This window comes from Sorangium aterium, assembly GCF_028368935.1.
Lineage (GTDB): Bacteria > Myxococcota_A > Polyangia > Polyangiales > Polyangiaceae > Sorangium > Sorangium atrum.
The window spans coordinates 1473187-1530857 of the sequence record NZ_JAQNDK010000005.1 but is presented as its reverse complement, the minus strand read 5'-3'; the positions used below and the strand labels follow the sequence as shown (position 1 = coordinate 1530857).

General features: G+C 71.2%; 45 protein-coding genes. 24 read left to right on the top strand and 21 right to left on the bottom strand.

Going from position 1 to position 57671, the window contains the following annotated elements; genetic code table 11:
* Window positions 1-174 precede the first annotated feature (174 nt).
* Complete coding sequence (locus POL72_RS44080) at window positions 175-1011, top strand: ferredoxin--NADP reductase (RefSeq protein WP_272102898.1); 837 nt, start codon at window positions 175-177, stop codon at window positions 1009-1011.
* Window positions 1012-1146: 135 nt separating this feature from the next.
* Here POL72_RS44080 and POL72_RS44075 read toward each other — a convergent pair whose 3' ends face one another.
* Together POL72_RS44075 and POL72_RS44070 are read right to left on the bottom strand one after the other, a co-directional pair.
* A complete protein-coding gene (locus tag POL72_RS44075; protein WP_272102897.1) occupies window positions 1147-3393 on the bottom strand; it encodes a hypothetical protein in 2247 nt (748 codons plus the stop codon).
* A gap of 301 nt (window positions 3394-3694) precedes the next feature.
* Window positions 3695-4525, bottom strand: a complete 831-nt coding sequence (locus POL72_RS44070) for a vWA domain-containing protein (protein WP_272102896.1) — start codon at window positions 4523-4525, stop codon at window positions 3695-3697.
* Window positions 4526-5087: 562 nt separating this feature from the next.
* Here POL72_RS44070 and POL72_RS44065 point away from each other — a divergent pair.
* Window positions 5088-6923 (top strand): PE-PGRS family protein, encoded by a 1836-nt coding sequence (locus tag POL72_RS44065; RefSeq protein WP_272102895.1) that lies wholly within the window; start codon window positions 5088-5090, stop codon window positions 6921-6923.
* A gap of 23 nt (window positions 6924-6946) precedes the next feature.
* On the opposite strand, the gene POL72_RS44060 is transcribed toward POL72_RS44065, so the two are convergent.
* The 3 genes from POL72_RS44060 to POL72_RS44050 all read right to left on the bottom strand — a co-directional run bounded on the left by POL72_RS44060 (window position 6947) and on the right by POL72_RS44050 (window position 10270).
* Window positions 6947-8455, bottom strand: coding sequence for a hypothetical protein (locus POL72_RS44060; RefSeq protein ID WP_272102894.1), 1509 nt, complete (start codon window positions 8453-8455; stop codon window positions 6947-6949).
* A 470-nt stretch (window positions 8456-8925) separates the two neighbouring features.
* Window positions 8926-9441 (bottom strand): hypothetical protein, encoded by a 516-nt coding sequence (locus tag POL72_RS44055; RefSeq protein WP_272102893.1) that lies wholly within the window; start codon window positions 9439-9441, stop codon window positions 8926-8928.
* A gap of 118 nt (window positions 9442-9559) precedes the next feature.
* Window positions 9560-10270 (bottom strand): helix-turn-helix domain-containing protein, encoded by a 711-nt coding sequence (locus tag POL72_RS44050; RefSeq protein WP_272102892.1) that lies wholly within the window; start codon window positions 10268-10270, stop codon window positions 9560-9562.
* 453 nt (window positions 10271-10723) lie between these two features.
* Here POL72_RS44050 and POL72_RS44045 point away from each other — a divergent pair, with 453 nt between their 5' ends.
* Complete coding sequence (locus POL72_RS44045) at window positions 10724-11758, top strand: serine/threonine-protein kinase (protein WP_272102891.1); 1035 nt, start codon at window positions 10724-10726, stop codon at window positions 11756-11758.
* An 85-nt stretch (window positions 11759-11843) separates the two neighbouring features.
* Window positions 11844-13526, top strand: a complete 1683-nt coding sequence (locus tag POL72_RS44040) for a serine/threonine protein kinase (protein ID WP_272102890.1) — start codon at window positions 11844-11846, stop codon at window positions 13524-13526.
* A 100-nt stretch (window positions 13527-13626) separates the two neighbouring features.
* Here POL72_RS44040 and POL72_RS44035 read toward each other — a convergent pair whose 3' ends face one another.
* On the bottom strand, window positions 13627-15870 hold the full coding sequence (locus POL72_RS44035) for a cyclic nucleotide-binding domain-containing protein (protein WP_272102889.1): 2244 nt from the start codon (window positions 15868-15870) through the stop codon (window positions 13627-13629).
* Window positions 15871-16099: 229 nt separating this feature from the next.
* On the opposite strand from POL72_RS44035, the gene POL72_RS44030 reads away from it, so the two are divergent.
* The 6 genes from POL72_RS44030 (at window position 16100) to POL72_RS44005 (ending at window position 22464) form a co-directional block, all read left to right on the top strand.
* A complete protein-coding gene (locus tag POL72_RS44030) occupies window positions 16100-17236 on the top strand; it encodes a hypothetical protein (RefSeq protein WP_272102888.1) in 1137 nt (378 codons plus the stop codon).
* A 121-nt stretch (window positions 17237-17357) separates the two neighbouring features.
* Window positions 17358-18356 (top strand): NAD-dependent epimerase/dehydratase family protein, encoded by a 999-nt coding sequence (locus POL72_RS44025; protein ID WP_272102887.1) that lies wholly within the window; start codon window positions 17358-17360, stop codon window positions 18354-18356.
* 58 nt (window positions 18357-18414) lie between these two features.
* The gene (locus POL72_RS44020; RefSeq protein WP_272102886.1) at window positions 18415-19341 is read left to right on the top strand and encodes a hypothetical protein; all 927 of its coding nucleotides are present in this window, start codon (window positions 18415-18417) and stop codon (window positions 19339-19341) included.
* Window positions 19338-20489 (top strand): peptidase MA family metallohydrolase, encoded by a 1152-nt coding sequence (locus POL72_RS44015; RefSeq protein ID WP_272102885.1) that lies wholly within the window; start codon window positions 19338-19340, stop codon window positions 20487-20489. The genes POL72_RS44020 and POL72_RS44015 overlap by 4 nt, the downstream gene beginning before the upstream one ends.
* On the top strand, window positions 20471-21304 hold the full coding sequence (locus tag POL72_RS44010; RefSeq protein ID WP_272102884.1) for a CPBP family glutamic-type intramembrane protease: 834 nt from the start codon (window positions 20471-20473) through the stop codon (window positions 21302-21304). The genes POL72_RS44015 and POL72_RS44010 overlap by 19 nt, the downstream gene beginning before the upstream one ends.
* Window positions 21305-21663: 359 nt before the next feature.
* Window positions 21664-22464 carry a hypothetical protein gene (locus POL72_RS44005; protein ID WP_272102883.1) on the top strand — a complete coding sequence of 267 codons (801 nt, stop codon included), beginning with the start codon at window positions 21664-21666 and terminating at the stop codon, window positions 22462-22464.
* A gap of 75 nt (window positions 22465-22539) precedes the next feature.
* On the opposite strand, the gene POL72_RS44000 is transcribed toward POL72_RS44005, so the two are convergent.
* The gene (locus POL72_RS44000; RefSeq protein WP_272102882.1) at window positions 22540-23412 is read right to left on the bottom strand and encodes a zinc metalloprotease; all 873 of its coding nucleotides are present in this window, start codon (window positions 23410-23412) and stop codon (window positions 22540-22542) included.
* Window positions 23413-24212: 800 nt separating this feature from the next.
* Between POL72_RS44000 and POL72_RS43995 the strand changes: the two genes are divergently transcribed.
* Together POL72_RS43995 and POL72_RS43990 are read left to right on the top strand one after the other, a co-directional pair.
* Window positions 24213-24665: a Fur family transcriptional regulator gene (locus POL72_RS43995; protein WP_272102881.1), complete on the top strand. Its 453-nt coding sequence runs from the start codon at window positions 24213-24215 to the stop codon at window positions 24663-24665.
* A 163-nt stretch (window positions 24666-24828) separates the two neighbouring features.
* A complete protein-coding gene (locus POL72_RS43990; protein WP_272102880.1) occupies window positions 24829-26685 on the top strand; it encodes a permease in 1857 nt (618 codons plus the stop codon).
* Between the two features lie 137 nt (window positions 26686-26822).
* On the opposite strand, the gene POL72_RS43985 is transcribed toward POL72_RS43990, so the two are convergent.
* From POL72_RS43985 to POL72_RS43970, 4 genes are all read right to left on the bottom strand, one after another.
* Window positions 26823-27170, bottom strand: a complete 348-nt coding sequence (locus tag POL72_RS43985) for a hypothetical protein (protein WP_272102879.1) — start codon at window positions 27168-27170, stop codon at window positions 26823-26825.
* 158 nt (window positions 27171-27328) lie between these two features.
* A complete protein-coding gene (locus tag POL72_RS43980; RefSeq protein WP_272102878.1) occupies window positions 27329-28411 on the bottom strand; it encodes a serine/threonine-protein kinase in 1083 nt (360 codons plus the stop codon).
* 403 nt (window positions 28412-28814) lie between these two features.
* Window positions 28815-30227, bottom strand: a complete 1413-nt coding sequence (glnA, locus tag POL72_RS43975) for a type I glutamate--ammonia ligase (protein WP_272102877.1) — start codon at window positions 30225-30227, stop codon at window positions 28815-28817.
* Between the two features lie 156 nt (window positions 30228-30383).
* On the bottom strand, window positions 30384-30722 hold the full coding sequence (locus POL72_RS43970; protein ID WP_012239819.1) for a P-II family nitrogen regulator: 339 nt from the start codon (window positions 30720-30722) through the stop codon (window positions 30384-30386).
* Between the two features lie 673 nt (window positions 30723-31395).
* On the opposite strand from POL72_RS43970, the gene POL72_RS43965 reads away from it, so the two are divergent.
* The 7 genes from POL72_RS43965 (at window position 31396) to POL72_RS43935 (ending at window position 42694) form a co-directional block, all read left to right on the top strand.
* Window positions 31396-34113, top strand: coding sequence for a serine/threonine-protein kinase (locus POL72_RS43965; protein WP_272102876.1), 2718 nt, complete (start codon window positions 31396-31398; stop codon window positions 34111-34113).
* A 4-nt stretch (window positions 34114-34117) separates the two neighbouring features.
* Entirely contained in the window at window positions 34118-34693 is a 576-nt protein-coding gene (locus POL72_RS43960) for a GNAT family N-acetyltransferase (protein WP_272102875.1), read from the top strand.
* A 94-nt stretch (window positions 34694-34787) separates the two neighbouring features.
* Window positions 34788-36347 carry a sensor histidine kinase gene (locus POL72_RS51065; RefSeq protein WP_272102874.1) on the top strand — a complete coding sequence of 520 codons (1560 nt, stop codon included), beginning with the start codon at window positions 34788-34790 and terminating at the stop codon, window positions 36345-36347.
* A complete protein-coding gene (locus tag POL72_RS43950; RefSeq protein ID WP_272102873.1) occupies window positions 36344-38263 on the top strand; it encodes a sensor histidine kinase in 1920 nt (639 codons plus the stop codon). Before POL72_RS51065 ends, POL72_RS43950 begins: the two co-directional genes overlap by 4 nt.
* Window positions 38264-38346: 83 nt before the next feature.
* Complete coding sequence (ruvB, locus tag POL72_RS43945) at window positions 38347-39369, top strand: Holliday junction branch migration DNA helicase RuvB (RefSeq protein WP_272102872.1); 1023 nt, start codon at window positions 38347-38349, stop codon at window positions 39367-39369.
* A gap of 107 nt (window positions 39370-39476) precedes the next feature.
* Entirely contained in the window at window positions 39477-41498 is a 2022-nt protein-coding gene (locus POL72_RS43940; RefSeq protein ID WP_272102871.1) for a PAS domain S-box protein, read from the top strand.
* 35 nt (window positions 41499-41533) lie between these two features.
* The gene (locus POL72_RS43935) at window positions 41534-42694 is read left to right on the top strand and encodes a sensor histidine kinase (RefSeq protein ID WP_272102870.1); all 1161 of its coding nucleotides are present in this window, start codon (window positions 41534-41536) and stop codon (window positions 42692-42694) included.
* Window positions 42695-42715: 21 nt separating this feature from the next.
* Here the strand turns inward: POL72_RS43935 and POL72_RS43930 are convergent, their stop codons facing one another.
* The 7 genes from POL72_RS43930 to POL72_RS43900 form a co-directional block, all read right to left on the bottom strand.
* Window positions 42716-43234 carry a hypothetical protein gene (locus tag POL72_RS43930; RefSeq protein ID WP_272102869.1) on the bottom strand — a complete coding sequence of 173 codons (519 nt, stop codon included), beginning with the start codon at window positions 43232-43234 and terminating at the stop codon, window positions 42716-42718.
* On the bottom strand, window positions 43234-43959 hold the full coding sequence (locus tag POL72_RS43925; RefSeq protein ID WP_272102868.1) for an anti-sigma factor family protein: 726 nt from the start codon (window positions 43957-43959) through the stop codon (window positions 43234-43236). The genes POL72_RS43930 and POL72_RS43925 overlap by 1 nt, the downstream gene beginning before the upstream one ends.
* Entirely contained in the window at window positions 43956-44756 is an 801-nt protein-coding gene (locus POL72_RS43920) for a sigma-70 family RNA polymerase sigma factor (RefSeq protein WP_272102867.1), read from the bottom strand. The genes POL72_RS43925 and POL72_RS43920 overlap by 4 nt, the downstream gene beginning before the upstream one ends.
* Window positions 44757-44869: 113 nt before the next feature.
* A complete protein-coding gene (locus tag POL72_RS43915) occupies window positions 44870-46021 on the bottom strand; it encodes a S1C family serine protease (protein ID WP_272102866.1) in 1152 nt (383 codons plus the stop codon).
* Window positions 46018-46320: a DUF1844 domain-containing protein gene (locus POL72_RS43910; RefSeq protein ID WP_272102865.1), complete on the bottom strand. Its 303-nt coding sequence runs from the start codon at window positions 46318-46320 to the stop codon at window positions 46018-46020. Before POL72_RS43910 ends, POL72_RS43915 begins: the two co-directional genes overlap by 4 nt.
* On the bottom strand, window positions 46317-46547 hold the full coding sequence (locus POL72_RS43905; protein WP_272102864.1) for a hypothetical protein: 231 nt from the start codon (window positions 46545-46547) through the stop codon (window positions 46317-46319). The genes POL72_RS43910 and POL72_RS43905 overlap by 4 nt, the downstream gene beginning before the upstream one ends.
* A 42-nt stretch (window positions 46548-46589) precedes the next feature.
* Window positions 46590-47198, bottom strand: coding sequence for an FKBP-type peptidyl-prolyl cis-trans isomerase (locus tag POL72_RS43900; RefSeq protein WP_272102863.1), 609 nt, complete (start codon window positions 47196-47198; stop codon window positions 46590-46592).
* 199 nt (window positions 47199-47397) lie between these two features.
* On the opposite strand from POL72_RS43900, the gene POL72_RS43895 reads away from it, so the two are divergent.
* Genes POL72_RS43895 through POL72_RS43880 form a run of 4 tightly spaced genes read left to right on the top strand, consistent with a single transcriptional unit; the run spans window position 47398 to window position 51985 of the window.
* Window positions 47398-48735 carry an efflux RND transporter periplasmic adaptor subunit gene (locus POL72_RS43895; RefSeq protein WP_272102862.1) on the top strand — a complete coding sequence of 446 codons (1338 nt, stop codon included), beginning with the start codon at window positions 47398-47400 and terminating at the stop codon, window positions 48733-48735.
* A gap of 6 nt (window positions 48736-48741) precedes the next feature.
* Window positions 48742-49539 (top strand): ABC transporter ATP-binding protein, encoded by a 798-nt coding sequence (locus POL72_RS43890; protein ID WP_272102861.1) that lies wholly within the window; start codon window positions 48742-48744, stop codon window positions 49537-49539.
* On the top strand, window positions 49536-50756 hold the full coding sequence (locus POL72_RS43885; RefSeq protein ID WP_272102860.1) for an ABC transporter permease: 1221 nt from the start codon (window positions 49536-49538) through the stop codon (window positions 50754-50756). The genes POL72_RS43890 and POL72_RS43885 overlap by 4 nt, the downstream gene beginning before the upstream one ends.
* Window positions 50753-51985, top strand: a complete 1233-nt coding sequence (locus POL72_RS43880; RefSeq protein WP_272102859.1) for an ABC transporter permease — start codon at window positions 50753-50755, stop codon at window positions 51983-51985. The genes POL72_RS43885 and POL72_RS43880 overlap by 4 nt, the downstream gene beginning before the upstream one ends.
* Before the next feature lie 84 nt (window positions 51986-52069).
* Here the strand turns inward: POL72_RS43880 and POL72_RS43875 are convergent, their stop codons facing one another.
* The 3 genes from POL72_RS43875 to POL72_RS43865 all read right to left on the bottom strand — a co-directional run bounded on the left by POL72_RS43875 (window position 52070) and on the right by POL72_RS43865 (window position 56694).
* The gene (locus POL72_RS43875) at window positions 52070-54109 is read right to left on the bottom strand and encodes a S1 RNA-binding domain-containing protein (RefSeq protein WP_272102858.1); all 2040 of its coding nucleotides are present in this window, start codon (window positions 54107-54109) and stop codon (window positions 52070-52072) included.
* A gap of 126 nt (window positions 54110-54235) precedes the next feature.
* Window positions 54236-55336, bottom strand: coding sequence for an Mrp/NBP35 family ATP-binding protein (locus POL72_RS43870; protein ID WP_272102857.1), 1101 nt, complete (start codon window positions 55334-55336; stop codon window positions 54236-54238).
* Between the two features lie 128 nt (window positions 55337-55464).
* Window positions 55465-56694, bottom strand: coding sequence for a hypothetical protein (locus POL72_RS43865; protein ID WP_272102856.1), 1230 nt, complete (start codon window positions 56692-56694; stop codon window positions 55465-55467).
* A gap of 407 nt (window positions 56695-57101) precedes the next feature.
* On the opposite strand from POL72_RS43865, the gene POL72_RS43860 reads away from it, so the two are divergent.
* On the top strand, window positions 57102-57629 hold the full coding sequence (locus POL72_RS43860) for a TlpA disulfide reductase family protein (protein WP_272102855.1): 528 nt from the start codon (window positions 57102-57104) through the stop codon (window positions 57627-57629).
* The last annotated feature ends 42 nt before the right edge of the window (window positions 57630-57671 follow it).

The window sequence follows — 57671 nt, the reverse complement described above, 5'->3', positions numbered from 1 at the left end:
TCTTGATTATCATTTGCATGATTGCTATGTGAAGCATCGAACTCATGGAAGACGACCTTGCGGTAGAGCTCGGCGCCCTCGCGCGCCGCGGCGCCGCCCCGCTGTCGTGATCGGGGAGCGCGCTCTTTCGAACCACCACGCCGCGATGCTTCCGCACCGACAAGGATGAACGACATGGTACCCGGCTACACAGAAGAGACGGTGCTCGAGGTCCACCACTGGACGGACAAGCTCTTCACGCTCAAGACCACCCGCTCGCCGAGCTTCCGCTTCGCGAACGGGCAATTCTGCATGATGGGGCTCGTGGTCGCGGGCAAGCCGCTCGTCCGCGCGTACTCCCTCGCGAGCGCAAACCACGAGGAGACGCTCGAGTTCTTCTCGATCAAGGTGCCGAACGGCCCGCTGACCTCGCGCCTGCAGCACATTGCCGTCGGCGAGACGATCCTCGTCGGCAAGCGCGCGACGGGCACGCTCACGATCGGCAACCTGCGGCCGGGCCGGACCCTGTGGCTCCTGGCGACCGGGACCGGCCTGGCGCCGTTCCTCAGCGTCGTCAAGGACCCCGAGACGTACGAGCGCTTCGAGCGCGTGGTCATCACGCACACGTGCCGCCGCGCGCAGGATCTCGCGTACGCGCGCTACCTCGAGCACGAGCTCGCGGCGGACGAGCTGCTCGGCGAGATCGTGCGGCCCAAGCTCCGCTATTACCCGTCCGTCACCCGCGAGGCGTTCAAGACCGAGGGCCGGATCACCGCGCTCATCGAGTCCGGCCGCATCTTCGCCGATCTGGCGCTGCCCGCGCTCGACCCCGCGCACGATCGGCTGATGCTCTGCGGCAGCTCGGAGATGCTCGCCGACACCGCCGCGCTCCTGGAGTCGCGCGGCTTCGAGGAGGGCAACAGCGGCGAGCCGGGCGACTACCTCGTGGAGAAGGCCTTCGCGGGCGAGAAGCGCTCCCCGCTCGCCAGCGCGTCGCCGATCGGAAGCACGAACCTGTCCGGCCCGGCGTGACGTCGCGCGCCGCGCGTCGGGCTGCGCCCGGGAACACGCGCCGGCGTCACGGCTGACGCGCGGGTCGACTGGACGCGCAGGCCGCGTGGTCGGATCTGGACCGGGGCCACCGCCCGCCGCGGTCCAGACCGCGGCTCACGCGCTCGCTTCGACGGCGCTGGCGACCTGCTGGAGGAGCACCGTCTGCTCGATCACCTCGGGCGGCACGCCGACATCCTCGCGCACGACGGCCACATCCCCGCGCGCGCCAGCCGCGTCCTCGCGCACGACGGCCACATCCCCGCGCGCGCCAGCCGCGTCCTCGCGCGCCACGGCCACGTCCTCGCGCGCCACGGCCACGTCCTCCCGCTCCGCCGCCCGGCGCAGCGCCGCGATCTCCGCCTGCGCGGCGACGAGCGCCTGCTCGAGCTCCTCGTGGAGCGCCGGCGGGGAGCCGGCCGTGGCGCGCGCCTCGGTCAGCTCGCGCTCGAGCTGCGCGATCTTCCATCCCGCGGCGCGCAGGTCGGCCTCGCTCGAGGCGGCGCTCCGCGCCAGCGCGTCGAGCTGCTGCCGCAGCGCCTCGACCGCGCCGCCCGGCCCGCCCTGCCCCGCGAGCCCTCCGCCCTGCCCGCCGTCCGCCGCCTGGCCCGGCCCGCCGTTGTCGGCCGACGCCGACGCGAAGACCGTTCCGAGCTCGTCGACGAGCTCCTTGCCCACCCGCTCGCTCTCGCGCAGCTGCGCCATGAGCGACGCGATGACGTGGCCCCGATCGCGCAGCGCCTCCTCGAGGCCCGCGATCTCCGCGGCCGCCGCCTCGCCGGCGTCTCGCTTCTCGAGCTCCGACGCCCGCTGCTCCAGCGCGACGACGGTCTGCTCGAGCTCCACGATCCGCGCCTCGAGCAGCAGCCTGCGCGCGTCGAGGGCGCTCCGCTGATCCTCCAGCGCGCGGCTCTCGCGCTCGTTCCGGTCCGCCCGCTCCTTCTGCCGGTCGCGGTCGCGCGCGAGCTCGGCGCGGGCGGCCTCCAGCTCCTCGATCCTCCCCGCCGCGCGCCGCGCCTCCTCCAGCGCGCGCTCGCTCTCCTGCGCGCGCCGGCGCGCCGTGTCCCGCTCCGACGTGAGCTTCGAGAGCTCCCGCCGCGCCCCCGCGGCGGCGGCCTCGAGCTCCTCCACGCGCGCCGCGAGCGCCCGGTCGGGCGCCGCCACGGCGGGCCGCGCCTCGAGCTCGGCGATCCGGGCGCGCGCGGCGTCGAGGTCGGCGGTCGCGGCGTCGAGGCGGTCGCGGGCGCCGGCGATCTCCGGCTTGTTGCGGATCATGCCGAGCTCGAGCTCGACCTTGGTCCGCACCCGCTTCTCGTCGTCGAGCTGCTTGGTGAGCCGGGTCGCGCGATCGCGCTGGCTGCGGAGCTCCTCCTCCATGTCGCGGATCTGGTGGGACAGGCGCTCGGCCCGGACGTGGGCGTCGCCCGCCCTGGCCTCGACGTCGCGGAGGCGCGCCGCCCTGGCATCGAGCTCGGCCTCCACCTCGGCGAGGCGCGCGGCCGTGGCGACCGCGCTCTCGGCGCGGACCCCGGCGTCCTCGCGGTCGCGCTGGTGCCGGGTGCGCAGCTCCGCGAGCTCGCCCCCGAGCCGCTGCGCGCGGCCCTCGGCCTCGCTGAGCGCCTCGGGCGACGGGCCGGCGCTCGCGCCCGGGAAGCCGGCGAACGGCAGCTCGATCACGGCGAACGCGTCGAGCCTGGGCAGGCGCTCGCCGGCCACGGCGATGAACCACTCGGGCTCCTCGGACGCGTCGAGGATCGACGTGTCCACGCTGACCTCGGGCTCTCCCTTCGGCGCGAACTCCGCGACCGTATAGCCGACGAACGGCGCCTGGCCGACCATCCGCACCTGCTTGAACTGGAGCGCCACGACGTCGTAGAGCGCGTAGTAGCCGGGCGCCGCGCCGCGCCGCGCGCCCGCGGGGAGCAGGCCCCGCGCGGCGTCCGGGTTCGGCGACGCGATGACGGCGACGCCGCTCGCGGCGGTGAGGCGCCTGGCGCGCCGGACGACCTCGGCGGGATCGCCGAAGAGGGAGAGATCGGGGATGACGAGGGTGTCGAAGGCGCCGTCGCGCACCCCGAGGTCGCCGTCGAACACGGCGACGTTCGGGTGCGGCTGCCGCGTGGGCGCCGTCCGCGCGAGCTTCTCGGCGACGCGCGCGGCGTCCGGGTCGTAGGCATGGACGAGTCGGGCTCCGCGCTGGAGCAGCCGGTCGGCGAGGCCGATGGTGACGTCACCCAGCACCGCGACCCGCCGGCCGCGCACGAGCGGCTCGAGGTAGGCGCTCAGCACCAGGGCCGGATGGAGCGCGGCGGGGGCGGCGTGCCGCGGCGAGCCTGCGGCGGCGAGGGAGGACTCCGTCGTCATGGTTCCGTCCTCTTACGGCTCTGGGGGCCCGGAGTCCACAAAGCGCAGTGCAGAGTTGCAAGGCGGCGCTCACCGCGTCGGGCGCCGCCGGGCGCCGCCCGCGCGCGCCGGGTCCCGCATCCTCGCGCCGGCCCCATGATCCGCGCCTTTACGACCCCGGCACAGTGAGCCATCTCACCTATGACGCTTCGCGTCTGCGCCGCCTGCTTCGTGGCTTCTATGTCGCTCCCGATGTCATCTCCACAACACCTGCAGTTCGCCCACTCTCGTCCGAGATGCGCGGTCCTTCTGCCGTGCTCGCTCAGAGGATCACCGTCTCGCAGCCGAGGAGGATCTGGATCTTCGCGATGGAAGCGCCCCTCGCGGCCTCGCAGGTGTCGGGGCACAGCACGAGGGCCGCGGGAGAAGCCGGGTTGTCGTAGCGCCAGCCTGGGCCGTCGCAGCCGGGGCGCTGAGGCAGGACCTCCTGCGGTGCGCCGTCGAGCCCGAAGAGGACGTTGACGTCGTCGAACGCGACCTGTCCGCCGGCCACCTGGGAAGGGACCTCGACCTCGCACGGGAGCGCCTGCCCCGTGACCTTCGCGAGCGCGTTCTGGAACTCGACGGCGATGTTGTTCGCCCCGACGAGGACGGCGGCGTCAGTGCCTCCCGCGACCGCGACCTGGTTCGCGAAGCTCTGGTTCACGCCCGGGAGCCCGATCACGAAGGTGCGCACCGGGAAGCGGTAGCGCGCGGCCCGCGCCGCGAGATCCGCGATGGCGTCCGGGTCTTCCGGGTTCACCCCGGCGCACCGGGCCGCAGGCCCCTGGGGCTGTCCATCGGTGACGAGCAGCACCGCCGAGGCCTCGCCGGGGTGGTCCTCGGCCACGTCGATGCCCTGGAGCAGCGCGCCGCCCAGCGCAGGATAGATGGGCGTGCTCGCTCCGTTCGGCGACTCGGCCTCGATGGCCGCGACGATGGCGCCCGCGTTGTCGGGGAGCGGACCGAACGGGACGAGCGGCTCGCTGTACGCCTTCTGGTCGCAGGCAGGAACATCGTCCGCGACCCGCGGAAAGAAGCGCAGCGCCACGCGCACGCCGGCGAACCTCGCGCTGTTGACGACGCTGTCAGGCCAGCCTTCGCGCTTGTCCACTTGTCGGCCACCATGGGGTCGTCACCCGCCATCGAGGACGACTTGTCCATCATGATATAGAGATTGAGCGGGACCGCGATCGCCTCCTCGGTAACGAGGCCACAGGCGGCGTCCGGATCGGGGAGCTCGACAGGCGCGTCGGTCGACAGCCCACCATCCGGATCGAAGGTCCCGCCAGGGCCAGCTCCGCCCGAAGAGGAAGAGGACCAGACGAGGCCAGCCCCTGAGTCCGGTGCACACGCGCCATGGATCCCCATGGCGGCAGCGAGCCCAACCATGGAGGCGAGCGAGGTGTGGTGAAGCGATCTGAGGCGCATGAGATGAACAGATGACAGCGGGGACGGTGCGGAAGCGGGAAGGTGTGCAGGCACAGAGTACCGGAGACGGTGACAGGCGCGAGGGGCGAATCACGGAATCGTGAGCTGGCTCGCGCCGGCGCAGCACATAACGGCCTGGGCGGACCCGCGATCGATGCGAACTGCAATGTGGCGCACGGCCCATGGTGATTGGGATCGACAAGACAAAGTCTTTTCGAAAGGCGCGTGAAGGTGCAGAATTAAGCATGCGCGCACAATTCTTCATCGAGACGGCATCTCTGCTCGCATTGCTCTCGGCGCTCGGCTGCGCCGAGAGCAGCTCGATCGACGGTCCCATCGGGCCAGTCTCGGGCACGGGAGGCGGCTCGGGCGCGGGCGGCGAGTCGTCCGCGAGCAGCAGCGCGACCGCGTCATCGAGCAGCAGCGCGGCCGCCACGAGCGGCTCGGGCGGGGGCGAAGGCGGCTCGGGCAGGGGTGAAGGCGGCTCGGGCGGGGGCGAAGGCGGCTCGGGTGGAGAGGGGGGCAGCGAAGAGGCGGGCGGGGGCGGCGGTGGGGTCACGGATGCGTGCGCGCTGGGATGCTTGCCGGGCACACACGACCTGGACGGCAATCTCCTCACGGGCGAGTGCGGCTGTGAATACGCGTGTACGCCGACCGCGGCGGGTGCGGCGGGCGAGGATCCGATCGACGCCGAGTTCATCGATGACAACTGCGATGGCGGCGACGGGCTCGTGGAGCAGTGTATCTACGTCTCGGCGAGCACCGGGGACGACGCCAGCATCGGGACGCGCAACGCGCCGGTGGAGACGATCGCCAAGGCCATCCAGGTGGCGCAAGCGGGCGGGGTCCCGGCGGTCTGCCTGTCGGGCGAGCTGTACCAGGAGGCGGTCACGGTCGTGTCCGGCATCAGCATCTACGGTGGGTTCGATCACAACAACGCTGACTTCAAGTTCCGGAGGACGAGCTCGGTGACCACCACCGTGAGCGCGACAGGCACGGTGTTCCATGCGCCGTCGATCGCGCAGCCGACGCACATCGAGGGCATCTCGATAGAGGCGCTGAGCCCGTCGTCGGCCGGCGCGAGCACCTATGGAGTGCGCCTCGGCGGGGGGACGGCGGATCTCTTCGTGCGGTTCAACCAGATCAACGTGGAGGAGGGCCAGGCCGGCGCCGCGGGGACGAACGGGGCGGCGCACGCGGCGGGGACGGCGACCTCGGGGAATGCGGGAGAGCAGGGCTGCAACGACTGCAGCGGTCGCGGGAATGCCGGCCCGGCGCCCACCTGCGACGAGCCTGGCGGGAGAGGTGGATATGGCGGGCATGGCTCGAACAACGGAGCGGCCGGCCATCCGGGCAGCCGGGGCGCGGAGGGCGGCGCGGGCGGCGCCCCGTTGCGCTGCTTCAGGACCCGGTCGGCAGGACACGATGGCACGCCGGGCATGGCGGGGTCGCAGGGGACGCCGGGGACGGGGGGCGCGAATCTCGGCAGCATCGCCTCGGGTATCTACCAGCCTGCGAACGGCACCAACGGGCAACCGGGAATCAACGGCGGCGGCGGCGGCGGCGCGGGCGGCGGCGGTGGCGGCTCCTGCGAGGTAGGCCCTGATGATCGCGGCGGGGGCGGCGGTAGCGGCGGATGCGGCGGGCTCGGCGGCCGCAGCGGCACGGCTGGCCGCGGTGGAGGCGGGAGCTTTGGCGTCTTCGCGGCGGCCGGACGGGTGGTCGTCTCTCGCAACGAGATCACGACCGGAAAGGGAGGGAACGGCGGCCGCGGCGGCAACGGCGGAGCGCCGCAGCTCGGGGGGAACGGCGGCCCGGGCGGCCCCGGTCCTGATGACGCCGGCAACGGCGGCGTCGGCGGCAAAGGTGGTCCTGGTGGCGACGGCGGCCCGGGCGCGGGCGGCGGCGGCGGCCCGAGCGCCTGCCTGGCGCGAGCCGCGAGCGTCAGCTTCACGTTCGGAGGCAACAGCTGCTCGACCGGCGCCCCCGGATACGGCGGCACCGGCGGCACGACCCCGAGCGGCGGCGCCGCGGGCGCGGGACAGGACGGCAAGGCCGCCGCGAACCTGCAGATCAACTGACCAGCGCCGCTGAGTTGGAGAAGCTATCTCCCAACCCGTCCCAGGTCGATCTTCGTCACGACAGCGCTGAACTCTCCCGGCGCCACGACCCTCATCTCATTGCCAAAATCCAGCGTTCCGTCGTTGAGCCCGACGACCACGACGGCGTTCGTCCCGGGATCCGTGTCGATGCCAACCACCGCTTGCCCTGTCGCAGCATCACCGAAACGCCTGCTCCAGAGGTGCGCTCCGCCAGCGCTCAGCTTCGCGACAGTCCAGTCGCGCTCCTGTCTGCCGCCGAGCAGCCCGCCCCCGAAGTCGACGGCGCCTGCGGCCCCGGCGCCGAGCACGATGTCTCCAGAAGTGTCGGCGGCGACGTGAACCCCAAAAGGTGAAAGAGACTCGACGTCCGAACCAAAAATACCTGACTTCGGTTCTACACCCAACTGGGACGAATCATCGCCGAATCGCAATGACCACAGGTGATTCCCCGCGGACGAGAGCTTCACGAGCAGGATATCCGAGTCCTCTGGCCCGCTGGTCTCGTGGGCGCCTCGGACGCCATGGGCATGGATGGCGATCGCTCCTGCGAGAGCGCCAGCCGCGAGGATATCTCCACGCCCATCGACGTCGATGTCAGTCACCCAGGCACGCCCCTCTCCCAGGAGGCCAACAGTCCAATCTCGCTCCCCCGTGGACGAGAGCTTGAGCATGAAAGCTCCAGCCCCCGACGGGCTCGGGCCGATGCTTCTGTCGAAGCCGAAGTCGGTGAATCCCGTGAACCGGCCCCCCACAACGATATTACCGGCAGGATCCACCGCCACCGCCTTGGCCTCGAGGCTCGTCGTCGCCGTGGTGTATTCAGGGTCGCCCAACTGAAAGCTCCATAGCGGATTGCCCGTCTCGCCGTCCAACCTCACGACAAAGGCGTCCTCGGATGCAGTGGTCAGGGTCGACGAACCCAGGCTCACCTCGCGCCTGAAAGAGCCGACCAGGACCACGTCACCGTCGGGCATAGCCGTCGAATCCAGGACAGCGAGGCGACCCGTCCCCGTGAACAAGTTGCGCCCCCAGATCAACTTGTTGTCTGACGAGAACCTGGCCACGAAGCAACCATTCTCGTCGAGAGTGGGCGCCGTGATGGATTCGCCAGCATCAAGCTCGATCTCTTCCTCGTACAGGCCCGACAAGACGACGCTATCGTCAGGCAGCACCGAAAGACGCGATCCCAACGCACCATCCAAGACTTTCAGCCGCAGCCACCGGCTGAAGCCGTGGCTACCGTCCGGCTTCAGCTTGGTGAGAAAGAAAGCGAATTGAGACGATATCAGTGGCGGACCGCCGAAATCAGTGGTACCTCGAAAGACTCCTGAGAGAAGAACATTTCCCTTCGAGTCGAGCCCAGCGCTCTCTGGAAAGACCAACTCATGGCTATCGAAGCTCTTCGCCCAGAGCACTCCTGAGCAGGAATCTTCGTCGCAATCCTCGAACTCGCCGAGGCCCAGGACCTGGGCGCACGACGCGGTGCCCAGGAGGGCACCGAGGGCGAGCACGCGTGTGGCGCGGACGAGGGACGGAGAAGGCGGAGCGCGGCGCATGGTGGCGTATGAGGCATCAAAGCGTCACGCCCGTCAAGGGTGAAGCAAGATGCACAGAAGCCCTGCTCGCTCGCGCCGGAGGGCACCGCGGCTCTGTATGGGCCGACATGACTGCGCATAACGTCAGGCTCGGCTTCAGCAGCGAGTCGACATACGAGACCGAATCATGGTCGGTGGAACCGACCGAGCCCATCCCGCTCACGCTCGCACGACCCCGCTGGTCGCCCCCTCACCCCTCATGACCGCCGCAAACCCGGCCTCGCCTGGACGCCGCCCCAGCGCGCCCCGGGCGGAGCGGCCGTCACTATCATGGACACTCGTCCGCCCGGGGCGCCGGCGCCTCCAACGCCGTGGAGGCGCCTCCGCTAGACTGGAGCAAAGCGACACGCGCCCGTGTTAACGCGTTGCGACGTCACGCCGACCGGCTAGAACGGCTCCCGGAAGCAACGAGCGCTGACGACAGGAGCCCCCATGACCACCGCAATGCAGATGCCCATGATGCCGCAGATGATGTCCCCCATGATGTCGACGCCGGAGATGGCCGCTGGCGCATCCATGATGCCCGGCATGATGGGCATGGGCATGCCGATGATGCCCATGATGGGCATGAGCATGCCAATGATGCCAGGCATGATGGGCATGAGCATGCCAATGATGCCCGGCATGATGGGCATGGGCATGCCGATGATGCCCATGATGGGCATGATGCCAGGCATGATGGGCATGGGCATGCCGATGATGTGCAAGATGTCGTGTGAGATGACGAAGGACGGAATGACCTGCAAATTGATGCCGCCCGAGGGCATGTCGATGGACATGCTGAAGGAGCGCTGCGAGGCCATGACGAAGATGATGTCGGCCGGGATGCCCATGATGATGATGTGCGGCGGGATGCCCATGATGATGTGCACGCCCGCCATGACGAAGTAGCGCGGCCGCAAACCCTCCTCGGAGCAGCGGCGTCGACGCTCGCCGGCGTTCTCGGGCTGCTCCGCCCCTCCCCCGGCACTCCTCCTCTCCCGGCCCTCCCCCGCCCCTCGGCGAGGAAAGCGCCGCGCCTCAGGGCGCCGACAGCGAATACGTCATCACCAGGTACATCAGCGAGTCGACGTTCGCCGGGTTGCGGTAGACGTGCGGGACATCCGCCTGGAACACGAGCGCGTCGCCCGTCGCGAGCAGAAACCGCTGTCCGTCGACGCTGATTTCAACGGTCCCCTGACATACCACGATGTTCTCGGTCGTCCCGGGCGGGTGGGGATCGGCATTCTCGACGCCGAGCGAGGCCAGGTGCAGCTCGTAAAACTCGACCGTTCGAGGCGCGTCGAACGGGAAGAGCGCGCGCGAGGTGAACTTGCCGTCGTGCGATGTCAGCCGCTTCGCCCGATCCCCGCGCAGCAGCATCGGGCCGCTCGCCGCGCGATCGCTGACGAGCGCAGAGAACGGCACGCAGAGCGCGCGGGCGATCTTCCAGACGACGTTGATCGTGGGCGCGCTGCGGCCGAGCTCGACCTGGCCGAGCATCGCACGGCTCACGCCGGAGATCTTCGAGAGCCGCTCCAGCGAGAGGCCGCGCCGCGTGCGCAGCCGCCGAAGGTTCTCCCCGACAACATGCGTGAGATCCGACGGCGCGTCGTGGTGAGCGACCTCATAGGTCCACTCCTCCTCCAGCTCCTGCTCCTGCGCGCCGGGCCTGGCCGGCTGCACGTCGAGCGCGACCGGAACCGCACCGTTCGCCTGGGGAAGGTCGCTGTTCTGTCGGACAGATCTCATACGAGGATGGGCGCCACTCTACACGGGATCTCAGGGTCGGCAAACCAACCAAATTCGTCGCTGCGTCGGGATGAGTGGAGTCAATCATCAGGCAATTTCCGTCACTCCTAGGATGTCGCCTGAACCCGATCCGTGACGTCCCTGTCGCATTCGCCTTCCCCTCGGCGCGTTCTCCCTCCCGAGCACGGTCGCGCTTCCTCCCAGCGTGCTTGGCCGTACGCTCACTCCCCGCAGGCTCACTCGCCGAAGGCGTCTTCCGCCCACAGGCTCCTTCCCACGGACCGCGTCCCCGGGCGCTCGCGCTTCCCCGCTCCTCCCGCCTCGGGTCCGCCCCCGGCCGGCGGATCGGGTCGGCGCCGAACCGTCCCTACCGCCAGCGCGCCGGAGCGGCTACAACCTGGGCTCGCTGTGCGGCACGCTGACGCAGCGCGCTCGAACACCGAGGGCTTGCCGATGGACCACGACATCGACGACGTGATCGACGGCCGGTACAAGCTGATCGAGGTGGTCGGTCAGGGAGGCCAGGGCGTGGTCTACCGCGCCCTGGACCAGGAGACGGGCACGCACGTCGCCGTCAAGTACCTGAGGCCCGAGTTCGCCAGCGATGCCGCCTTGAAGACCCGCCTGCGGCGCGAGGCCCGCGCCATGGGGGAGCTGGCCGGCACCAGCGCGACCCACGTCTTCGCGTTCAGCGAGGCGGCCAACGGCACGCTCTACATCGTCATGGAGTTCCTGAAGGGCAGCGATCTCGAGACGACGCTGCGCCGGCTGGAAGCGCGGAACCAGCGGCTCCCGCTCGACGAGATCCGCGAGCTGTTCCGCCCGATCATCGACACCCTCGACGCCGCGCACGCGCGCGGCATCGTCCACCGCGATCTGAAGCCAGCGAACATCTTCGTCCTCGACGACGACACGGGCGCTCCTTCCTCCACCTCCCCTCACCCCGGGAGCGCGCCGGCCCGCGCCGCCCATCCATCGCCCCCCGCCGGCGCGCAGCTCCCCGTCACGGGCGACGGCGCGCAGGGCCACGCCGGCGCAGCGGCGCGCGGGCGCGTGCGCTTGCTCGATTTCGGTCTTGTCAAGGTCATGCAGGCCGACCCCCTCACCCGCGAAGGCGCGATCCCCGGCTCGCCCAGCTACATCGCGCCCGAGGTATGGAAGGGCCGGCCCCAGGAGATCGACCACCGGATCGACATCTATTCGCTCGGCGCGGTGCTCTTCCGCGCGCTCGCGGGGCGCCTGCCGTTCGCCGGCGCGAGCCGGGTCGACATCCTGCTCGCCGCCGCTCGCGGCCCGCGGCCGAGCCTGCACGCCTTCCGGCCCGACCTGCTCCCCGAGGTGGACGCCTGGGTCGCGCGGGCGCTCGCCGTGGCCCCCGAGGAACGCTTCCAGGACGTCCGCTCGCTCTGGAGCGCGCTGGAGCCGCTCCTCGACAGCGCCGCTCGATCCGGCGGCGAGGCCGCCGGCGGAGGCGCGATCCTGCGCTGAACACGTTCCTCACCCGACCGCCTTGCGACGCGGGAAGCGGCGCTGGTAGCGTGGTGCAAACCATGCCTGAACCGAGGGCCGCAGGATGAGCTCCTCGCCCGGCCTGTTGCAGCCGAATACGCGGTTTCGCAACCGTTACCAGGTGCTGCGCGTCATCAAGGCGGGCGGCATGGGCGCCGTGTACGAGGTGATGGACGACGTCACCGCGACGCGCCGCGCGCTCAAGGTGATGCTGCCCAGCCTGCTCGACAGCGAGGAGCTGCGCGCCCGCTTCGCCCTCGAGGCCCGCATTACCGGCGTCATCGAGAGCGACCACATCGTCAGGACCTCGGACGCCGGGGTCGACGACGAGACCGGCACCCCGTTCCTCGTCATGGAGCTGCTCCGCGGCGAGGAGCTCGGCAGCCTCGTCAAGAAGCGCGGCGCCCTCCCCGCCGAGGACGTCGCGCTCTACCTGTTCCAGGCCGCGCTCGCGCTCGACAAGACGCACGCGGCGAGCATCGTCCACCGCGACCTCAAGCCCGACAACCTGTTCGTCACCGTCCGCGACGACGGCTCGCCGTGCGTGAAGATCCTCGACTTCGGGATCGCCAAGGTCATCGAGCAGCACAACGCCTCCACGCTGACGCGGCAGATGCTCGGCACGCCCGTGTACATGGCGCCGGAGCAGATCCGCGCCGAGCGCAACGTCGGCCCGCGCGCCGACATCTACGCGCTCGGGCACGTCGCGTACGCGCTCCTCGTCGGCGAGTCGTACTGGTCCCAGGAGGCCGAGGCGACCGCGTCCCCCTACATGCTGGCGGGGGAGCTCCTGCGCGGCGCGATGGAAGCGCCCAGCGCGCGCGCGGCGCGGCGGTCCTCGGCGGCGCTGCCGACGGAGTTCGACGGCTGGTTCCTCAAGGCGACGGCGCTCAAGCCCGAGGACCGCTTCGAGCGCGCGTCCATCGCGGTCAGCGCGCTCGCCGCCGCGCTCGACGTCGCCATCCCGCGGGCCTCGCGCGTCATCCTCCTGCCGGAGCCGGCGGCGCCCGCGCCGAGCGCGAACCCGAGCCCGACCGACCCGACGCTGCCCTCGAAGCCCGGCACGGCGAAGGGCTTCGCCGAGGTGCCGACCGTCACCGTGCCGGAGCTGTCGTCGAAGACGCCTCCCTCACGCCCCGGTCCCGCCTCGTACTCCAGCCCTCCCCCGCGCTCCGTTACGCCGCCACCCAATCCACCCTCGCGCTCCGTCCCTCCCTCGTCGTCCGCGCCGCCCGCTCCGTCGGCCGCCTCGAAGTTCGCGGAGACCCGACCCCGGACGTCGCCCCTGGACCCGCCGGGCCGGACGGGCCTCTCCGGGAGCGAGCCGCTGAGGAGATCCGAGCTCACGTCGCGGCGCGAGCGCGCCGCGCAGCGGCGGTTCAACGTCAGGCCCGACACGTCGACGGGGGTCCTCCACGTGAAGGTGTGGGGGTTCTGGGACATCGACGAGGGCAAGGCGTACCTCGACGAGTTTCGCCAGAAGGCCTCGACGCTGCTCAACCTCGGGAAGCCCTGGTACGTGCTCGCCGATATCGCGGACTTCCCCCCGCAGAAGCCCGAGGTGAGCCCGTACGTCGAGCAGACCATGGCCTACGCCGTCGAGCACGGCATGCGCAAGGCGGCGAACCTCGTGAACAGCGCGCTCTCGAAGATGCAGATCTCCCGCCTGTCGGCCGCCATGGGGCTGCCCGAGTACTCGTTCTTCACCGCGGAGGCCGACGCCGTCGCGTGGCTCCTGAAGGGCTGAGCGCGAGGGGCCGAGCGACGCCGGCTGGCCACGAAGCGCCGAGCGCGAGGCCAGCCACGAAGCGCCGAGCGCGAGGCCAGCCACGAAGGGCTGAGCGCGCTCAGCCGAGGACGAACCGCCGGATGCGCCCGGCGAGGCTCCGCACCTTCTCCTCGGCCTCGAGGTAGCGCTCGGCCGCGTCGCGCAGGTGGGCCTGGCGCGACGCCATGAGCAGGCTCAGCTCGATCACGAGCTGCGGGCGCGCCTCGATGATCGGCTGCAGGGCCTCCTTCGTGATCTGGTAGAGCACCACCTCGTCGACGGCGCGCACCGTCGCGGTGCGCTCCTCGCCCGTGAGCAGCGCGAACTCCCCGAAGACGGCGCCCTTCTCGAGCGCGGCGACCGTCGAGTCCTGCCCGTCGGGGTGCCGCACCAGGACCTCGACGGCGCCGGACGCGACGACGAACATCGACGAGTCCCGCTGCCCCTGCAGCACGATCCGGTCGAGCGGGCCGTACTCGATCCGGCGCGCCTTCGTGGCGAGCTTGCGGAGCTCGCGATCGAGCAGCGGCTTGAAGACCGGCGTCCGCCGGAGCAGCGTCATGAGGTCCTCGGCGCTCGCCTCGCGCGTCACCTTGCTCGGCTCCTCGAGCTCGATCGACGCCGCGGCCCCGTGGCCGTCGCGCCGCTGCAGCGCGGCGAGGTGCGACGGGTTCTTCTCCATGTACGCCTCGAGGAGGCTCGCGTTCCGCGGGATGCACTCGTCGCCCGTGTAGTCCATGAGGCTCCGCTCGGCGGCCCACCGGGCGACGTCGTTCATCGACTTCCGGTACTGCCGGCACGCCGCGGGGAAGATGCCATCTTGATCGCCGAAGAGCCCCGTCAGCGCCTCGGGCATCAGGCTGAGGCCGAACAGCCGCATGTCCCCCCGCTGGTGCCAGAGCGCGAAGTCGCGCCACCGCGGATCGAGGTGCGCGAGCTCCGGGAACGCGAGCACGTTGTTCTTGAGGACGGCCCGCTCCGCGTCGCGGAACACCCGGTGCCACGTCTCCTGCGCGTTCCACAGGTTGGGGCCCGCGAGCTCGATCGCCTTCTGCAGGTCCGCGTGGTGGGCGTGCAGGAAGGCGAGCGTGGCCTTCTGCTTGCGCATCAGGTTCGTCAGGCTCACGGGCCCGGCGGCGAAGAAGCCGGCCGCGCGCGGCGCGATGTGCCGCATGTCCCAGACCTGCGCCCACGCCGCGACGTCGATCGACGCGCGGATCGGCGCGAACGCCGCGCCCTCCTCGAAGGCCTCGCGCTCCCCCGGCGAGAGCATGTCCGGGTAGTCGTGCTTCACGGCCTCGAAGATGCCGAGGCACGTGAGCAGCTCGAGGTAGAGGCCCACCCTGAGCAGCCAGCGGGGGTCGGGGAGGTTGCGCCGGTGCTGCTCGAGGTCCTGATGGATGGCCCGGAGGTACAGGAGCGCCTTGTCCATGCCGATGGTCAGCACCGGGAACCACGGGTGATAGCCGACGTGGAGCTCGTCGATCCCGAGCGCCCGCTGCTGGATCTCCGTGTCCGCCTTGACGAGCCGGTCGAGCAGGCGCGCGTAGAGCGAGCCGAAGCGGCCGGTGTCGAAGATCTCGATGTCCGTCGACTCGGAGGAGACCGTCCTGCCCGCCTCGCTGAGCTTGATCTCGACCCGGAGCTGCTGCCGGAACAGGCTCGCGAACGTGAACGGCTCGAAGCCGTCGGTGACGCGCCGCCGGAACGACTCGGGCAGGTCGGCCCAGAAATAGCCGCCGCCGGTCTCCTCGCCGGGGGGGTGCGGCACGAGCTGCCGCGCCGGCACGATGGTGGCGACGTAGACCGTCTGATGGAACGAGTTCCACGGAGCGGGCTCGAGCTTCGGGACGGGGTAGGACGAGGTCGAGACGATCTGCGGGCTGAGCGGCACGTCCATGAGCCCGGGCACCGCGCACGGCTCGCCGTCGCCGGGGCTCGCGGGGAGGAACCACGCGGACAGGGTCACCTCGAACGGCCGCTCGAAGGGCGCGACGAACGCGTAGAGGTCGCGCAGCCGGTAGAGCAGCCACACCTCGTCGCCCAGCTCCGACGGGTCGCCGGAGGTGTTGATGCAGCCGACGCGCTCGCTGCACCCGTGCCCTGGATAGAGCGCCTCGTCGACGGGCCGCTTGCCGGGCTCGAACGGGATGAGCTCCAGCGACGGAGACAGCTCGGCCGACTCCTCCTCCGGGCTCTGGCGCGCCTCGAGCTGGCGCAGGTACTGGCGGACCCGGGCGAGCTTGTCCTCCCAGTCCATGCCCTCCACGCGGCTCATGAGCAGCCGCTTGAACTGCCTCTGGAACTCCTTCGGGGTCATCATGCTGCGTCCACCTGAGTTGCCGGGGGGCCCGACAGGCCCGCCGCGAGAGCTTACCGGCTTCGCGCGCGCTGCGTCGTTCGATCAACGCGGCGCGCGGCGTCCTGCTCTCAACGCGGCGCGCGCCGCCCGGCGATCAGCGCGGCGCGCGGCGCTCCGCGATCGGGGCCGAGACCACGTCCGTGCGAGCCCCTTGCAGCGCCGCGTCTCGGAAGGTACGGGCTCAAGCCCTATGGCTATCGAGATCCGCGAGCTCCGGAAGGGCGACAAGAAGGTCCTCAAGGACTTCCTGAACGTGGTCGACACCGTCTACGAGGGTGAGCCCAACTATATCCGCCCGCTCGACTTGGACATCTCCGATCGGCTCGACAAGAAGAAGAACCCGTTCTTCGAGCACGCCGAGGGGACGGCGTGGGTGGCGTACAAGGACGGCAGGCCAGCGGGCCGGATCACCGCGCAGGTCGATCACGAGCACCTCCGGGTCCACCGCGACGACACTGGCTCCTTCGGCTTCATCGATACGATCGACGACGCCGAGACGGCCGGAGCGCTGTTCGCCGAGGCCACGGGCTGGCTGCGCGCGCGCGGGATGAAGCGCATGCGGGGCCCCTACTCGCTCTCGACCAACGAGGAGATCGGCTGCCTCATCGAGGGCTTCGAGCTCCCGCCGGTGATGATGATGCCCTACCACCGGCCGCACCAGGGCCGGCTCATCGAGCAGGCCGGGCTCGAGAAGGTGAAGGATCTCTACGCGTGGGGCTACGAGGTCGGCAACGTCCCCGCCCGGGCGCAGAAGGCCCACGCCGAGGTCCTGGCGATGCCGGAGGTGCACACGCGCTGCGGCGATCCGAAGAACCTGCTCCGCGACATCCGGATCCTCATGGACGTCTACAACGACGCCTGGAGCGACAACTGGGGCTTCGTCCCGATGACCGAGAAAGAGCTCGTCAAGTGGTCGAAGGACGTGCGGCTCATCCTGATGCCCGAGCTCACCAAGATCACGTTCATCGACGGCGAGCCGGCCGCCGTGTCGCTCGGGCTGCCCGACCTCAACCAGCTGATCAAGGACTTCCACGGCAAGCTCCTCCCCGGCGGCATCTTCAAGCTGCTGTGGCGGTTGCGCGTACGCGGCCCGAAGCGCGGGCGCCTCGTCGTGCTCGGCATCCGCAAGAAGTGGCGCCACGTGCGGCGCTACGCCGGGCTCAGCGCCTTCCTCTACGTCGAGATGAACCGCGCGGCGCATCTGCTCGGCATGGAGGGCGGCGAGCTTGGGTGGACGCTGGAGGACAACGCCGCCATCAACGCGGGCATCCGGCTGATGGGCGGCCGGGTCCACAAGAAGTACCGCGTCTACGAGCGGGCGCTGTGATGGGCGCGGGGGCCAGCGCCGAGCGGCGCGGGCGGCTCGACGCGGGCGCCGGCAGCTCGACGTGGGCGCCAGCGCCGAGCGCCTCGGGCGCGCGCCGGGACCGTAAAGAAGGAGCGGATCGATGAGGGTGCTGGTCACGGGCGCGAGCGGGTTCCTCGGCTCGCACGTCGCCGAGCAGCTCGCGCAGCAGGGGCACAGCGTCGTCGCCCTGGTGCGGCGCTCGTCGGACACGAGGTTCCTGTCGTCGCTGCGCGGCGTCGAGCTCGCGTACGGCGCCGTCGAGGACGCGGAGAGCGTCCGCCGCGCGGTCGTCGGTCCGCCGGGCGTCGACGCGATCGTGCACTCGGCCGGGCTGGTCAAGGCGCGCGACGAGGCGGAGTTCTTCCGGGTCAACGTCGACGGCACGCGGAACCTGCTCGACGCGGCGAAGGCGGCGCCGGCGGGCGCGATACGGCGGTTCGTGTTCGTCTCGAGCCTCGCCGCCATCGGCCCGAGCCTGGACGGGCGCCCCATCGCCGCCGACGCACCCCCGGCCCCCGTGACGCGCTACGGGCGCTCGAAGCTCGAGGCCGAGCGGCTGGTCCTCGCCGAGAAGGGCGCGTTGCCCGTGGTCGTCGTGCGCCCCCCGATGATCTACGGCCCGCGCGACCAGGAGTCGTTCGCGTTCTTCCAGAGCGTCGCGCGCCGCTTCCTCCCGATGCTCGGCGACGGCAGGAACACGCTCAGCGTGATCTACGCCTCCGACGCCGCCGCCGCGTGCATCCGGGCGATCGAGAGCGACGTGCCGAGCGGCCGCGCCTACTTCATCGACGACGGAAGCGTGTATGTGTGGCGCGACATGCTGGCGGACGTGGAGGCGGCGCTCGGCGCGCGGGCGCTCGTCCGCGTCGGCGTCCCGTTCTCGCTCATGCGCGGCGCCGCGCTCGCGAGCGAGGGGCTCGGCCGCCTCACCGGCAAGGCCGTGATGCTCACGCGCGACAAGCTGAACGAGCTCTCCGCGTCGCACTGGGTCTGTGACGCCAGCGACGCCCGCAGGGAGCTCGGCTGGGCGCCCGCGGTGAACTGGGCGGAGGGGACGCGCCGAGCGGTCGCCTGGTACCGCGAGCACGGCTGGCTGTGACGTGACGCCGCGCCGCGCGCCGTTTGACGCTCGCCCGCGGCCTCCGTACCGTGAATGCATGTTCCGCCGTCCGCCGGCTGCCCCGGGCCTCGTCGCGATGGCGCTCGGCCTGACGGCGGCGCCCGCGCAGGCCCAGGAGCCGCCTCGAGGCGGCGCCGCCGCGGCGGCTCCGGACGCGGGCAGCGCGGCGGCGGCGCCGGCCGCGCGCGGCGCGCCGGACGCCCCCACCGCACGGTCGGCCCTGCGCGGCGCCGTCGTGGTGGCGGTGGACGACGCGAGCGCCGAGGCGGCTCGCTCGCTCGCTCGCGCGATCTACGGCGACCCCGCGCTCCGCCCGCCCATCGACGAGGCGACAGCGCAGGTGCTCACCGGCGATCCGCCGCGCCCGGACGCGCCGGCCGCCGTGAAGGAGCTCGCCGAGGTGCGCCGCTCCGCCGGGCGCGCCGAGTCCGAGCCGGTCGCGCGCGGGCTGCTCGCGTCGCTCGGCGCGGGCGCAGGCGCGGCGCTCGTCGTCGCGGTGAGCACGGCGCACGGCCACCCCGTGGCGCGCGTGCTCCGGGTCGCGGGCGCGAGCTACGCGCCGATCGAGCTCGGCGCGACGGTCCAGCGGACCGCGGACGGCGTGGCCGCCCCCGCCGGGGCGACCTTCGACTGGCCGGGCGCGGGCGCGGCCGTCCGCGCGCTGCTCGCTGGAGACGAACGGAGCGGAGGCGCGGCGGGTCGCGCCGTGACGCCGCCCGCGCCCGCCTCATCGCCGCGCGGCGCCCTGGGACCTCGCGCCGACGTCGCCCAGGCGGCGCCGAAGTCCGCGAACGGCGGCGCCAGCTCGTCGGAGCCGTCGGAGCGGCGCTCGACGTGGAGCTCCCCCTGGTTCTGGGGCCCGCTCGCGGGCGTGGTCGCCACGGGGATCGTCGTGGTGGTGCTGGCCCAGACGGGCGGCGATTCCGGCGACACCGTGCACCTCCGGGGTCGGATCGCGCCATGACGCGCTCCTCCCGGCGCAGCCCAGCGGGGTTGGGGCTGAGGCTCGCCGCGCTCCTCTGCGTCGCGATCGTCGCCGCGCCCGCGCGGCTCGCCGGCGCCGCGCCCCGCGTCTACGACGCACCCGCCGCGTCGAGCGACGGCGGCGCCGATCTTCCCGTGCCGCCGCCGCCGCCGGCGTACCACACCGAGGATCTCGGCTGGATCGAGTTCGCCTATCACCCGTCCACCCGCGACCGTGTCCGCCCTCTGATCGCCCGCGCCGGCGACCTGCGCGCCGAGCTCGGCGCCCTGCTCGGCCGCGACGTCCTGACCGCGCCGGTGAAGATCCGGATCGCGGATGTGCCCGCCGAGCTCGACGACCTCGTCCCCAGGGGCCTCGCTGGCCCCGTCACGGCCGTCTCGTTCGGCGCGCTGCGGCTCGCGGTCCTCAGCGCCTCTCCGCGGCTCGGCGCCGAGACGCCCGATCTCGAGGGCGCCTTCCGTCACGCGCTCGCGCACCTCGCCCTGGATGAAGCGACCGGAGGCGCCGTGGTCCCGCGCTGGTTCCACGAGGGGTTCGCCGCCCACGTGGCCGGCGACCGCGTCGCTCGGCGCGCGCAGGTGCTCTCGGTCGCCGCGCTCCGGGGGCGCCTCGTCCCGCTCGACGAGCTCGAAGCGAGCCTCGCGGGCGCCGAGGACGCGGCCGGCTCGCTGCCCTATGCGCAGGCGGCCGACGTCGTCCGCTTCCTCGTCGAGGACGAGCGGCGGCAGAGCTTCGTGCGTGCCCTGGCTCGGGTGCGCGGCGGCGTGCCGCTCGAGGCCGCGCTCGGGGCCGCCTATGTCTCGACGGGCCCAGAGATCGAGCTCGCGTGGCGCGCCAACGTCGCGCGCCGCTACGGCTTCGTCCCGGTGCTGGCTGGCTCGCTGCTCGTGCTCGGGCTGCTCGTCTCCGGCCGCCTGGCCGTGCAGCGGCTCCGCAGCCGGAGGTCGCCGCCGCCTCCCGCGCCGCGCCGGCGGCTCCGCGCGGTGTCTGAGGCGCGCCACCGGCCCACGCGCCCGTCCACGGTCCAGCTCGTCGCCACCCTGGGCGCGCGTCACCGCAACGAGGCCGACGGCGACGCGGACGTCCCGAAAGTGGAGCACAACGGCCAGTGGCACACGCTCCATTGAACGCCGCCGAGGAAGCCCGTCGGCCCGATCCCGCCGGACCGCAGCGCCGCCTGACGGAGCTCGCGCTCGGCGCGGCCTGGCTCGTCGGCCTCGCCGCGGCCCTGCAGATCGTGTCCGTGCTCCTGTCGTCGAGCCCGCTCGCGGCGGCGCTCGGCGGCGCGGTCGTCGCCGACGTCGTCGCGGCGCGGGCCGGCGTGCAGTGGACCGACCCTCTGGAGCCGGAGGGCCCAGGCCGCCGCGCGCGCATCGCCCGTCGCGTCGGGCTCGGCGCCGCGCTGGGCGCGCTCGCCGTGCTGATCACGCTCGGCGTCTCCGCGGTGCTCGGCTGGGCGACCGTCCAGGCCGGGGCGCCCTCGGCGAGCCTCGGCTTCGCCCTGGCGCGCTCGATCGCCCTCGCTGTCCGCGACGAGCTCCTGCTCACCGGCATCCCCTTCGCCGCCGCGGCGCGCGCCGGCCTCTCGCCTCGCCCCGCGCTGGTCTTCTCCGCCCTCGCGCACGGCGCCGCGCTCGGGCTCGCGCCGGGCGCGTCCCCGTCGAGCTTCGCCCTCGCGACCGCGCTCGGCGCGCTCGCCGCGGCGCTCTTCCTGCGCGCTCGCGGCGTGTTCGCGGCGGTCGCCGTCCACGCGAGCTTCAGCGCGCTCGCGGGCGCAGGTCTGCGCGGCGCCCTGCTCGACGCCACGTGGACCGACGGCGCGCTCGCCACGGGGACGCAAGCCTTCGGCCGGCCTGCCTGGCTCGGCGCGGCCGTGCTCGCGATCCTCGCCGCGCTCACGCTCCGCACCGGCGCCCGGCAGCCTGACCGTCCAGCGCGGTGAGCGCCCCCGCCCCGCGCGGCCGCCACCGAGCTCTCGCCGCCGCGCCGGCATGAAGCGCGCCGCACCCGCGTTGTAGCTCCGGACAGCGGCGCTGGCGGCGCGACGTCCATCGCAGCGACGCACTCGGCCTCTCCCCTTCCACCTCCGGCGTCCGGCTTCCAGCGCTCGGCGCGTCACATCCACCGGACCGACACCGACATTTCACAGCGCCGTGAGAGCACGTGCCGCGCGAGCGGCTCGCAGGCGAACACGCGCGATGTCCCACAGCGCCTCACCCCTCGGACACGGCTATGTCATATTTCAGCGCACCGCGTCAAGCACACATTGACGCGCCGCCTTCGAGGAACCAACGATCAGGTATGCATTGCGAAAGGATCGTTCGGATTGCGCCGATGATGCTGCTCGCGCTCGTGTCGACGGGCTGCGGCATGGCGACGATGATCGACACGAACACGCGCTCCATCCAGGCAACGACGGAGGAGATGCGGCGGACCCGCGCGACGATCGAGGATTCGAATCAGACGCTGCGGAGCTCGCAGGAGAGCATCGATCGGCTCGCCGAGCTGCGTCAGCCGATGGAGAAGCTCGCCGAGATGCAGGCGGCGATGGAGCGGCTGGCCGAGCTCAAGGGGTCGATGGACGCAATGCAGCAGAGCATGCGCGAGACCGCGCGACTCAAGGAGTCGATGGATCGGCTGAGCCAGATGGAGGCCACCATCGCCGCGATGAACGAGAGCCTCGTGAGCATCCGCGGCCCGCTCACGGACGTCGCCGCCCTGAACGCACCGATGCGTGATGTCGCCGCCCTGGACGCGCCGATGCGCGACGTCGCCGGGCTGAAGCAGCCGATGGAGCAGGTCGCGACGCTGCGCGAGCCGATGAAGGAGGTGAGCAAGCTGTCGGCCCCGATGGAGCAGATCAGCCAGATCGGGGGCGATTCGTCGCGCCAGACCGGCCTCGTCGCCGTCGGCCTGCTCGGCTGGGGCGTCGTGACGTTCCTCGGCGTGTACTTCGGCGTCCAGGCCGGCACCCGCCGCCAGCAGCGCCTGGCGCAGGGAGATCGGGACTCCAGCGCGGGGCCGGCGCCTGCCGAGCCCGCGCCGCGCGTCCTCTCCGAGAGCCGGAGCTTCGAGCGCCGGGCCCAGATCAAGTCGATGTGATCGAGCTCTGCCGGACGCCTGTCCGGCCGGCGAGCGGCGGAGTCCCCCGCCGCCCGCCGTCACATCCTCCACCGATCAACGATACGTGTCCCAGTGCGCCGACATGCGATCGGCCTGCCCTGCGGTGAACCCATCCATGCAGGAGTCGTCGGTGTAATCCATGAAGTTCTGGACCGGGTCGAGCCCACCTCCCCGGCAGCTGTCCCTGTTCATCGGGCAGCCATACGCGGCGCTGCGCTCGGACGCCGTGTCCGCCACGCCATCGCCGCTCTTGTTGCAGCCGCCTTCGAACGTATGGAAGAGGCCGAGCCAGTGACCGACCTCATGCGTACCGGTATCTCCCTCGTTGTACGGCGCCGCATTGCCGCCGGGCAACGTGGAATGGAGCAGGACGACGCCGTCGTCGGTCGGACGGGCCGCATAGCTTGAGGGGAACGTCGCCCAGCCCAGCAGACCGCCGCCCGGGTTGGCCGTGTAGAGATTGAGGTGGTCTGGCCCACCAATACGGAGCGCCGCCTTGGCCTGCCGCTCGGCCGCGGAGCCCGACGACATGGTGTACCAGGTCGCGTTCCTCGTCCGATCGACGGAGGCCAGCGTGAAGCTGAAGCGGGTGCTCGCGTACGCCTCGTTGAGCACCTCGATCTGCTCCGCGATCATCCCGTCCGTCACGTCGCCGTTCGACAGGCCCACGCCCTTGTTGATGACGTGGACGTGCACGGGGATCTCGACCGCCGCGCCCGCCGAGAACCCGAGCGCCATCCGGCTGCGGACGAACTGCTCGACGGCTTCCTTCTCACCGTCGCTCAGCTCGACGGTCGCGCAGCCGCGCCGCAGGGGCGCCGGCGCTGCCTCGACCTGCTCATCAGGCACGACGTCGGCGACGGCCGGCGCATCCTCCGCGGGGGTCGAGGGGTCGGCGCCGCACGCGACGCCCAAGGCAGCGATCAAGACTAAGGCAAATACATCCGCACACGTCCGAGCTCGCATGGACACTCTCCTTGGTTCATTTCCCCGCAAAGGAAGCATGAATATAACTCCGCGATCACAATCGGTTCAATTCCAAAAGGGCTGATTCCACTCGCGACGACAAAGGAAGATTCCACGTCTTGGTCGTTCTGGTCGTCTTGGTCGTCTTGCGTGTCTTGCGCCCTCTCGCCGAACGCCGACAGGACCCCGGGACACGCAGAGCGATGACGAGGCGCGAGGGCCCGCGTGGAACGGACACGCCGATTGCTCCAACTTGGATCGATCGCTCCATTATGGAGCACACGTCGAGAGCGGCGCGGACCGAGGGAGCCCCCCTCGACTCGAGATCAGACGATGCGGACCCGGCCGTTCCGCCTGTTCCATGTCCTCCGCGCTTCGGGGTCAGCGCCGGAGGAGCTCACCCCGATTTCGAGGCGCTTTCCCGAGGAGCGCCGCACCGCGCGCCCATCCGCCTGGTCTGTGCAGTTCGAGCGACGCTCAAAACCAGGTGCACGACGTCATCCAAACTCTCCGCCTGCCACATTCTCTCGCAGCCGGGTCGGCGCTCGTCGCCGCCGGTCCTCTCGGGGCCGCGCCGGGCACGCGCGCACGCGGCCCGAGCGGGAGCAGACGCTGCGTTCTCGCTGACGGTGGCGCGGCGGGCTCGGCGGCGATCTTGCGATCTCGCCCACACTGGCGCGCGGCCGACCCGGGCGCTGCGCGGCCGGCGGCGGCGATGCATCGTGATTGCAGTACCCTCCTGGCGACGGTAGATGTCTTGCATGGCGCGTACGAAAGCAGGTCAGTCCGCGGAAGAGCTCCGTGAGCAGATCCGGGCGGCCGGCTTGCGAGCCACCTCGCCGCGCATCGCGGTGCTCCAGAGCCTCGGCCGCTCGCGGACGCCCGTCAGCCATGCGGAGCTCGCTGCTGAGCTCGCCCCGAAAGGGTGGGATCGCGCCACCATCTACCGGAACCTGATCGACTTGACCAACGCCGGGCTCGTGCGCCGCACCGACATGGGCGACCACCTCTGGCGGTTCGAGCTGCGGGAGGCCACCGGCGCCCACGCGGCGGACGAGCACCCGCACTTCATGTGCGACACGTGCGGCGATGTGCTCTGCCTCCCTGACGAGAGCATCGAAATCAAGGCGGCGCGCGGCGCGCCGCGCGCGTTGCGGCGCAAGGGACTCCAGATCCAGATCAAGGGTCGCTGCGATCGGTGCGTGCAGGCCTGAGCGGCGGAGCAACCCCCGGGCATCGGTGCCCCCGGCCACCGGCGGCCCCGGGCCGCGTGAATGACGCGGCGCTCAGCGGCCGCAGACGGCTGTCCGCATCTTGGTTGCAACACCAATTTGATATTGATTAGGCCACGTGGCTCGGGCATAGCCCACCGCGCCCATGCTCGCGCTCGCCGTCGCCCTGTCGATCGCCGGCCTCGCCGCGGGGCCGCTCCTCGTGGCGCTCGGCCGGCGCCAGGCGCTGCCGACGTCGGCGCTCGACGGGCTGACGCTCGGCCTCGTGCCCGCGCTCGTGCTCACGCGCCACCTGCCGCACGTGGTCGAGGAGATCGGGGCGCAGGCGGTCCTCTGGGCGGCGCTCGGGTACGCGGCGCTCGGGCTCACGGAGCACAGGAGGCGTGACACCGGCGAGGTGCTGGGGCGCGAGATCGCGTTCTCGGCGCTCGCCGTGCACGGGTTGCTCGACGGCGCCGGGCTCGCGCTCGCCGTGGCCGCGGCCGACAGCGGCGCGGACGGGGTGCTCTTCGCGAGCGCCGTCCTCGTGCACCGGCTGCCCGAGGGGCTGTCGCTCGCGGCGCGCTTTCTGCCCGCCTGGGGGTGGCGGCAGCTCGCCGCGCGCCTCGGGCTCCTCGGGCTGCTCACGGTGCTCGGCGCCCTCCTAGGCCAGCGCGCCGTGGAGAGCCTCCCTCACGAGTCGTTCGAGGTGTTCATCGCGTTCGGCCTCGGTGTCCTCCTGCGGCTCGTGGTCCACACGCACGAGGCGCCACCTCGGAGCGCGCGCGCGCGGACCACGAGCGCGATCGCCTTCACCTCGGGGCTCTGCGTCGCGCTCGCGCTCCCCAGCCCGGAGAGCTCCTTCACGAGCGCGCACGCGTCCGAGCTGTCGATCGCGGAGTCGCTCGGCCCGCTGTTCGTCGAGACGGCGCCCGCCATGCTCGCCGGGCTCGCCATGGTGGGGCTCCTGCGCGCGTTCTCTCCGAGCGTCCTGCGTCGCTCGACCGGCTGGCTGCGCGGCGGTGCGGCGCTGCCCCGGGCCGCCCGCAGCCTGGCGTCTGGGCTGCCGCTGCCCCTCTGCGCCTGTGGCGTTGCGCCGCGCCTGCAGCGGCTCCCGCGCGCGAGCGCGCCGGTCGCCGCGGTCGTCGCCGTCGTCCTCTGCGCCCCGGCGCTCGATCCCGCCGGCGCGCTGCTCTCGCTGCGGGTGCTCGGCCTGCCGTTCACCGCGGCGCGCGTCGCGGGCGGCGCGCTCCTCGCCGTGCTGGTCGCGCTCCTCGTCGCCAGGGTGGCCGGGGCGCCAGGATCGAGCGCTGCGCCTCCCTGCGGCGCGCCGCCCGCCATGGCAGGGGCCGTGGCATCGCCGGGCGCGCGGCTCCGCGCCGCCGTCGCCGAAGCCGTAGGTCCAGCGCTCGATCACGTGGCCGCCTGGTACGTCGTGGGCCTGGCGCTCGCCGCCGTCCTCGAGGCGTCCATCGCGCCGGCCGCAGCGCGCGTGCTCGACGCGCCGGCCGACGTCCTCGTGAGCGCGCTCCTCGCAGTGCCCGCTCACGTGTGCGCGCAAGGCGCGGCGCCGCTCGCCGCGGCGATGATCCACAAGGGGCTCCCTGTCGGCGCGGCGCTCGCGTTCCTCGTGGCGGGGCCCGCGACCCACATCGCGGCGCTCGGCGCGCTGCATCGGGCGTTCGGAGCGCGCGCCGCCGCTGTCTCCGCGCTCTTCAGCGTCGCCTTCGCCGTCGCGCTCGGCCTCGTCGCGAACGCCTTCGTCCCCCTCTCGGCGGTCCCGGACCTCCACGATCTCGCGCCCCAGGAGCACTCCACCATCGCGTGGGTCTGCGCGGCCGCGCTCGGCGCGCTCCTGCTCTCGAGCTTCATGAGGCTCGGCCCTCGCGCATGGTTCGGCGGCATGCGTGGCGCCGGCGATACCGGTGCGCCCGGGTCAGACGAGCCGCATGCGCCCTGCGCACACGCGCATCGCTGCAGCGCGAGCGGCGCACCGGACGACCATGGCGCGCCGCCCGCCTGACGCCGGGCTCCCCGGAACGTCGTTCCAGGAGATCCCCTCGCCGGTCTCCCTCCTGCGCTGCTCGCCGGTCTCCTTCGCGTGTCGTCCCGCGGCCTCCACCTAGCGCGCCTGAGCTCCGGCGCGGGGCGGCGCGTCGATCACCCTAGCTGGACCGAGCCGTGGTGATCGCAGTGATCGCCGTGCGGATGGTGCAGGTGCGCGCCGACGAGGTAATCGAAATGATCGCCGTGGGGCACGGCCTGATGGCCGCAGCCTGCCCCGTGCGTGTGCGCCTTCTCGTGGTCGGCGCATGCATGGCTCGGCGTGCACGCGTCAGGGTTCTCCTTGCCGACCGAGAGCACGTGCTCATCGAAGTGATCGCCGTGTGGATGATGCAGGTGTCCGTCGTGCAGGTAATCGACGTGGTCCTCGTGACGCAACGCCTGATGTCCACATCCCTGCCCATGAACATGGGCGTGCGCTTCATGTGTCTGGTGGTCGTCCATCGACTTGCATCCTTTCCATCAATGCTCGCTTCGAGCTCAGGGGACGGCTCGAAGTGGGGGCAACATGGGGCCCCGACGCGCACCGCCGCAAGGAGCAACCTGACGCGCATGTTGTGGACGAGCGGGCCGCGCTCGCTCGCCCTGCGGCGCCGCGGCGCTCAGCGGATCCAGTACCTGCCGATGAGCACGAGCGCCATCGCCCAGAGCACCACCCCGATGCCCGCCGCGACGAGCATGGTCCGCGGCAGGCGCCTGCCGTGCTGCACGAGCCGTCCCAGCGTCCCGGCGGAGCCGCCGCCGCGCGAGGCGCTCTCCGGCGCGAGGCCGACGTCGCCGCCGAGGCCGATGTCCGAGGCGCGCCGACCCTTCTGTCCTCGGAAGCGCTCGGCGCGCAGCTCGCGGAGGACGGCCTCGAGCTCCTTCGCGAGCGCGCCCGCCGAGGCGATCCGTTCGTCGCGCTCGCGGCGGAGGCACGTTTCGACGAGCTGGCAGAGGCGCGGCGGGAGCCCTGGCCTGCGCGCGGCGATCGGATCGCAATCCTTGCTCAGGATCCGGACCATCAGCGCGTTGTAGTTCGGCGCCTGATGCGGGGTCGTCCCGGTCAACGCCTCGTACATGACGACGCCCAGCGACCAGATGTCGGCGCGGGCGTCCACGTCCTCGCGCCCCGCGGCCTGCTCGGGCGACATGTAGGCCGGCGAGCCGACGACGCAACCCGTGCGGGTCAGCGAGAAGTTGTGCTCCTTCTCCAGCACCTTGCTGATCCCGAAGTCAAGGATCTTCCCCACGAGCTCGCCCAGGTGGTTGCGGTGCACATAGATGTTCGCGGGCTTCAGATCGCGGTGGATGATCCCTTGCTGATGGGCCATGTCGAGCGCCCGCGCGAGGCCGAGGAAGAGCTCGACCAGCACCTCCGGAGCGATCGTGCTCTCGCGCCGCAGCCACTCGTCGAGCCCCTCGCCGACGAGTAGCTCGAACACGAGGAACGGAGAGCCGTCCTCGGCCTGACCGAGGTCGAGGATCTCGACGATGCTCGGGCTCCGCAGGCGTCCGCTCGCCTTCGCCTCGTTGAAGAAGCGCTGGAGCGCGACGGCATCCCCGGCCACCTCGGGGCTCATCACCTTGAGCGCCACGTCGCGGTCGATGAGCACGTTCTTCGCGGCCCACACCGACCCGCTGGCGCCTTGGCCCAGGAGCTTCACGAGCCGGTAGCGAGACTGGATGAGATCGCCGGGGTTCACTGCTGCGCCGAGGTGTCGCTGGGGAGCTGAGGGAACTGAAGGAACCGAGGAAACAGACGAACCGGCGGACCGGAGGACCGCGGGACCGGCGGCCAAGGAGGAGCTGGCTTGACGCCGCCCCCACCGGAGCCGGACCGGAGGATAACCCGAGCCATGGACGAGCGGTACCGCGGTGCGGCGCGCTCCAGCAGGAAGCAAAAGTTCGCGGTGCGAGGGGGCGATAGCCCACCTCGTCGCCTCCGCGGGCGCAGAGATCCGTGGATTTTGCGATACCGCGACCCTTCGACTCGACGTCACCGGCGCGCCGAACACGACGGCGAGCGGTGAAGAGTCTGGACAGCGAGGGGCACAGCGCAATTTTCTTGTGCGCCGGCCCCTGCTCTGTCCTCGGAGGTGGGGGTGATCAGACGTCGTAGTAGAGGAAGAACTCGTGCGGGACCGGGCGGAGCCGGACCGCGTCGACCTCGCGCTCGCGCTTGAAGTCGAGCCAGGTCTTGAGGATATCGCGGGTGAAGACGTCGCCGCGGAGCAGGAACTCGTGGTCGCGCTCGAGGGCGCCGAGCGCCTCGTCGAGCGAGCCCGGCATGTGCGGCACTTCCTTGAGCTCCTCCGGCGAGAGCGCGTAGATGTCCTTGTCGAGCGGGTCGCCCGGATCGATCCGGTTCTGGACGCCGTCGAGGCCGGCCATCATCATGGCGGCGAAGGCGAGGTACGGATTGCAGCTCGCGTCCGGGAAGCGGACCTCGATGCGGCGGCCCTTCGGGCTGTTGCCGGGGGCCAGCGGGATGCGGATCGACGCCGAGCGGTTGCGGCTCGAGTACGCGAGGTTCACGGGCGCCTCGTAGCCCGGGACGAGCCGGCGGTAGCTGTTCGTCGTCGGGTTGGTGAGCGCGGCGAGCGCCTTCGCGTGCTTCAGGATGCCGCCGATGTACCAGAGGCCCGTGTCGGACATCCCGGCGTAGCCGTCGCCGGCGAAGAGCGGCTTGCCCTCCTTCCAGAGCGACTGGTGGCAGTGCATGCCGCTGCCGTTGTCGCCAAAGAGCGGCTTCGGCATGAACGTCACCGACTTGCCGTTCTTGCGGCCGACGTTCTTGATGACGTACTTGAACCACATGAGGTTGTCGGCCATCGCCGTCAGCGTCGAGAACTTGATGCCGATCTCGCACTGGCCGGCCGACGCCACCTCGTGGTGGCCGACCTCGACCGGGATGCCGGTCTCGATCAGCGTGGACATCATCTGCCCGCGCAGATCGCCGAGCGTGTCGGTCGGCGCGACGGGGAAGTAGCCCTCCTTCGACCGGATCTTGTGCCCGAGGTTCGGGCCGGCCTTGCCGGTGTTCCAGACCGCTTCATCGCTGTCGATCTCGTAGAAGGCGCCGCGCTGCGAGCTCTCGTAGCGGACCGAGTCGAAGATGAAGAACTCGGCCTCGGGCCCGAAGTAGGACGTGTCGGCGATGCCGCTCGCGCGGAGGTGGTTCTCGGCCTTCTGGGCGATGTAGCGCGGGTCGCGGCCGTAGGGCTGGCCGGTCACCGGATCGCTGATCTTACAGATCATGCTCAGCGTCTTCTGGGCATGGAACGGGTCGAGCTTCGCCGTCGACGGGTCGGGCGTCATCAGCATGTCGCTCGCGTTGATCGGCTGCCATCCGCGCACCGACGAGCCGTCGAAGCCGATCCCCTCCTCGAAGAGATCCTCGTTCAGGCGGGACGCCGGGATGGTCGTGTGCTGCCAGATGCCGGGCAGATCGATGAACTTGAGATCGACAAATTTTACGTCGTTTTCCTTCGCAAACGCGACGACATCTTTCGCCTTCATGATCTTCTCTACCTCGCTGACTCGCTGCTCTCGCTGTATGTGACTCGACGGTGCGCGGGCTCGTGCTCGCTGTTCGCCTCTCGATCGTCGATCGTCGATCCTCGAGCCTGTGACCCGCCGCGAATGCCCTGTGACGCTCTGCCGGCGGCGCGCCTCCTAGATGGCGTCCTCGCCGCGCTCCCCCGTGCGGATCCGCACGGCCTCCTCGACGGGGACGACGAAGATCTTGCCGTCGCCGATCCGACCCGTCTTGGCGCTCTTCTCGATGGCGTCGATCACGTCGCTGACCATGCTGTCCGGCACGACGATGTCGACCTTCACCTTCGGCACGAAGTCGACGACATACGCCGACCCTCGATAGACCTCTTTCTTGCCGCCGGTCCGACCGAAGCCCTTTACCTCGGTCACCGTCATGCCCTGAATCCCGACCTCGGCGAGGGCGTCCTTGACCTCGTCGAGCTTGAACGGCTTGATGATCGCCTCGACCTTTTTCATTGCGCACGCCTGTGGTGACCGGGTGCCCGCCAGGGTGGAAGACCCGGGCGCTCACCCGAAAGGCCCCGCCGGAGCAGAGCTGGTAAAGGGGGGACACCTCCGCCGGCGGCCTCCCATCGATGTGCCGGGCGCCGCCCGGCTTCCGATCCGTGACGGGGGCGGCCCGGTCCACCGAGCCTTGCCCGACACTGTCAACGACTCAGGGACCCATCCAGCGGAGCCGGATCGGCGCCCCTTCACCCCGGACGCTGGCGCGCGACCGAAGGTCCAGGCTGGTGTACCCAAGCTCATGTTTCCGGAATGTTTCGCGCATCCTGCGAGCGTGAGAAAAGTGCATCGGACGTCAGAAAATCGGAGCCCGCTTACTTTTTTCACAGCTCCAGCTGCGCACGGCAGAGCTCGCTTGCGCGGCGGCGGCGCCGGGGGTGAGAACCCGCTTACGCACCGTGGCGCCGGAGGTGGGCTCCGCCTTGTTCCATGGCCAGTCCGGATGGTCAGCCCGGCGTGGAATCCGCTTTCACGGTGCCGCCCTGCAAGCGCTGAGCTCGCTCGCGCGGCGCCCGGGAGGGGATCGGGCCCCTCCCTGACGGGTCAGGCTGCGCTCGCCATTGTTCTTATGACGCGGCTCGAATAGGCTGCGCTGGCGAATCCAGTCGCGGGACAGCCCTGCCTGATGGCTTTGCCGAACAAAGCGAAGATCCCGGTAGGCACGGTCCTCGCCGGAAAATACCGCATCACACGCGAGATCGGGCGCGGCGGCATGGCTGCCGTGTACGAGGCCGAGCACATCGACATCGGCAAACGCGTGGCGATCAAGGTGCTCGCCCAGGAGCTGACGACCTCAGCCGTCGTGGTCGAGCGCTTCCTCCGAGAGGCCCGGGCCGCCGCGTCGATCCGCAGCCCCTTCATCTGCGACGTCTACGACTCCGGCAAGCTCGAGGACGGGCGGCCCTTCCTGGTGCTCGAGCTGCTCGAAGGCGAGTCGCTGTACGAGCGGATGACCGTCATCAGGTACCTCGACCCCGAGACCACCGTAACGGTGGTCTCCCAGGTGTGTCGAGGCCTCACCAAGGCGCACGCCGCCTCCATCGTCCACCGCGACCTCAAGCCGGAGAACATCTTCCTCACGAAGGATGAGGAGGGCCGGCTCTGCGCGAAGATCCTCGATTTCGGCCTCGCGAAGTTCTACGCGCCGGTCGACGGAGGCGACGCGCAGGCGCGCCTCACCCGCGAGGGCGCGGTCTTCGGAACACCGGCTTACATGAGCCCGGAGCAGGTGCGCGGCCAGGGAGCGGTCGACCACCGCGCGGATCTCTGGGCGCTCGGCTGCATCACCTACGAGTGCCTCACAGGCCGCACCGTCTGGCAGACCGAGCAGGGCGTCGCGATGACGTTCGCGCAGATCGCCAACGCGCCCCTGCCGCAGCCCGCGGCGCTCCGCCCCGACCTCCCGGCAAGCTTCACCACGTGGTTCGAGAAGGCGCTCGACCGCTCGATCGATCGCCGGTTCCAGACCGCGAAGGAGTTCGCCGACGAGCTGTCGGTCGCGCTCGGCGTCGCGCAGCCGCCGCGCGGCGCGGAGCCGTCGCAGGCGGGGCTCGTCATGCCGGGCGGCGAGGCGCCGGCCGACCTGTCGTTCGACCCGCCGGGGGTCGTCCGTGTGACCCCCAACGAATCGCGGCGGACCGTCCCGTCGGGTCCGGCGGAGCGCGGGGGAGATCCGTTCGCCGGGCTGGACAGCTCGGGCGCGCCCGGCGCCGCGATCGCCGGGCGCGTGAGCCAGGGCGCGGGGCAGCAGATCACCTTCTCCGGGGGCTCGGGCGAGACCTCGGTCCCCGATCCGCTGGCGCACGCGTCGCCGCCGAAGCGAGGCGGCGCCGGGCGCGCGCTCGTCGTGTTCGGCGTGCTCGCGCTCGTCGCGGGCGGCGCCTACGCGGGTTACCGCCAGTTCCTCAAGCCGACGGCCCTGCCGCCCGTCTCGTCGACCACCGCGGCGCCGTCGGCCACCAGCGCCCCCTCGGCCTCCGCCGGGGCCAACGTGCCGGCGCGCGCCGACGCCCACGCCGAGCCGCCCGGCCTGGCGTGGCCGCCGCTCGTCGCGCAGGCGCAGGAGGCGGTCGCCGCCGGCGATCTCAAGGCGGCGCTCAGGCTGCTGAAGGACGCACAGGACAAGGGCAACCACCCTGTGCCGCGGACGCTGAGCGAGAACGTGCAGATCGCCCTGAAGGACGCGAGCGGCAAGGCGCCATGCGCGCTCACCGGCCTCGCGAGGCCGCGCACGCACGATCTGGTGCGCGAGGGCGGCCGCGCCGTCGGAGCCAGCCGGCCTTCGATCGCGCTCGGCCCGCGCGGCGCGGTGGTCACCTGGACGGACTCGCACGAGGGCACCGAGCACGCCTACACGACGACGCTGGACGGCGCGATGCGGCCGTCGTCGCCGGCGCTCGACGTGACGCCCGAGGGCCGCGCCATCGGGCGCCCCGAGCTGACCTCCGCAGGCGATCGGCTGGTGCTCACGTACTGGGACGGCAAGGGACCGGAGGCCGGCGTGCACGTGCGCTGGCTCGACGCCAACGGGCGGATCGACGGCCCCGCCGTGATGGTCGCGCCCTTCCCTCGCGGAGGGAACTCGTGGCCCTCGCTCGCGCGCGCCGCCGAGGGGTTCCTGATCGCGTGGTCGGACGACGGCGACAACGCCTCCGAGGACCTCTTCATGCGCCGCCTCTCGCCGAACCTCGATCCGGCGGGCGACATCATCCGGCTGACGGACGTCACCCCGACGGGCCCCTCGAAGCCGCGCGTCCGCTTCCCCTCGGTGGCGGTGACGAGCGACGTGATGCACCTCGCCTTCCGCTTCGATCGCGAGCCGACGCGGGTCATCCAGTACATGCGCCTCCCGCTCGCGAACGCCAGCAAGGGCCTCCCGCCGGCCAGCCCCGGCAAGCGCGCCGACCGCGCGCTCGGCGACCTGTCGCTCGTGAACAGCGATCGGGTCCGGAGCGACAGCCCCTCGCTCGCCTGCGGCGCGAGCGGCTGCTTCGTCGTCTGGCACGGCGAGGCCCCGCTCGGGGGCGCGTCGGCCGCCTACATCGATCCGGCCAAGGGCCAGCCAATCTGGCGCAAGCGGTTCTCGAAGTCGGGCGCGCGCCCGTCGATCGCGATCGCGCCGAGCGGGCAGGCGCAGCTCGTCTGGTTGGAGGGGGGCCGCCTGCTCACCGCGTCGATCAACCGCGACGGCGTCGGCGCGCCCACGAAATTCGCCCGCGTCAGCGGGGATCAGCCGGCGCCTTCGATCAGCCCCGGCGCGAAGCCCGGAGAGTGGTATGTCGCCTGGCTTGACTACGAGGCGGGTCATCTCGAGCCCTACGCCGCCCGCATCCAGTGCCGGTGACCCCATGCTCATCCTCCCACCTCGAAGCGAGGTCCGCGCCCGTCCCATCGAGACAGAGCGGCTGATCCTCGTGCCGATCGACCCGTCCGACGGGCCCGAGCTCTGGCTCGCCGTCAACGGCTCGCGCACCTACCTCCAGCGCTGGTTGCCCTGGGTGCAGTTCCACACGGATCCGGCCGCGAGCGTGCGTTTCGCCGAGGCGTGCGCCGCCGACTGGGATCACGGCAGGGCGCTGCGCTTCGTGATCCGCGAGCGCGCGCACCGCTCGCTCGCCGGGGTGGTCGGGCTCGAGGCGTGCGTCCACCTGCACCGCTCCTGCGAGCTCGGCTACTGGCTCCGCAAGGAGGCGACCGGGCGCGGGCTCATGACCGAGGCCGCGAGGGCCGCGCTCGGGTTTGCGTTCGGCCACATGGGCGCGCACCGCGTTCGGGTTGCGGCCGCGACGGACAACCATCCGTCCCTCGCTGTCATCGGCCGGCTCGGCTTCCGCTTCGAGGGCATCGCCCGGCAGGCCGAGTGGTGCGACGGCCGCTGGCTCGACCACTCCGTCTTCGCGCTCCTGGCGACCGATCCCAGGTGAAGCCCGCTCACGAGGGCGCTCGCTCGCTAGTTCCCTCCGCGCGCCCGAGGTAGCCCGTGCGCCGCCCGAAGCGCGCTAGCATCCTGACTCCGCCGTGGCCCGCCGTCGTCGCCTCATCCGCTGGCCCCGTGGCACGACGCCGCTCGTGCCGCTCGCGCCCGCGATCGTGATCGTCGTGGGGATCGCCACGGCGGTGGCGATCGCGCTGATCGGCATCGGCCAGCTCGCGAAGATGAGCGATCAGGCCGCGAGCCTGCGCGCCGAGGTGCTGGCCGCGACGCTCTCGGCGCGGCTCCGCGGGACCATCGAGGGGGAGCGGACGGCGTTCCTGAGAGAGGCGGCGCGGCGGGCTGGGTCGGAGATCCTGCTCGTCGATCAGGGCGGTCACGTGCTGATCAACGAGAGCTTCAGCGCGCCTGCCAGGACCGGCATCGTCCAGATGCTCACCCTGGGCAAGGGCGAGACGACGACCTCGCTCGGCCGCGTCCGGTTCGCGGCGCGCCCGCTGCACCCGCCGCTCTCTCACCTCTCGGTGCTCACCTTCGTCTCGGCGCCGAGCCCGCCGCCCGACTCGATCGCGCTCGGCAACGCCGTCGCGGCGCTCACGGTGCTGCTGCTCGGCGTGGCCGTCGCGGTCGCGCTCTCGTTCACCAAGTCGGCGCGCGACGATGTCGACTACCTGCGCGAGCGCATCACGGCGATGGCGCGCGGACAGGTCCAGAGCGCGCTGCCCACGGACGTGATCCAGGCCGAGCCCGTGCCGATCAGGTCGCTCGACCAGGTCGGCCTCCTGACGGCGGCCTTCAACCTCCTGATCACCCGCTTCGCCGCGGCGGAGCGCACCTACCGGGCGGACCTCCAGCAGGCCTCCGCGATGGACCGCGAGCGCTCGGCGTTCCTCGCGGGGCTGAGCCACGAGCTGCGCACGCCGCTCAACGCCATCCTCGGGTTCGCGCACGTCCTGGAGAGCGAGGTCGACGGGCCGCTCAGCCAGGACGCGCGCGAGGCGCTGTCGGTCATCCGGCAGAGCGGCGAGCACCTGCGCACGCTCATCGACGACATCCTCGACCTCTCGGCGCTCGAGACGGGCAAGCTCCAGCTCTCCCGCCGCGCCGTCAACCTCCGCGCCCTCGTCGACCAGGTGATGCGGGAGGCGTCCGCGGCGGCGCGCGACAAGCCTCTCCAGCTGCGCGTCACCGGGGACCACGCCCTCGTCGCGCACGCCGATCCGCGGAGGGTGCGGCAGATCCTGACGAACCTCGTCTCGAACGCCGTCAAGTTCACGGCGCGCGGCTCGGTGACGGTCAGCATCACGGGGCGCGGCCGCTACGCGGCGATCGTCGTCCAGGACACCGGCCCCGGCATCCCGCCGGAGGAGACGTCGGCGGTCTTCGAGGAGTACCGGCAGACCGGCGACGTGCGCTCGCGCCGGGCCGGGACGGGGCTCGGGCTCTCGATCGCGCGGCGCCTCGTGCTGATGCACGGCGGGACGATCCAGCTGGAGAGCGAGCTCGGGCGGGGCTCGACCTTCACGATCACCCTGCCGATGTGGATCGTGCAGCAGCCCCTGTTCGCGCCGACCCCGCCCACGCCCGACGCGGCGCCGCCGGGGAACGACCCCGGCGCCGGCGGCCCCCAGGGGAGGATCGCATGACCGAGGAGCGCATGAGGGACGACGCGATCCACTTCGCGAGGCGCGTGCTCGTCCGCCAGGCGCTGGTCGGCGTCGCCGCGTTCGGGGCGATCGCGGCGCTCGCGCCGAAGCTGCTCATCCTGGAGCAGCGCGTCGCCGCCAGCGTGCTCTCGGTCGGCGCCAAGATCGCGCTCGCCGCGATCTGCGCGACCACGCTGCTGACGCTGCTCCGGCTGCGCACCCACCAGAACCTGCTGCGCTCGCTCGTGATCGGCTCGCGCGACGTCGATCACGAGGAGCTCGAGCGGTTCGCCGGGCTCCCGACCTCGCTGGCGCTGCGCTTCGTGCTGGCGAGCTCGACGATCTCGAGCCTCATGATGATCCCCGGGATCAGGCCGGAGAAGCTCGACGACGGACGCGCGGTCAGCCTGCTCATCCTCGCGATCACGATCCTCAGCGCGTCCGCGATCCCGCACTACGTGCTGACGCGCGCCGCGGCGTTCAGCCTCTTCGAGATCAGCCCGGCCGAGGCGATCGGCGCCTTGCTCGAGACCGCCGAGCTCTACCAGACGCCGCGCCGACGGGTCACCTCGAAGCTGCTCCTGGCCGTCGCCACGCCGGTGCTGCTCGTCGGCGTCGGGGCGGTGCTCATCGCGAACGCGCACCTCCAGACGTTCATCGAGCGCAGCCGGCGCTCGACCGCGGGGCTCATCGCGCGCACGGCGCTCGACCCGTCGCTCGGGGCCATCGACGCGGCCGGCCGCAACGACGTCGTGTCCTCTGCGGCGGAGTTCGGGTTCCTCGCGCGCCTGGAGCACGACTGCGTGGGCGCGGAGCCCTCCTTCGGCCGCGAAGCCGACGGGCAGATCGCCGTGATCACGCCGCTCGACTACGGCTGCGTCAACACCCGGTTCTCCGCCGACCTCGAGCCCTCCGCCGCGATCTGGGGCGCGCTCGTCGCGCTGCTCGCGGTGCTGGTCGCCGGCGCGCTCGGCAACCTGTTCGGCCGCGTCCTCGCTGCCGATCTCGTGCACGCCACGAAGCAGGTGCGCTTGCTCGGCACGGACAGCGTGCTCCGTGGCGCCACCCAGATCGCGCGCCCCGCCCGGTTCGCCGTCGTCGCCCGGCTCGGGCACGCCATCGAGGACCTCGCCGAGCGCTTCCGCGTCTTCGCCGCGGCGCAGGAGCGCGCGCTCGAGGCCCGCGAGGCGGCGCAGCGCATGCGCGGCCTCCTGTTCGCGAGCGTGAGCCACGACCTCAAGAGCCCGCTGAACGCCATCCTCGGGTTCGCCGAGCTCGTGGGCCAGGAGGATCTGACCCCCGCGCAGCGCGAGAGCCTGGAGCTCATCGCGACGCGCGGCCGGGAGCTCCTCGGCCTCATCGAGTCGATCCTCGACGCCGCCCGCGTCGAGGCCGGGCAGCTCACGCTCGAGCCCCAGCCGACGTCCGTCGGCTGGCTCATCGCGGGCGCGCTCCGCAAGGCGCGCGAGCTCGCGAGCGACGCCGGCGGCGAGGTCGTCATCGAGGTCGGCGACACGTTGCCGCTGATCCCCGTCGATCAAGCGTACGCGACGCGCGCGATCGCGGTCATCGTCGCGCACGCGCTCCGGACCGGCGCGGCCGACCCGTCGGCGCGCCTCGTGCGCCTCACGGCGACGATGGCCGGCGAGTTCAACAACGAGGTCCGCATCGACATCGAGTACGGCAGCCGCGACGTGCCGCCGGACGAGCTCGAGGCCCTGTTCAGCCGGCAGACCACGGCGCGCGGGCGCGGCCTGACGCTGGGCCTGAGCCACGCGCGATCGGTGATCGAGCTCCATGGCGGCTCTCTCGAGGTGGACGGCGCCCCCGACGGCCGGCCGCTCTGCCGCGCTCGTCTGCCGCGCATCCCGCCCCCACGCCGTCCCCGCCTGTCCTCTGTCCCTGCGCTCGGCTGACCTCGCCCAGCGCCCCGAGGCGACCCGCGCCGCCGCCGCGCGGATCGCTTCCCTTCGCTGCTTGCACGCGGTACGCCCGTGGCATGCCTGAACGGGCGCTCTCTCCTGCCGAGACAGGCGACGACGATCGCTTCGACCGCCTCTTCCGGCCTGCCTCGCTCGCTGAGTACGTCGGCCAGGCCAAGCACACGGAGAACCTCAAGGTCTTCGTCGAGGCCGCGCGCCGGCGGCGCGAGCCGCTGGACCACATGCTGTTCTGTGGCCCGCCCGGCCTGGGCAAGACAACGCTCGCCCACATCATCGCCCGCGAGATGGGCGTCGCCCTCCACGTCACGAGCGGGCCGGCGATCGAGCACAAGGGCGCGCTGGCCGGCCTGCTGACGAAGCTGGAGCGCAACGACGTGCTGTTCATCGACGAGATCCACCGGCTCACGCCGGCGGTCGAGGAGAGCCTCTACCCCGCGATCGAGTCGTTCAACATCGACATCATGACCGGTGACGGCCCGTACGCGACGACGATCCAGCTCGCGCTGAAGCCCTTCACGCTCGTGGGCGCGACGACCCGCACCGGGCTGCTCACCGCGCCGCTCCTGTCGCGCTTCGGCCACGTCGTCCGCCTCGACTTCTACCCCGTCGAGGAGCTCGAGCGCATCGTACAGCGCAGCGCCGGTCTGCTCGACGTGCCGATCGACGCCGGCGGAGCGCGCGAGATCGCGGCGCGCGCGCGGGGGACGCCGCGCGTCGCCAACCGCCTCCTGCGCCGCGTCCGCGACTTCGCCGAGGTGCTGGGCGACGGCGCGATCACGATGGAGATCGCGCGGAAGACCGCGGAGCGGCTCGAGATCGACGCGGCCGGCCTCGACGAGATGGATCGCCGGCTGCTGCGCGTCATCGTCGATCACTACGACGGCGGCCCTGTGGGCATCGACACCCTGGCCGCGGCGCTCAGTGAGCCACGCGACACGATCGAGGACGTGTACGAGCCGTTCCTGCTCCAGCAGGGCTTCGTCGGCCGCACGCCGCGCGGAAGGGTCGCGACCCGCCGCGCCTACGAGCACCTGGGCATCGCGGCTCCAGCGGCGAAGCAGGGGGATCTCTTCTCCTGATCCCAGCGCCGCGCGGGCCGCGCAATGCGTTGCGCAACGCCGCGCAACGCCGCGCCGATGCCCGGAATTCTCTCATCGCTCCAGCCTGGAGTCGCTAAGCTTGGCGTGTGCCTCGCCGTGATCCTGTGCTCGTCGTGGACGACGACGCCGTCAGCCGGCAGATGCTGCTGCACGCGCTGGCCGACGCGGGCATCGAGGCCGTCGCGGTCACCTCGGGCGCGGACGCGCTCGCCTGGCTCAAGGCGAGCGTGCCCGCGCTCGTGCTGCTCGACCTCGTGATGCCGCCCCCTGACGGCTACGTGGTCCTCAGCGCCGTGCGGGACGCCCCTCGGACGCAGGACGTCCCCGTCGTCGTGCTGACCGCGCTCGACGCGGACGAGGAGGTCGCCCGCGCCTTCGAGCTCGGCGCGGACGATTTCATCCGCAAGCCGTTCCGCCCCGCCGAGCTGATCGCGCGCATCCGTGGGCAGCTCCGGATCCGGGACTACGTCGACGCGCTCGCGCGCAAAGAGCACGACGCGAAGGTGGTCCTCGAGCTCACGCAGGCGCTCTCCTCGACGCTCGACTTCCGGAACATCCTCTTCACCGTCGTGCGGCGCATCGCCGAGGTGGCGCGCGTCGACCGCTGCAGCATCGTCCTCGTGCGCGACGCGGGCGACGTCGGCTACGTGGTCGCCGCGAGCGACGACAAGGAGCTGCGGGATCTGCCGATCGATCTCGGCAAGTACCCGGAGATCCAGCGCGTCATGCGCACGGGTGACGTGCTCGTGATCGACGACGCGAAGGCGCACCCGCTGTTCGACATCGTGCGCGCGGAGCTCCCGGAGAACGCGTTCCGCTCGCTGGCGCTCCTGCCGATCCTGTTCGAGGACAAGCCGCTCGGCGTGCTCTTCTTGCGCGGCCGGCAGCCGGTGGCCCCCCACGCTCACGAGCTCTCGCTGGCCCGCACGGTCGCGAGCGCCACCGCGATCGCCCTGCGCAACGCGCGCATCCTGCAGTCGCTCCGCGATCAGACGCAGCAGAGCACCTTCGCCCGGTTCGAGGCGGAGCGCCGGCTGAAGGCGCTCCAGCGCTACGCCGACTTCTTCTACTCGACGGCCGACGGCATCGTCGTCGTCGATCCTGACGGCCACATCCTCTTCTCCAACCCGCGCGCGCAGGCGATCACCGGGCGCACTGCGGAGGACCTCGAGCGCGCGAACCTGGCCGATCTCGTCGACGCGCGCGAGCACCCTCTCCTCGAGGAGATCCGGGCCGGCTTCGCCAAGGGATCGTTCCCGCACATGGTGGACTTCACGGTGCGGCGGGGCGAGCACGAGCGGCTCATCCTGAGCTTCAGCTTCAGCAGCGTCCTTCGCGAGGAGAGCGGCGCCGTCCTGGTCAGCTTCCGCGACGTCACCACGGAGCGCGCCACCGAGGCGGAGCTCACCAAGACCAAGGAGTTCCTGGAGCGCGTCATCGACAGCTCGGTCGACGCGATCGTCTCGGCCGACATGGAGGGCGTCGTCCTGCTCTTCAACCGCGCCGCCGAGCGGATCTACGGGTATGACGCGAAGGAGGTCGTCGGCGTGATGAACGCCCGCGCGCTCTACCCCGACCACAACGCCGAGCACATCATGAGGCTCATCCACGCGAAGGAGCACGGCGGTCCCGGCCGGCTCGAGGGCTACCGGACCGAGGTCCTGGCCAGGGACGGGTCGCGGATCCCGGTGCACCTCTCCGCGGCGCTGATCTTCGAGAACGGCGTCCCGGTCGGCTCCGTCGGCATCTTCACGGACCTGCGGGAGCGGATGCGGATGGAGGCCCGCCTCACCGAGGCGCAGGAGGAGCTCCGCGCTCGCGAGAAGCAGGCCATCATCGCCGAGCTCGCGGGCGCGGCCGCGCACGAGCTGAACCAGCCGCTCACCAGCGTGCTCGGCTACGCCGAGCTGATCTGCCGTCGGATCGACGACGCGTCCCCCATCAAGGGGGCCGCAGCCACGATCCGCAGCGAAGCCGAGCGGATGGCGGAGATCGTCCGCAAGATCGGCAAGATCACCCGCTATGAGACGAAATCCTATGTCGGCGCCGCGAAGATCATCGATCTCGACCGGTCGAGCGGCGACGACCCGAACAGGGTGATCGGGTGAGCGGAAAGACCGCGGAGCGCCTGGGGGAGCAGCCATTGTCCGACGCTCCCGTCACGCTCCGGAAGCCGCTCACCCGGGACATCCCGCTCGAGTGGGTGGACAGCCTGCTGATCGCGTCGAGCGAGCTGGATCCGTCGGCCTCCATCGAGCAGCGCGCCTCGACGCTGCTCGGCGCGGCCGCGAAGGTGCTCACGGCCTGCGGGCTCGGCGTCTACATCCCCGGCGCGACCGGGGCGCAGGTGGCCGTCCGGGTCTCGCCGCGCGCTCGCCGCGACGACGTCCGCGATCCGGCGCGGCTCCTCCCGGAGTTCGCCTTCGAGCGCGTCGTGGCCATCGAGCCCGGAGGTCGCTCGACGATGCACATCGCGGCCGACGACGCCGCGTACCTCGACAGCGCGCCGGTAGAGGCGCTGGTCGATCGGCTCGTGCTCACCTTGGGCGCGTCGCTCCGCGAGGCGCGCGCGCACGAGTCGCTGCGCGCTCAGGTCATGCAGGCCGAGAAGCTGGCCTCGCTCGGGAAGATGGCCGCAGGCGTCGTGCACGAGCTCAACAACCCGCTCACCTCGATCCTCGCCTACTCCGAGTACCTGCGCCGCAAGGGCGAGCGCGGCGGCTTCGACCCCTCGGACATCGAGCGGCTCGCGAGGATCAACGACGCGGCGGATCGCATCCGCCGGTTCTCGCGCGACCTGATCGCCTACGCGCGGCCGTCCACGGAGAAGCCGGGCGCCGTCTCGCTCCACGACATCATCGAGCGCGCGCTCGTCTTCTGCGAGCACCTCCTCGACCAGACGGGCGTCACCGTCGAGAGATGCTTCGACGAGATCCCTCCGGTTTGCGGCGTCATCGACCCGCTGACGCAGGTGTTCGTGAACCTGTTCACGAACGCCGCGCACGCGATGCACGAGCGCGGCGGCTGCCTCGGCATCGCCACCGCGATGTCGGCGGAGGACGGCTACATCACGGTGACGATCCGCGACGACGGACACGGGATCGAGCCCGAGCACCTGCCGAGGATCTTCGACCCCTTCTTCACGACGAAGACCGATGGAACCGGCACCGGGCTAGGCCTGAGCATCGTAAGGAACATCGTTGCGTCGCACGGCGGCAGCATCCGCGCGGATGCGCGCGCCCCGCGCGGGACGGTCTTCTCTCTGGATCTGCCGATCGCGCTGCCGTCCTCGGCCCGCCGCTGAGCAGGGGCGAGCTCCCTCGGCTCAGGGCGCGACCTTGATGCCGATCACGAGCACGCCGCCCATGTGCTGCTGACCCGCAACGAAGAAGTTCTCGCCGGCCTTGGCGTTCACCTCGAGCAGCGGCAGGAACGTGGTGCCACCGGGCTTCTGGATGCTCGCGCTGACGACGAAGCGCCTCGGCTCGTCCTTCTTCTTCGCGGCCACCACGTCCTTCAGCGACACCATGAGGACGCTGCCGTTCGGCAGCTTCGTCGTTGTCGGCTTCCCCTTTTGCAGGCTGACCTTCAGCCGTTCGAGGAGCTTGTAGCTGTTGTACGCCGAGAACGGCGGCTTCCCGAGCTCGGGCATCTTGCCGATCTTCGGGTCGATGCCTTTCCCATCGTTCGTCGCGTGGAGGATCACGATCTCGGACGTGATCTCGGCGTCCGACGGCGCCGCTTGCGGGGGGGCCGGCGCCTGCTCTTGCGCGACGGCAGGGGAAGGGCTCACGCCGAGCGCCAGGACCATGGTCGCGGTGATCGCACTCGCAAGAAATCTCATCACTGTCCTCCCGGACCGTCATCGGAGAGCCAGACCACCGTGGTCGTCGGGCCTGAAGCCACGGCCTCCTGCGGGACGTAAAAGATGGTGCCCATGCGTGCCCCGAAGTCGACCGCGGCGATCTCGACGCCGGGCTCGACCTCCCCCTCCAAGCTCGGCGCGGCGTCCGGCTCCTTCGTCGGCGCCGCGAGCAACGCGGAGGGCGCCTCGGGCGGCGGGGCGAGCAACGCGGAGGGCGCCGATGTCGTCAGCTCCGCGGTGGGTGCCTCCACGCCCATCTTGCCCCACACCATCAAGGCGGCGGCCGCCGCCACGGCGAGCGCCGTCAGCGCGAAGATCCCGCGCGAGTTGTCGTTCGCCGGCGCTCCCTGGAGCCGCGCCCGAGCGCGGGGCGGCTGGCCCGACGGCGACGCCGCGAGCGGCGGCGCGACGGCGCCCCCGTCCACCCGCGCGGCGCCCCTCTGCCCTTCGAAGATCTTCGCCATCACCCCGTCGGCGATGCCGTCGGCCGCGCTGGAGGCCAGCGCGCTCTCCTGGACCATGTCGGCCGCGGTGACGAGCGCTGCGACCTTCGCTCGGCAGCGCGGGTCGTGGAGCACGTACTCCTCCACCTGTTGGTGGCGAGCCTCATCGAGCTCACCGTCGACATAGAGCATCAGCTCCAGGTCCGTCGGCGGGGCGCTCGCTTCCCCGTGATTCGCCTTGCTGCTGTTGGCGGTGCTCACGCGATCTCCTCCGGGTCCTCTGCTGGGGCCTTGCCCTCTTCCTCCGCGTAACAGTCAGCGAGGGCGCGCTGAAGCTTCTGACGGGCGTGGAACAGGCGGCTCATGATCGTCCCCTTCGAGACCCCCATGGCCTGAGCCATTTCCTCGTACGACATGCCCTCCACCTCCCGCATCAGGATCACGCCTCGGTGGTAGGGCGGCAGCGCGTCGAGCGCGGCCTGGATGCGCCCGGCGATCTCCCGGCGCCGGACGACGTTGAGGGGGTCCGCGCCGTCGATCCGAGCGACGAGCGGGAAATCGGACTGCTCGTCCGCCGCCTGGTTCTCCTGGAGCTCGAGGTCGCGGCGTCCCGGCTTCCGCATGAGGTCGATCGCCAGGTTCGTGACGATCCTGTAGAGCCAGGTGAAGAACGAGGAGCCCCCCTGAAAGGAGCCGAGGCCCTTGTAGACCCGGAGGAAGGCGTCCTGCACCAGCTCGCGCGCGTCGTTCTCGTCGCGGACGAGCCCCATCGCGATCGCGAACGCCCTGCGCTGGTGCCGTTCGACGAGCGAGCGGAAAGCCGCCTGGTCCCCCTTCTGCGCCCGCTCGATGAGCTCACGATCTTCCTCCGCTTCCCGCCGCCGCGCCTCGCGATTGGACGCACGGGAGGAAGCGCTATTCAGGCGCGGGTGGAGCTGCTTCGTTTCGGGGTGGTCGCCCTCCGCGGACAGGTCGTCGCCTTCCGCATCGCCCTCGCCGGGATCACCGGGAGGCGCGACCGGCTCGAGCTCGTCCGGGTGAGAAGGTGCAATGGCCACGGGATCAGCTTACCTGAGGAGGCTGGGGGACGAGGAAGGTCGCGGAGCAGGCGGCCACGCACGGCGCGCGGCAGCCGGCGGACGTGCCGGGCGGCAGACAGCGGACGTCCGGCTCACGGCTCATCGGGCTCGTCGCTGAGCTCGGGCAGCTCGCCCAGCGTGAGGCGGACATCGAAGACCCGCTCCAGCCGCGCGACGCGGAGCGTAACGACCTTGTTCACCCCGGCGATGCTCGCCATCCACCGGAGCTCGTTCGGATCGGAAATCGTCTTTCCCTCGAAGCCGATGATCACGTCGTCCGGCGCGATGCCAGCCCGGTCCGCGGGTCCGCCCGCCACCACGGTCTTCACCCACGCCCCCTTTCGATCGGGGCGCTTGAGCCGCCCCGCCTCGATCGAGTTGAGGACGTCGACGATCACCCCGACCTGGCTCCGCCGGATCTTGCCGTCACGCAGCAGCATCGGGAGCAGCTGCCGGACCATGTTGATCGGGATCGCAAACCCGATGTTGTTCGCGTTGGCGCGCACGGCCGCGTTGATGCCGACCACCTCGCCCTTGAGGTTCAGGAGCGGGCCGCCGGAGTTGCCGGGGTTGATGCTCGCGTCCGTCTGGAGGAAGTTGAAGTAGCCGCTCGGATCGAGCCCCTTCACGTCGTCCCGGGTGCGGCCCTTGGCGGAGAGGATGCCCGCCGAGACCGTGTGGGAGAGGCCGAAGGGGTTGCCGATCGCGACCACCCAGTCGCCGACCTCGATGGTGTCCGAGTCGCCCAGGGGGAGCGACGGGAGCCCCTTCTCCTCGACCTTCAGCACGGCGACGTCCGTGTGTTTGTCGCGGCCGATGACGGTCGCCTTGATGTCACGGCCGTCGACGAAGCTCACGAGGATGTCGGTCGCGCCCTCGATGACGTGGTTGTTCGTCAGCAGGAAGCCCTCCGGATCATAGACGAAGGCGGTGCCGAGCCCCTCGGCGACCGTGCGGCGGCGGCCGCCCGGTTGCTGCTGCCGCTCGACGCGCGCCTTGACCGTCGCGACCGCGGGATCGGCCCTGCGCGCGAGCGGCGCGAAGGAGCCGGGCATGCCCTCGGAGCGGACGATCGGAGGAGGAGGCGGCGCCGACGGAGGCGGCGGCGCGGTCGCCACCGGCACGGCGCCCGAGGGGACGGTGGAGCTGCTTGCGCTAGAAGAGTGGCCAGGAGAGGCCTTGCTGCACGAGGCGACCAGCCAGGCGAGGAGGACCCACGAGAGAGCCCTGGCGCCAACGGTCACGATCGTTTCGAGACCTCGAGGTAGCGCATCCGCAGATCGTAGAGCGCCTGCTCGAGCAGCCTTTCCTCGTCGCCCGAGAGGTTCCCCTTCGTCTTCTCCTGGAGGAGCGACAGCAGATCGATGTCCTGATGCGCGAGGACCAGGTTCTGCTCTTCCCTGCCGTCAGGGCTGGGCGCGTCGCCGAGGTGCACGTACGCGGAGCCGATGATCGACAGCACGAAGGTCGAGAAGTCGAGCGTCGGCAGCTCCGGGGGGCTCCCGAACGGCGGAAGCTCTTCCCGATTCTTCGCGTCGCTCACTCTGCCCCGTCGTCGTCGAGATCGGGCTCGACCCGCGACCCCTGCGCCGACGCGCCGAGCGCCGGCTGATCGACGGCGATCCCCTCGGCTTGCTCCTCCAGGTCCTGCAAGCCCGCGAGGTGCGCCTCGATGGTCCCGGCGCTGAGCGTCCCGCTCGCCAGCAGGCGCTCGCGCACCCGGCGATCGAGCTGCAGCTCCGTCAGCTTGCCCTTCTCACCTACGGTCATGATGTGTGATCTCCTCGGACAACCCGCCAGTTCGCGGCGGGCTTATGACGACTTCTTCGAGAGCGTCACGAGCACCCCATCCCCGTGCTCGTGATGGTGGCCGTGATCGTGGTCGTGGTCGTGGTCATGGTCGTGATCGCAGCAGCCCTCGCCCTCGGACTCCTCGATGCGCTCCTCCAGCTCGGCCTGAGCCTGCGCGATCTCCTCCTCGCTGGCGGCGCGCACGTCCTTGACCTGAACCTGGAAGCGCACCTTCTGGCCTGCCAGGGGGTGATTCGTGTCCACCCGGAAGCCTTCGGGGAGGATCTCGATGACCCGGAGCGCGATCGGTGAGCCGTCCGGGCCCTGGGCGACGAACTCGTCGCCCACCTCGACAGCGCCGCCATCGGGGAAATCCGCCTTGTCGACCTCGAAGACGCCAGCGTCATCGCGCTCGCCGAACGCATCCTCCGCCTCGACGGTGATCTCGCGCTGCTCGCCCGCCCGCAGCCCTTCCAGGGCACGCTCCAGCCCGGGCACGATCTGGGCATAGCCGTGCGTGTAAACGAGCGGCTCCGCGGTCGATGCCTCATCCACGGTCTCGCCGTTTTCGTTGAAGAGGACGTAGGACAGCGTGACGACCGTATCCGTTGCGATGGGCAGCGACTCCATGGGGCGGCGGTTGGTCTGCCACGGCGGTTCCGCGGTTTCAAGCGAGGCGCGCTTGCGCAGCAGCGTGCTATGAGGACGTCCGATGGCCGACTCCATGGCTCGGGCGACCGGTCGCGACCCCCTCGACGCGTCGCCCCCTGCTGAGCAGGCCGCCACGGAAACCGAGCGTCTCCGTCCCGGAGAGGCGCCGCCGGGCGAGATGCGACCGGCCTCGGCCGCGCCGGTTCCCCCCGGCGGCGCGGCAGCCCGGGGCCGCCGCGAGGGCGGACCGCAGCCTCGACGCGGGGGAGAGAGCCTGGAGCAGGAGCTCTCCCGGGTGGGCACGAAGCGCTGGCTCGCTCGGCTCGGCGTCCTCGCGACAATCGCAGCGCTCGTCGCGGGGATCGTCGTCTGGAGGATCCGGACGAGGCCCCCGCCGCCGCCGCGCTACGTCACGGGCGACATCACCACGGGCGACGTGCTCGAAGTGGTCCAGTCGACGGGGCAGGTCAAGCCGCTCACCGAGGTGCAGATCGGCGCCCAGGTCTCGGGGCGAATCACCAAGGTCTACGTCGACTTCAACAGCATCGTGAAGGCCGGCGACGTGCTGGCCGAGATCGATCCGACGCTCTTCGGGGCGCAGATCGACTCGAACCAGGCGCAGATCGCGGCGGCGAACGCGAGCGTCGTGCGCTCGGAGGCCTCGCTGGGGACCGCCAGGCAGCGGCTCGATCGCGCGAGGAAGATGGTCGCGGAGGGGGTGGGCTCGCAAGCGGATCTGGACACCGCGCAGGGCGCCTATGACGTCGCGCTCGCCGACGTCGCGGCCTCCAAGGCGCAGGTGGCGCAGCTCAGGGCGGTGCTCCGCTCCTCCACGACGAACCTCCAGTACACGCGCATCTTCTCGCCCATCGACGGGGTCGTCATCAGCCGCGCGATCGACCCCGGGCAGACCGTGGCGGCGAGCTTCCAGGCGCCGACCCTCTTCGTGATCGCCCAGGATCTCCGCAAGATGCGCGTGCTCGCCGACATCGACGAGGCGGACGTCGGGCGGCTCCGCGAGGGCATGGCGGCGGACGTGAGCGTCGATGCGTTCCCGGGCGAGACGTTCCGAGGGACGGTGAGCCAGGTGCGCTACAGCCCGTTGAGCCAGTCCGGCGTCGTGACCTACGCGGCGGTCGTCGAGGTCGACAACCCCGACGTCAAGCTCCGGCCGGGGATGACGGCGACGGTGAGCGTCCGGTCCGCCGAGGCCAGGGGGGTGCGGCGGCTGCCGAACGCGGCGCTCCGGTTCAAGCCGGCCCCGGCGCGGGACAAGGACGGCAAGGAGATCAAGGCGCCGCCCCTCGAGCCGCTCCCGCCGAAGAAGGGCCGGATCTACGTGCTGACCGACGCGACGCCGGGGGCGGAGAAGATCGAGCCGCGCGTCGTCGACGTGGGGATCACCGACGGCATCTTCACCGCGCTGGCGTCCGATCTCGGGCCGCTCAAGGTCGTCACCGACGAGAACGACGATCCGTCAGCGAGCGGCAAGGGGCGCGGCCCTCGGCTGTTCTGAGGCGTGATGCTGCCCCAGAGCCAAGACGTCGCCGCGGCGCCCCGGGACGAGCCGCTCATCGAGCTCTCGAGCGTCGGCAAGGACTACACGACCGAGGCCGTCATCGTGAGGGCGCTTCGGCACGTGGATCTGACCATCCAGCACGGCGATTTCGTCGCGATCGTCGGGCAGAGCGGCTCGGGCAAGAGCACCCTGATGAACATCATCGGGTGTCTGGACCGGCCGACGCAGGGCACGTACCGGCTCGACGGCCTCGACGTCACCCGGCGCAGCAACGACGCGCGCGCGATCGTCAGGAACCGCCTTATCGGGTTCGTCTTCCAGGGCTTCAACCTGCTGCCGCGCACCACGGCGCTCGAGAACGTGGAGCTGCCGCTGGTCTATCGGGGCGTCGGCGCGGCGGAGCGGCGCAAGCGGGCGCTCGAGGCGCTCGGCGCGGTGGGGCTGGCCGAGCGCCTGCACCACACGCCGAACCAGCTCTCGGGCGGACAGCAGCAGCGCGTCGCCATCGCGCGGGCGCTCGTCACCTCACCGCCGCTGCTCCTCGCCGACGAGCCCACGGGCAACCTCGACACGCGCACGAGCTACGAGGTGCTCGGGCTGCTGCAGCGGCTCAACCGAGGCGGGATCACGATCGTCCTCGTGACGCACGAGCCGGACATCGCCGCCTGCGCGAGCCGCGTGATCACGATGCGCGACGGCGAGATCCGGAGCGATCTCAGGGACGACCGCCCCGTCGACGCGGCGGCGGCGCTTGCCGCGCTGCCGCTCTCCGAGGCGGAGCGCGACGAGCTCTCGCCATGAGCGGCTACCTCGCCGCCGTCCGGATCGCGCTGCGCGCCATCGTCCGCTCGAAGCTCCGCGCCGCCCTGACGGTGCTCGGCATCCTGATCGGGGTCTCGGCCGTGGTGATCGTCGTGGCGCTCGGGACGGGCGTGCGCAACCGCGTCCTTGGCGAGATCTCGGGCATGGGGGCGAGTTCGATCTACATCTTCCCGCAGTCGACGCAGGCGTCGGGGCTGAGGCGCCGCGAGAACGCGAGGATGTCGGAGGCCGACGGGATCGCGATCCTGAAGGAGTCCACGAGCGTGGCCGCGCTGAGCCCGTTCAGCTCGACGTCGACGCAGGTCGTGGCCGGAGAGGCCAACGTCGCGACCCAGGTCATGGGCGTGACCCGGAGCTACCTCTCGATCCTCTCGTACAGCGTCGGGGTGGGCGAGGGCTGGACCGAGGCCGACGAGCAGCTCAAGGCGAAGGTCTGCCTGATCGGCGAGACCGTCCGGGAGAACCTGTTCGGCTCGGGCGAGGCGGTGGGGCGGTACATCCGGATCGGCAAGCACCCGTTCCGGGTGATCGGGGTGCTCGCGAAGAAGGGGCAATCGCCCTTCGGTGAGGACCAGGATGACCGGCTGCTCATGCCGATCGGCAGCTTCCGGTCGCGGATCGTGCCGAGCGCGCCGGGCAGGGTGCAGATGCTCGTCGCGGCCGCCACGAGCGAGCGGACCGTCGATCGCGCGGTGGAGCAGATCGACAGGATCCTCCGGCAGCGTCACGAGATCGCGCCGGACGACGAGCCGAATTTCGTGATCCGCACGCAGGCGGAGTTCCGCGCCTCCCAGGAGCGGATCCTGGACACCTTGACGATGCTCCTGTCCTCGATCGCCGCGGTGTCGCTCCTCGTCGGCGGGATCGGCGTCATGAACATCATGCTGGTCAGCGTCACCGAGCGGACGCGCGAGATCGGCATCCGCATGGCGATCGGCGCCTCCGAGGGCGACATCCTGGTCCAGTTCCTTGTCGAGGCCATCACCCTCTCGCTCATCGGCGGCGTGCTGGGGCTCGGCGCGGGGCTCGGCGTCATCAAGGCCCTCGCCGCGACGCTCGGCTGGAGCATGACGTTGCCGGCCAGCGCGGTCATCGTCGCGGTGGGGACGAGCGCGACGATCGGGATCGTCTTCGGGTTCTTTCCGGCCCGCCGCGCGGCCCGTCAGGATCCCATCGCCGCCCTGAGGCACGAATGAGCGCCACGCTCACCCGCGTCTTCTCGGCGGTCGTGATCGCGCTGCGCGCCGTCCGCCGGAACAAGCTCCGCGCCGGGCTCACGATCCTGGGGATCACGATCGGCGTCGCGGCCGTCGTCACCGTCACGGCGCTGGCGAGCGGCGCGCGCGCCAACGTCAACGCGCAGATCTCGAACCTCGGCTCCAACTCGCTCATCGTCTTCGCCCGCTCCGCCCGCGCATCAGGCGTCCGCAGCACCGCGGGCGCCAAGCTCTCGGAGCTCGATGGCCAGGCGCTCGCGCGCGAGTCGACGAGCATCCGGCTCGTGGCGCCGTTCCTCAGGTCGAGCGCCCAGGTCATCCACGAGGGCCAGAACGCGAGCCCGACGCTCGTCGGGACGCGCCTGAACTACTTCGAGATCCGGAGCTGGAAGGTCGCGCAGGGAGAGCCGTGGAGCCCCGCCTCGGAGAACCTCTCCGAGAAGGTCGTCGTGATCGGGGCCCAGACCGCGCGCGATCTGTTCGGATCGCTCGATCCGATCGGCCGGATGGTGCGGATCGGCCGCCAGATGTACCGCGTGCTCGGCGTGCTGGAGGAGAAGGGGGCGTCGCCCTTCGGGCAGAGCCAGGACGAGATCGTGCTGATGCCCATCACCACGATGCGGTCGCACGTCATCGCCACGCGGCCCGGGGAGGTTCACGCCATCTTGCTGAGCTCGACGTCGGCCGAGACGTCGGAGCGCGCCAGGCTGCAGGCCGAGGCGATCCTCCGCCAGCGGCACCACATCGGCGAGAACGACGAGGACGACTTCGCCGTCCGCAGCCAGGCGGAGTTCCAGGCCATGCAGGACGCGATCTTCGCGGCGCTCTCGGCGCTGCTCGTCAGCATCGCGGCGGTGTCGCTCGTCGTGGGCGGCATCGGCGTCATGAACATCATGCTGGTCAGCGTCACCGAGCGCACCCGGGAGATCGGCATCCGGATGGCCATCGGCGCCCGGGAGATCGACATCCTGCTGCAGTTCCTGCTCGAGGCGCTCGTGCTCGCCACGCTGGGCGGCGTCGTCGGCAGCGCGCTCGGGTACGGCGTCATCTTCGGCTTCTCGCGCGCGTTCAGCTGGCCGATGAGGCTCGAGCCGACCGCGCTCGCGGTCGCGCTCGGGGTGAGCACGGCGATCGGGATCGTCTTCGGGTTCTTCCCGGCGCGGCGGGCCGCGCGCATGGATCCCGTGAACGCGCTGGGGCGCGAGTAGCGCGAAGCTCGCCGAACCGCGGCGGTGGCTGGTGGAGGATGGAGGCGGAGGCGCCGCTGCACGGGCAGCGCGCGCCTCCCGGGATCAGCTCTTCTTCATCAGGTCGGCGAACGTGCCGAACTTGGCCTCGCGCGCGACCCCCGCGCGGTACTGATGGTACGCCTGCTTCTCGGCGTCCTCCTTGAGGGCGCGGATCGACAGCTTGGCCTCGCCCCGGCGCGGATCCACCTCGATGACCTTCGCGTCGAGCTGGGTCCCGATGGGAAACTCCTTCCGGAGGTCGGTGCCGCGCTGCGTGCCGGTGTGGCCGGCCGGGATGAAGCCGCGGGCCGCTCGCCCCGTGGTGCCGAGCACCCGGACGACGAGCCCCCCTTCGGTCACCTGCGTGACGGACACCTTCACCGCCTTGCCCTGCTGAACGCGCTGGCGCGGCTCGCTCTCCTCGCCCTCGGGCGGAGCAGGGTGGAGCCCGATGCGCCGGCCCGCGGCGTCGCAGGTCGCGACGACGACGTCGACGTCGTCGCCGACCTTCACGACCTCGTTCGGGTGCTGGATCGGCTTCATCGAGAGGTCGGCCGTGTGGATGAGCCCATCGATGCCCGGCTCGAGCTCGATGAACGCGCCGAACGGCTGCAGGCGAGCGACCTTGCCCTTGTGGCGCGTGCCGACCGCGTACTTCTCCTTCACCGCGTCCCACGGATCGACGGTGGCGGCCTTGCGGCTCAGCCAGAGCTTGCCCTTGTCGTCGACGCGGAGGACCTTCACGTCGATCTCCGCGCCCGGCTTGAACAGGTCGGCCAGCTTGGCGCCGCGGTCGTGGCTCGCCTCGCTCATGTGGACCAGCCCCTCGACGCCGCCGGCGTCGGGGAGCGCGACGAACACGCCCCAGGCGACGACCTTGCGCACGATGCCCTTGTGCAGCGAGCCGGGCTCGATCGACGTGAGCGCCTCGGTGCGCGCCTTCCGGCTCTCCTCCTCGAGCATCTTGCGGCGGGACACGACGATGTCGCGCCCCTTCTTCGCGAACTGGGTCACGCCGAAGTCGAGCCGCTGGCCCACGAGGTAGTTGAGGTCCGCGCCGTGGCGCAGATCGACGTGCGACGCCGGCGCGAAGGCGCGGAGGCCGCCGAGGTCGACCTCGAGCCCGCCCTTCACCGCCCCGGTCACGAACCCCTCGATCGACTCGCCGCTCTGGAGCGCAGCCTCGGCGCGCGCGCGCGCCTGATCGAGCTGCACCGGCGCCCTCGACAGGAGGAGCATGCCTCCGCGCACGCCGGTGCTCGCCACCGTCGCGATGAACTGATCACCCTCGATGGGCGGCTCCTCATCGAGGATCTCGCGACGGTCGAACAGCCCCGTCGCCTTCCCGGCGATGTCAATCCAGATGGCATGGTCAGTGATCTTGCTGACCTTGCCGAACACTTCCTCGCCGATGCTGAAGGCCGGGCGCTCGCGCGGTGGCGGCGCGCCCTGCCCCTTGCGCCGCTTGCGCTTCTCGCCGCCAGGCTGCGGCTGCCCGCCCGCCTCGTCGGCCGCTTGCTCCTCCTCGCCCTCGTCTTCTGCCGCGTCGGCCGCGTCGGCCGCCTCAGCGCCGCTGGCCTCGGCCGCCTCAGCAGCCTCGGCCCCGGGCTGGCCGGCCTCTTCCGCGCCCTTGCGGCGACGGCGGCGGCGGCGCTTCTTTCCAGCGCCCCCCTCGGTCTGCGCGGCCGCACCGGCCTCTCCGGCCGGCGCGGGCTTCGCGGCCGGCGCGGGCTTCACAGCCGCCGGAGGGGTCCGCTTGCCAGGCGAGAACCCGGGCTTGCGGTTGCCGATATCGTCCCGCGGCAGGCCTGGAACGCGGTTGCCGATGTTGTCGCCCGGCTGCTCTTCCCACTCGTCGTCGTCAGCGCTCGCCGGGGCGGCGGTTGCCGCCGCGGCCGGTATCGCCTCGGACTGGGTCGAGCTCGCCTGCGGCGACGCTTCTTCGCCGGGCTCGTGGCTCGCTTCGGTCGGGGGGGTGGACCCCGCTTCATGGGCTTGGGCTGCCCGCTCGGGCGCAGCGTTCGACGACTCGAGCGGGCCGCCCTGGTCGGCCGGAGCTCCCGGCGCGTCCGCCGGCGTGATGGTATTTTCGTGGGTATTCATCCGCGCCTCGCGCGACAACGCATGCCGATGGGGGCGAAACGTGCTCGCGTTCTCTCCAGCGGCCCCCTCGGTTGAATGGGGGAAGGGGCCGGAACCATATCGTACCCGGGACGTTTACGCGAGAGCCTACCGCATGATGGGCAGGTGCTTGTTGGTCCCCCCGCTCCGATCGATGCGGAGGCCGCCCCCGCTCGCGAGGTTGTGGGCGCTGACCTGGCCGGCCAGCCGCTCCGCCACATCCACGAACGCGCGCGCGATCGGGCTGCTCGGGGCAGCCTGAACGACCGGCGTGCCGGCGTCGCCCCACTCCCGGATGGCCGGATCCATCGGGATCTGGCCGAGCAGCGGCGCCTCGGCGAACTCGGCGATCTTCTGCCCGCCGCCGGCCCCGAAGAGCTCGTGCCGCTTGCTGCACCCGTCGCACACGAAGTAGCTCTCGTTCTCGACCACGCCGAGCAGGGCGATCCCGACTTTCTGGGCCATCGAGACCGATTTGTACACGTCCTGGAGGGCCACCTCCTGCGGTGTGGTCACGACGATCGCGCCCGTGGTCCTCATCTTCTGGGAAATCGTCAGCGCGATGTCGCCGGTACCGGGCGGAAGATCCAGCACGAGGTAGTCGAGCTCACCCCATTCCACGTCGCGCATGAACTGGATCAGGGCGTTCTGGAGCATCGGCCCGCGCCAGACGACCGCCGACCTCGGATCTTCCAGCAGGAAGCCGATCGACATGAGCTTCACGCCAAAGCGCTCGAGCGGCAGGAACTTCTGCCCGTCGGACGACGTCGGGCGGCCCATCACGCCGAGCATGGTCGGGACGCTCGGCCCGTACATGTCCGCGTCGAGCAGGCCGACCTTGGCCCCCTCGCGGCTGAGCGCCAGGGTGAGGTTCGCGGCGACCGTGCTCTTGCCGACGCCGCCCTTGCCGCTCATCACGAGGATGATGTTCCTCACGCCCGGGGACGGGTCGTCCTGAAGGATGGTGCGCGTGGGGATGCCGACGTCCCACGCGATCCGGACGCCCTTCGCGCCGGCGCCCTTCAGAGCTGCCTCGATGTCCGCCGCGAGCCGCTGCTTGAAGTAGCTGGTCAGCTCGACGGTGAGCGAGACGGCCTCGGCCTCGACCGAGAGCTCCCGGACGCGACCGAGGTCGGTGATGGGGCGCTGGAGGTCCGGCGCGATGACCGTTGCCAGCGCAGCGAGCGCGGCGTCCTTCGTGATGGGCATGGGGCGAAGCAGTTAGGACTGCTCGGGATTCCCGTCAACCGGCGAGCGCGGCGTCGCCGCGGGCGCTCGTTCCCGTTCCGGCCGGGCGCGGGCGCGACAGCGGCCGTTCCTGCGCCCGGTCGGCGCCGTCACCAGCAGGTGGCGACCTTGGAATCGGGGTCGCCGGCATCGAGCCGGCGCGACGGCAGGTAGCACCGCGAGTCCACGCAGTCCCCGCTCGTGTTCTGCTGGACGCACACGCACTCGCCGACGAGCCCGCTGGGCGACTTCGGGCAGACCTCGGCCGCGTTCTCCGCGGTGCACCGGATGGGGAGCGCCGCGTCCAGGCACGCCCGCTCGCCGCGCAGCGTGGTGGTGCACTCCATCGTGGAGTCCGCGTCGCCGCAGTCGGTGTCGTTGCGGCACGGCTCGCAGAAGTTGCCCTTGCCGGTGCAGGCGCCGAACCGCGGAACGCACGCGCCGTCGTCGCACCGGTAGTCCAGGTCGCAGTCGGAGTCCGCGCTGCAGGACCTGGCGCACCGGCGCTCGCCGTCGATCGCGACGCAGCGCTGCTCTGCGACGAACGAGCAGTCGAAATCGGTGCTGCACGGCGCGCACTGGGTGCGCTTGACGCAGGTGCTGCGCAGCAGGCACACCGGGCCCTCGACATAGGTGTTGCCGTCGCCGAACGTGGACGGGTCGATGCACTCCTCGTCCGTCTCACCGCAGAAGCTGTCATTCCCCTTGTCCGTGCCGCAGATCGCGTGAGGATCGCGCGACACGGCGCACTCGAAGCCGCCGGGGCAGTCCGCATCGCCCGTGCAGTGCGGCATCGTGCAGTAGGCCTCGGCGTCGCCCTGTCCCTTGCCGAGGCACTCCAGGCCGAGCGAGGCGCACTGGTCGGGAGGGCAGGCGGGGACGACGCAGGAGCTGCCGTCGCTGCACTTGCCGGCGGAGCACGCGGGGTCGTCGCCGCACCGCTCCGCGTCGCGCTGGCACTCGCCGGGGTTCCCGTTGCATTGGATCGGGTTGCACGGCGTCTCGTCGGGGCAGCGCCCGAACTGGCCGCACTCGGTGCCGAATGGACAGGGCGCACCGAAGCCCACCATCTTCTCCTTCTGCGTGCAGACCAGGATCTCGGCCTTCGAGTCGTCCTCCTCGGCCGGCGCACAGTCCTGGAGGCCTGGAATACATTCGCCGTGGCTGCTGCACCTGAGCACGCAGCGGTTGCCGACGCAGGTGTTGCCCTCCAGGCAGAGCTCTGGCTTGCATTTGCCCTCGCAGACGCCGTCGACGATGACCCCCCCGAAGCATTCGTCCTGCGTGCCCGACGAGCATGCGCCGCCCGCGATGGCCGCCCCGCTCGCGAGGCAGCACAAGATCAGGAAGGCGTGGATACTACGGAGACGGGCCCGACGGGCGCTGTGAGAAGCGGCAACCTGCTGCATAGGACCTCAGCGCGGGAAACACCCGCGGATCGGGGCAGGCACGGCGGGCCTGGCCGGAGATTACGGAAACGCGCTCCCGAGCGAAGCGGCGACGCCAAGGTTGCCCTTGACGCCCCCCGTGCCGCCCAGAAGAATGAGCACTCCTACACCATACTTCAGGCGGTGGCATCATGCGAATCGACGCGGTTCTCGGTGGGATGGGCCTTTTCGTCGTGGCGGCTCTAGGGCTCGTCGGCTGCGCTGAGGATCCCATTCCTGCTCCTCCTTTTCCCGAGGGGACGGGTCAAGCTGCGAACGCTCGATATCCGGCTGGGCCGTATGGGGTGAGCCTCCATCGGGTGATCGCGAACTATCAGTTCGTCGGGTACGCCAACGCCGCCGAACACAACGACACGATGCAGCCGATTCAGCTCGCCGATTTCTACAACCCGACCGGGACGGAGGTCTTTCCGGAAGGCTCGCTTTACGGCGCGGGAGAGCCGAAGCCGAAGGTGCTGCTGATCGACGTCTCGTCCGTATGGTGCGGCCCCTGCAAAATCGAGGCAGAGTCCGTCCTGCCCGAGCTCTACAAGAAGTATCAACCCCAGGGCGGCGAGTTCCTTGTTCAGCTCGCAGACGGAAGGACCCCGGGCGAGGCGGCGGTCCCGAACGACCTGTACCGCTGGACGACCCGGTACGACGTGCAGTACCCGTCGGCGATCGACCCTTCGTACAAGCTCGGCGCGCTTTTTCAGGCCGACGCGTTCCCGGCGAACATGATCGTCAGGACGCAGGACATGACGATCATGGAAGTCGTCGCTGGCGTGCCCGAGGAGGACAGCAATTTCTGGCGGACCTATGAGAAGATCATGAACGGCGAGCTCTGAACGAGCTTCGCCGTGGGCGCGTCGTCGAGCCACCGGTCGGCG

What these genes read in the sequence shown, in the direction of transcription:
- POL72_RS44080 (WP_272102898.1), top strand. Translation starts at nt 175, where the DNA reads ATGGTACCCGGCTACACAGAAGAGACGGTGCTCGAGGTCCACCACTGG.
- POL72_RS44075 (WP_272102897.1), bottom strand. Translation starts at nt 3,393, where the DNA reads ATGACGACGGAGTCCTCCCTCGCCGCCGCAGGCTCGCCGCGGCACGCC.
- POL72_RS44065 (WP_272102895.1), top strand. Translation starts at nt 5,088, where the DNA reads ATGCGCGCACAATTCTTCATCGAGACGGCATCTCTGCTCGCATTGCTC.
- POL72_RS44050 (WP_272102892.1), bottom strand. Translation starts at nt 10,270, where the DNA reads ATGAGATCTGTCCGACAGAACAGCGACCTTCCCCAGGCGAACGGTGCG.
- POL72_RS44045 (WP_272102891.1), top strand. Translation starts at nt 10,724, where the DNA reads ATGGACCACGACATCGACGACGTGATCGACGGCCGGTACAAGCTGATC.
- POL72_RS44040 (WP_272102890.1), top strand. Translation starts at nt 11,844, where the DNA reads ATGAGCTCCTCGCCCGGCCTGTTGCAGCCGAATACGCGGTTTCGCAAC.
- POL72_RS44035 (WP_272102889.1), bottom strand. Translation starts at nt 15,870, where the DNA reads ATGATGACCCCGAAGGAGTTCCAGAGGCAGTTCAAGCGGCTGCTCATG.
- POL72_RS44030 (WP_272102888.1), top strand. Translation starts at nt 16,100, where the DNA reads ATGGCTATCGAGATCCGCGAGCTCCGGAAGGGCGACAAGAAGGTCCTC.
- POL72_RS44025 (WP_272102887.1), top strand. Translation starts at nt 17,358, where the DNA reads ATGAGGGTGCTGGTCACGGGCGCGAGCGGGTTCCTCGGCTCGCACGTC.
- POL72_RS44020 (WP_272102886.1), top strand. Translation starts at nt 18,415, where the DNA reads ATGTTCCGCCGTCCGCCGGCTGCCCCGGGCCTCGTCGCGATGGCGCTC.
- POL72_RS44015 (WP_272102885.1), top strand. Translation starts at nt 19,338, where the DNA reads ATGACGCGCTCCTCCCGGCGCAGCCCAGCGGGGTTGGGGCTGAGGCTC.
- POL72_RS44005 (WP_272102883.1), top strand. Translation starts at nt 21,664, where the DNA reads ATGCATTGCGAAAGGATCGTTCGGATTGCGCCGATGATGCTGCTCGCG.
- POL72_RS43995 (WP_272102881.1), top strand. Translation starts at nt 24,213, where the DNA reads ATGGCGCGTACGAAAGCAGGTCAGTCCGCGGAAGAGCTCCGTGAGCAG.
- POL72_RS43990 (WP_272102880.1), top strand. Translation starts at nt 24,829, where the DNA reads ATGCTCGCGCTCGCCGTCGCCCTGTCGATCGCCGGCCTCGCCGCGGGG.
- POL72_RS43985 (WP_272102879.1), bottom strand. Translation starts at nt 27,170, where the DNA reads ATGGACGACCACCAGACACATGAAGCGCACGCCCATGTTCATGGGCAG.
- glnA (WP_272102877.1), bottom strand. Translation starts at nt 30,227, where the DNA reads ATGAAGGCGAAAGATGTCGTCGCGTTTGCGAAGGAAAACGACGTAAAA.
- POL72_RS43970 (WP_012239819.1), bottom strand. Translation starts at nt 30,722, where the DNA reads ATGAAAAAGGTCGAGGCGATCATCAAGCCGTTCAAGCTCGACGAGGTC.
- POL72_RS43965 (WP_272102876.1), top strand. Translation starts at nt 31,396, where the DNA reads ATGGCTTTGCCGAACAAAGCGAAGATCCCGGTAGGCACGGTCCTCGCC.
- POL72_RS43960 (WP_272102875.1), top strand. Translation starts at nt 34,118, where the DNA reads ATGCTCATCCTCCCACCTCGAAGCGAGGTCCGCGCCCGTCCCATCGAG.
- POL72_RS43950 (WP_272102873.1), top strand. Translation starts at nt 36,344, where the DNA reads ATGACCGAGGAGCGCATGAGGGACGACGCGATCCACTTCGCGAGGCGC.
- ruvB (WP_272102872.1), top strand. Translation starts at nt 38,347, where the DNA reads ATGCCTGAACGGGCGCTCTCTCCTGCCGAGACAGGCGACGACGATCGC.
- POL72_RS43930 (WP_272102869.1), bottom strand. Translation starts at nt 43,234, where the DNA reads ATGAGATTTCTTGCGAGTGCGATCACCGCGACCATGGTCCTGGCGCTC.
- POL72_RS43905 (WP_272102864.1), bottom strand. Translation starts at nt 46,547, where the DNA reads ATGACCGTAGGTGAGAAGGGCAAGCTGACGGAGCTGCAGCTCGATCGC.
- POL72_RS43900 (WP_272102863.1), bottom strand. Translation starts at nt 47,198, where the DNA reads ATGGAGTCGCTGCCCATCGCAACGGATACGGTCGTCACGCTGTCCTAC.
- POL72_RS43895 (WP_272102862.1), top strand. Translation starts at nt 47,398, where the DNA reads ATGCGACCGGCCTCGGCCGCGCCGGTTCCCCCCGGCGGCGCGGCAGCC.
- POL72_RS43890 (WP_272102861.1), top strand. Translation starts at nt 48,742, where the DNA reads ATGCTGCCCCAGAGCCAAGACGTCGCCGCGGCGCCCCGGGACGAGCCG.
- POL72_RS43885 (WP_272102860.1), top strand. Translation starts at nt 49,536, where the DNA reads ATGAGCGGCTACCTCGCCGCCGTCCGGATCGCGCTGCGCGCCATCGTC.
- POL72_RS43880 (WP_272102859.1), top strand. Translation starts at nt 50,753, where the DNA reads ATGAGCGCCACGCTCACCCGCGTCTTCTCGGCGGTCGTGATCGCGCTG.
- POL72_RS43875 (WP_272102858.1), bottom strand. Translation starts at nt 54,109, where the DNA reads ATGAATACCCACGAAAATACCATCACGCCGGCGGACGCGCCGGGAGCT.
- POL72_RS43870 (WP_272102857.1), bottom strand. Translation starts at nt 55,336, where the DNA reads ATGCCCATCACGAAGGACGCCGCGCTCGCTGCGCTGGCAACGGTCATC.